The sequence below is a fragment of the Flavobacterium hibisci genome (assembly GCF_020026925.1).
Lineage (GTDB): Bacteria > Bacteroidota > Bacteroidia > Flavobacteriales > Flavobacteriaceae > Flavobacterium > Flavobacterium hibisci.
The window spans coordinates 1-57,671 of record NZ_JAIQDW010000023.1 but is presented as its reverse complement, the minus strand read 5'-3'; the positions used below and the strand labels follow the sequence as shown (position 1 = coordinate 57,671).

Below are 57,671 nucleotides of genomic sequence, written 5' to 3'. Positions count from 1 at the left end.
ATTGTTCCTTCGACTTTGCTTGTTTCGTACAAACGGTTGTAAGTGCTTTTGCTGGTCGCATAAATCGCTTCCATCGATTTTAATCTTGATTCGGCTGCTGCCAGTTGTGAACTGATTTCCGGTGCTTCCAGAACGATCAAAAGCTGTCCTTTGGTTACTTTTGAACCGATATCTACTTTTAGCAATTTTACAAAACTGCTTACTTTGGCATACAAATCCACTTGTTGAAAACCGGTTAATTCGGCCGGTAAACGCAATTCGGTAGTCAGTTTTTCTTTTTCCAGAAGAAAGGTTTCCGTTTTCGGTTCGATTGCTGCCGTAACAACTTCTTCCTTTTTAGAATTACAGCTGTTCAGGAAAAATAATGCTGCAAAAAACAGCGCGGTTGGTTGGAGTATTTTAGTCTTCATTTTATGATTTTATATAAAATATGATATAATGTCTTATTTAATAAATAGGCGGAAAGGATAAAAATCTGTCGAAGTTGTTGCACCACCAAGTGACTTTCGACTTTATAACTTTTTACTTTTTATTTTTCACTCTTCACTTTAGACTTATTTATTGATGAGATATAATGAATGCTTTCTTCGTCTTCGGGATCTAAAGAAACAGATTGTGTTGTGGTATGTTCCTGCGCCCAGGCGAAAATCAACGGTAAAATTAATAATACAGCAAAGGTCGAAAACAATAATCCCCCAATTACGGCTCTTCCCAACGGAGAAACCTGATCGCCTCCTTCGCCGTGACCAATTGCCATAGGTAACATTCCCGCAATCATCGCCACCGAAGTCATGATGATCGGACGAAGACGCAGTGCCGCAGCTTCACGAGCAGATTCTAAAGCATTTCCGTTTATTTTTCGCAGCTGTTCGGCATTCGTGACCAGCAAAACGGCATTCGCAATCGAAACCCCAACCGACATGATAATTCCCATATACGATTGTAAATTCAGGGTTGAACCTGTGATAGTCAGCATCAACAACGCTCCCAAAACTACCGCCGGAACTGTGGTTAAAATGACCAGCGAAACCTTGAATGACTGGAAATTAGCGGCTAACATTAAGAAGATTACAAAAATAGCAACCAATAACCCTACTTGTAAACTACTTAATGTTTCCTCCAATACTTTACTCAGTCCAATTGGCGTGACAAACAAGCCACGTGGTAATTCGCCTAATGAACTAATTGTTGCATTAACATCTTTCGCTGCCGTCCCCAAATCGATCTGATTGATGTTTGCTGTAACTGTAATGTATGGCATTGCCCCTAAATTGTCATTTTCACCGCTCACAAAGCCGGGTGTAATTTTTGCAACGTCACTTAAAACAGGACGAAGCGAATTTTTCAATACCGGAATTTCACCGATATCGGTTTTGCTTTTCATTTGGTTTAACGGAACCTGAACCTGAACGTTTACAGATAAACCGGTTCGTTCGTCGATCCACGTATTTTTTTCGGTATATCGGGATGATGAAGTCGAAGCAATCAGCGAACGTGAAATATCATTCATGTCCACGCCCAGTTCGGCAGCACGGGTCCTGTCAATATCGATGTTCATTGCCGGGTAATGAATCGGCTGACCGATCTGCACATCACGGAAATAGTCTATTTTCTGTAATTTTTCAACGATTTGATTCGCGTAGGTTTCATTTCGTTTTTTGTCTTTACCCGCAATTCGGATTTCGATTGGAGTAGGAGAGCCCTGACTCAAAACTTTGTCCGTTAATTCGATTGGCTCAAAAGTGAGTTTTACATCAGGCAGCACCTTTTTGATTCTCGCCCGGAACTCATCTTTAAAATCATCCATATCGGCATGATATTCTTTTAAACTCACCTGAAAAACAGCTTCATGCGAACCCGCCATAAACAAATAAATCGGGTTGATGGAGAACAACGATGGGTGCTGGCCCACATATATCGAAGATATTCCTATATGTTCATTGCCGACCATTTTCTTCAGTTCTTTCAGCACCAAAATGGCTTTTTCTTCGGTACGTTCCAGACGGGTTCCATCGGGAGCACGCATTCTCAGCTGAAACTGGCTTGAATTTACTTTCGGGAAAACGTCTTTTCCGATGAACGAAATAAAAAGAACGGCAAGTGTCGTAGCTACAATCAAATAGGTTAAAGCAGCCGCTTTTTTGTATGGAAACAATTGTTCAAGAGTTCGCATAAAACGCATTCTGAAGCGCTCAAAAGCACTTATTTTTCCGTTTCCATCCGTATCCGTTCTTTCAACATACTCTTTTTTCTGAGTAATTAATTGTTTTTCAGATTCCGGGGTTAATCCGCATGCGTTGAATTCGGCTTCATCATCTGTGATTTCCGCTGTATGTTCGTGTTTTGGATGGGCTTTCATCAGCCAGTTCGCCATTACAGGAACAAAAGTCTGAGACAATAAAAACGAAATCACCATTGAGAATCCAATCGCCAAAGCCAACGGCAAAAACAAAGCTCCCGGAATTCCGACCATCGTAAAGGCAGGTGCAAAAACCGCCAGAATACAAAGCAGAATCAATAATTTTGGCAAAGCAATTTCCTGACAGGCATCCCAAATCGCGAGTGCTTTTGGCTTGCCCATATCGAGATGCTGGTGAATATTTTCGATCGTAACCGTACTTTCATCTACCAGAATTCCAATCGCCAGCGCCAGTCCGCTTAAGGACATTAAATTGATGGTCTGTCCGAATAATTTCAGGAATAAAACGCCCGAAATAATCGAAATTGGAATCGTCAGGATTACGATTAACGCTGCACGTCTATCACCTAAGAATAATAAAACCATTAATCCGGTTAAAACCGCTCCGATGATTCCCTCGGTAATCAAACTTTTAACGGAGTTGATTACATAAACCGACTGGTCAAATTCGTATGATAATTGTACATCTTCAGGAAGTGTGCTCTGAATTTTAGGCAATTCCGACTTTAATTTCTGAACCACATCCCAGGTCGAAGCGTCTCCGGCCTTTGCAATACTGATATAAACCGAACGTTTTCCATTAACCAAAGCATATCCGTTGGTCACATCGGCACCGTCTTTTACAGTGGCAACATCGCCTAATTTCAGGTTTTGAACACCGCCTTTAAATAACGGAATCTGTTCAAAATCCTTAATTTCTTTAATCGTATTATTGGTTGGCGAAATGTAATTGATATCGCCAATTCTCACGTTTCCTGATGGCGCTGTCTGGTTGTTGATACGAATCGCTTCCACAATCTGATCGGGCGTCATATTGTGTGAACGCAATAAATCAGGATCTACATTAACCTCTACTGTTCTTGGGCTTCCGCCAAAGGGAGCCGGAGATAATAAACCCGGAATCGAAGTAAACGACGCACGTACATAAACGTTCGCCAAATCCTGTAATTCGTTGTTAGAACGTATTTTACTGCTCAAAACCAATTGCCCAATCGGCAGGGAAGAAGCATCAAAACGAATGATAAACGGAGGTTGTGTTCCCGGAGGAAAAGCCGCCTGAATTCGGTTCGAAAGCGCTCCTAATTCGGCAGCTGCCTGCGCCATGTTGGTATTTTCGTAATAGGTTAATTTCATAATCATCAACCCCTGGATATTCTTGGTTTCTACCGATTTTATACCATTGGCAAAAGGGAGGATGTTTACGTAATTTTTAGCAAAATAAGCCTCCATCTGATCCGGAGTATATCCTCCAAAAGGATGCGCAATATAAATTACAGGCAAATTCATTTTCGGAAGAATATCTACCTTGATGTCTTTGATGGCACCAATTCCGAAGAAAAATAAACCGGCCACCAATACCAATATAGAGATGGGTTTGCGGAGTGCAAAACGTATTAAATTCATTAGGCTCTATAATTAAAATTCATTTATAAATAAGTCAAAATTGCCTGTTGCGGCTACTTTTAGCAAATACGACTGCCACACATTATTGTTGACGATATCACGGTCGATTTCGGCGCGGTTCAGCGTGTAAATCGTCTGGGTCAAATCGGTCAGGTCTGTTAATCCGTTTTTGTATAAAGTCGATTTTTGCAGATATGCCCTTTGTGCTGCGTTTACCTGAATTGGCGCTTCAGCATAATTCTCAAGAGTGATTCTAATTTTATCTTCGGCGAAATTCAATTGTGATTTTAGTTCCCTGTCTGCCTGATTGTATTCTTCCTGCAAACCTTGCGAAACGAATTTTTGCGCACTGACCTGTTTGCTCATTCGGAACGGTGTGGTCAGGTTCCAGGTAATTCCAACGCCAATCAAATAATTGGTACGATCCGGATTTACGCCATCCCAGTAATTTCGGTTAAAAGCGGTCTGATCTGTTGCATACGATGAATCAAAACCTGAAGCCCGCGTTTGCAACACACCAAATGCACTCATGGTAGGATAATAAAAACGTTTGTACAATTTGACCTGCTGGTTGCTGTAATCAATTCTCGTTTTATACAATTGCAATAACGGGTGAAGGCTATCAGTTACACTATTTTGTTTTATAAGTTCTTTTGGAATCTGCGTAACAAAAAGGGTATCAGTGACAAAATCCTGAGGTGCAACGCCCATTAAATCGACCAGTTTATTGTTTTGTTCTTTAACGAAATTTTTAGCCAGATTCAGTGCCATTTTAGCTTTCGAAACTTCGGCTGTAGCCAATGTCGAATCCACTCCGGCCAGTAATCCGTTTTTGACTCTGGCTGCGGCGGTTCTTTTGAAAACTTCGGCACGGTTTAAATTCTTCTGTTGTGAAATGAGTAATCTTTGGCTTGCCAATAAATTGAGATAGGCGGCTGAGATTTTAATTTCCAGCTGGAATTTCTCCTGATTCAGGTCTTTTTCTTTGGCCTGAACGTCAATTTTAGACAGGTTGATTTTTTCCTTTGCTTTTCCAAAAGTGAAAAAATCCCAGTTCATGTTTACCAGATAAAGTGCTCCAAAGGCAGAGTTCCAGTTTTGTTCCGGAAGCGGTAATCCTGATGAAGCTACACCCAGACCTCCAAAGCCATAGAGTGGGCCGTTTTGTCCGTTTACTGTTCCGTAATCCTGCTGTGCTGATAAGTTTAAATTTGGTAAATAATCGCGTTTGGATTGTTTAAGACTTTCCCGTGAAGCATTCGTATAGTTGTTTTTTGCTCTTACTGAACCGTAATTTTCAAGCCCGGTTTTTATGGCGTCTTTTAAAGACAAGGTTTGAGAATGACTGTTTAGGGCAAAAATCAGGAAAAATAAAAAGGTAACTCTAGAGCTCTTGTTAAAAACGTCAGTTCGAGTGTTTTTTGTGAAGTGAAACGGAATAAAAAATGTATCGAGAACCGTTTTTAATTCTAATTTTTCTTGTTCTCGGTACATTTTTCTATCGAAAAACACTCGAACTGACGAAAAATTAAAACTAAAAACTAATCGTATCCAGGGAGTTAAAGTAGTTTTTTTGAAATACATATAATTTAGATGTGAAATTATGCCCCAAATTTATTTCTGAAATCAGAATAAAAACCTTTATAAATGATGTACGCCACTAATAAATGACGAATTGAATTGGTCATTTTTTGGAAAAAATAATTAAATATTTGTTCGTACTTTGTAAACTATTTAAGTGCAGAAGATGAATAAAAAGTTGAGTAACATGATGGAAAACAAATGGTGGCAGGAAATTGCCGTCGTTCTTTTTTCATTCACGGTCTATACCCTGAAAAATGACTGGATGCTTTTTAGCTCTTTTAGTTCAATTTTGATGGGGATTTTTTTCTACTGTATTTTATACATGCATGCCCAGTTCAACCGGTTTTTTATCCTTCCTATTTTATTCAAAAACAAAAGACCGGTAACATACGTTTTTTTAACGCTTTTGGGAGTGTTTCTTTTTTCAGTCGTTTTGTATCAGATTACTTCTTTGAGCATTTTTGCAAACTGTCGTTTATATCAGAATTCCCATCAGCGAAGTTATATCTATCAGCTTGCTAGTGTTCTGGGAACTTTGGTTTGTATTTTGAGTCCGATTATTGTTTTTAAATTTTACAGAATCAATAAAAAACAGACAGACGAAACGCTGCTTTTCAACCAGATGCAGCTGAATTCACTGAAAGGACAATTGAATCCGCATTTCCTGTTCAATACTTTCAATACGCTTTACGGTATCAGTTTAGAATTTCCGGAAAGGACGCCCGATCTGATTATGAAAGTGTCGCAACTGATGCGTTATCAGCTCGAAAGCAATAACAAACAATGTGTTTCTCTTGAAGAAGAACTGGAATTTATAAACAGTTATATTCAACTCGAAAAAGAACGTGTCGGGTATCGTTGTGATATTACCTATGATTGCAAAATTGACAATGAAAATGCCTATAAAGTATCGCCAATGCTGTTGATAGCCTTTATAGAAAATGCTTTTAAACACGGAACCTGCGCAATTGAAAAATGTTTTGTCCGTATTATCATTACAGTCGAAAACGGATTACTGCATCTGCATGTCGTCAATTCCATTCCGAAGAAAACCGATGTGATTTCAACTAAAATTGGTTTGAAAAACACTATAGAAAGATTAAATCTGATTTACGGAAAAGAATATAAATTAAATATTCAGGAAGATAAAAATACCTATATAGCAGATTTGAAAATACAACTGAAAAAGTTGGCATGATGAAGGAGACCAAAAAATGCATTATTGTTGATGATGAGCCGGCAGCACATTATGTCCTGGCCAATTACATCAAACAGAATCCACAGCTGGAACTCGTTTTTCAGGGTTATAATGGCGTAGAGGCGATGGATTATCTGCGTGAAAACAGAGTCGATCTGATGTTTCTGGATATCAATATGCCCGAAATTTCGGGAATGGAGCTGCTGAAAATTATTCCGACCCATCCTAAAACAATTTTAACCACTGCTTATTCCGAATTCGCACTCGAAAGTTATGACTACGGCGTGATTGACTATCTGCTCAAACCTATTTATTTTCCAAGGTTTTTAAAAGCAATTGATCGTTTTTTTGCTACAGAAAATGTAAAAAACAGGGAAGAAGAAGTTATCAACTCTGTTACTGTAAAAGTCGATGGCTATTTTATGGATATCGAATTAGACCAGCTTTTGTTTGCACAAAGTTTTGGTAATTATGTAAAAATCCACACTTTAAAAAGAACGTATCTGGCTTCAATTACTACTGCCGAATTAGAAAAATGCCTGCCTGAAAAAAGCTTTATGCGTATTCATAAATCCTATATCGTAGCATTGGATAAAATTGAAGAAAGCGAAAAAGACTTTGTGGTGATAAAAAATGAAAAACTTCCGGTTGGTATTACCTACCGAAGAGAATTGACAGACCGACTGAAAAATAAAGACCATATATAAGAGTTCAGAAATAAGTGCTTACTAATTCAATTATTTCAAAAAAGAAGCCTGCTAAGATTTATTTCTGCAGGCTTTTTTGATTCTGATTTTATTTGAAATTAACTAATGGCTAATTTTTCTTTCCAGACAAGAAGTTTTACACCTTTAAAAATAAGCCATAAGCTAAGTGCCAACTCTGCGATAAGGCATGGCATTAATAATACGATGCTGGAAAATTGCGGAGCCAGAATTAAGGCAAAGCTGTTGATTAAGTAACAGACTCCTGCAATGGACATCAGGATTCCAGACACTTTTGGAAAATATCCTGATTTGAAAATTAAATAGCCTTCGATCAGGCACACGAACCCAAAAAAGATTAATCCAATCCCGAACCCAAAGTCGTGTAATTTTATAGAAAGATAAGATAATGTATGCAATTGATCCGGACTAAAGGATTTTAGATAATCAGCATCACCCAAAAAGAATAAAGCTGCCAGCAGGTTTAATTTGTTAGCTACTAAAACAGCAGTCTGGATTAGATTAAATGAAAGGTTTAAAAGTGCAAGTTTTTTGTTTACAGGTCTAAGTAAATAATAAAGAATTATCATGACAGGTAGGTCGCAAATCTGCATAATCAAATCTGCGGTAATGCCAATTTTCCATAAAAACTCAGAATGGATGATGTTGTTTGCAGTAGCTGTTGCATCTCCCGAAACAAATAATTTATTTCTAACAAAGTTCTCAGCAAAAAATCCGGTAATAATAATAACGAGATATAATAAACCAGCAATTCTGGCATAGAGTTGTGGACAAGTTTCAAATTTTGTGTTGTCTTTCATTGGTTATGATTTGGTTTGAAAGTTAGACGTGTAATACAGCGAAAAGTTACCTGTTTAACTAATAAAATCATATCAATTTTTATTATACTTAAATTTTTCATACAACTTCATTTTTAATTCATTTATAAGTAGTAAATTTATTACTGTTTTTTTCTGGATTATTAATTTTAATGATTGAAAAATGAGAACAGTATCTTTAATTTTCGCCATGTTCAGCTTCAGTTATTTAACTGCACAGGAAGGAATAAACATGAAAAAAACAGTCATTCCTCCCGAACTGGTAAGAGCTGCTTTTGAAAAAGAATATCCAGGGAAAACAGCTGTCTGGTCTGAAGAATATGTAGGCGATGATAATGATGAAATCCGCTATGAGGCAAAATACAATGTAAACAATACTACAAAAGCACTTGCGATTTATGACAATTCAGGAAATATGAAAGCATATGAACTGCAGATTCCTTTGAGTAAACTTCCACCAAAAGCACAAGCTTATCTGAAAAAAAACTATCCGGCAAAAGCGATAAAAGAAATTGCAGTAGTGGTTGATGATAAAAACAAAACTACTTATGAAGTGGGAGTCGAAAAAGATTCAAAATTTTACGATCTCATTTTTGATAGAAATGGAGGGTTTGATGTCAGTATTGAAAAAAATTAAAAACGACTTACTTACTAATTCAATATATTTAAACGGCAAACCCGATAAGTTTTAGCTTATCGGGTTTTGTTTTAAAGAAGTTTAATGTTGATTTAAACACACTTCGACTCCGCTCAGTGCAGGCTGGAAACATAGCTTTTTGTAACTATAAAGGAGGCATTTCACTTATTCAAAAAACGCATAGCTATGTGTTGAGAAATGAGTTTCTCTTTTTAAACTTTTCAAAAAAAAAGAAAAACCTATGTTTGTATGTGTTGAAAAAAAGGTTGAATTTCTAAAATATTATAAAAATATCCCTCCTGCAACCTCAATGCGCTGTCCGTTGACCCAACGAGATTCTTCAGAGCATAAAAAGGCAACAACTCCGCCAATATCATCAGGCAGACCAACTCTTCCCAAAGCAGTCATTGAAGCAATCTGTTGATTTAATTCTTCATTATCACGAACAGCACCGCCTCCAAAATCTGTTTCAATTGCACCAGGAGCGACGATGTTGACCCTGATTTTTCTATCTCCCAATTCTTTTGCCTGATATTTTGTCAAAGTTTCAATAGCGCCTTTCATTGCACCATAAGCAGCATAACCAGGGAATGAAAATCTGGCCAGACCGCTGGAGATATTTGCAATTGCACCGCCATCGTTTAGTATGGGCAATGCTTTCTGAGTTAAAAAGAACGGCCCTTTAAAATGAATATTAGTCAACAGGTCAAATTCGGCTTCAGTAGTTTCTGCAAATGAATTATGAATTCCGATTCCGGCGTTGTTTACTAAAAAGTCGAATTTATCCGTTTTAAAAATGTTTTTTAATGAAGAAGAAACATGTTCTAAAAAGGAATCAAAAGTACCGGACTCCGCAACATTTAACTGAATTGCAGCTGCTCTCTGACCTAAGTTTTCAATTTCTTTCACCACTTCTTCAGCTTCGTCTTTTTTGCTATTGTAAGTGATAATAACATCGATTCCTTTTTTAGCGATTGCGACTGCCATATTTTTTCCTAAACCTCTGCTTCCGCCTGTAACTAAGGCGATTTTTGTATTTACTGCCATTTGATTTATGTTTTAAATTGATAAGTCAAAGGTAGGTGGGAAGCTTTGTCCGGAATTTGTAAATATCAAACGGATGTTTGCGAAATTCAAATATCAATGACAATATCAAATTACAATAACAATGTCAATTTCAAAAATCAATTTCAAAAATCAATTTTAAGCTCAAACTTTAAACCTGAAACCTGAAACTTTCAAAATTAACCTCTAAAAGCCAAAGGTGTCAATGACGTTTGTTTTTTAAAGAAATTCGAGAAATGTGCCAGTTCTTCAAATCCTAAGCAATAAGCAATTTCAGAAATATTCCAGTTGGTTTGTCTTAAAAGAATTTTGGCTTCGCTGGTTAATCTGCTGCTGATTAAATCTGTAGTGGTTTTTCCGCTGTTTTCCTTTAAAACCTTGTTTAAATGATTTACGTGAACGGAGAGCCTTTCTGCAAAATCTTTGGCAGTTCTTAATTCTAAGCGCTGATGCGGTGATTCAATTGGGAACTGTCTTTCTAATAACTCAGCAAATAAAGACGAAACCCTTGCTGCCGAATTGTGTTTGGAATACAAGGCTGTTACTGGCTGTAGTTTTTGTCCAAAGTGAATTAACTCAGCTACATAATTTCGGATTAGATCGTATTTGTAAGCATAATCAGAATTGATTTCATTTTGTATTTTGCTGAAAATGAATTCAACTTCTGTAATTTGTTCGTCTGAAAGCTGAAAGACAGGAAAACCGTCCGGAGCAAAAATAGGAAGTTCGTTTAACACAATTCCGCTCTTATTCAGGAATTCATCTGTAAATACACAGAATTGTCCTGTCTGGTTGGTGTCCTGCGGAATGTAATTATAAGGGATTTTAGGTGTGGCAAATAAAAGGGCCTGTTTATCAATTTCAATTATTTTATCCGCATATTCTGCTCTGTTTCTGCCTTTAATAAGGCTTATTTTGTAATATGCTCTTCGGTTATAAGGCATAGTGCATTTTCCCAAAAGCTCTTTAATGTTAAAAACATTAAACTGAGAGATCTCTTTTTGAATACAGTTATCTAACAACGAATTGGATTCGTTATGGGTTAATTCTGCAATTTCTTTATAAAATGGTTCTAGGGAATTCATAGTGTTTTGATTTGTAAAATTCAAATATACGAAACTAATTGTGAGTTGTAAAAGGTGAGATGTGAAATGTGAAATGTAAAACTAATTACTACTCACTTTCTAACCTCTAACATTTTACAAAATTAAAACAAACTTCCCTGAACAAACTCAGGCTGTGCATTTCCGTTAAATGTAAAAGTATCAATAACAAAAAACTGCTTTTTAACAGGATCGAGTTCCCGTAAAACAATTTCTTTACACAAAAAAACAATTTCAATGGTAGTAAAAAGCTGTGAGGCTATTTTGAGATTTTCTGGCGTAAGTTTTCTGCCAATAGACAGGTGCGGATCGTCGCTTTTTTTAAGTTTTAAAGATTTCAAGGTTTCCTGAATCTTTTTCATGACTGGTTTCAGCTTATTTTTCGAATCTTCATTTGGCGCAATAAAAAAAGCTCCGCTGTTTTCATAAAACGAAAAATGATCCAGATGAACAGAGAAAGGAGTAAAAGTATCACAGGTTTTAAAAAGTTTTTGCCTGAACGTATCGATTTGAGAATCGTCAATTGTGAATTCGCAGATCGTAATATGTGCTACAGAATTACAGCTGTTGTACCAGTTGATTTTACTTTTGAGATATTCCTTCATTGTTTTGACCGAATCAATAACATCCTGTGAAGGATAAATAGCAACTGAATACTTTTTCTCCATCTTAAAGCTCTCCTTTCTTAAACAACCGGTCATAAATTTCAGACTGAAGCAATCCGCTTCCGCCACCAAAATGCTCTATAATTTCGACTCCCGGATGGGCTTTTAAACAAAATGCAGCAAATTCTTTTTCAACGTGATCCTCAATCGCTGAACTTAACAAAACAAAATCGACCTTATGCTGTAAAAAATAATCCTTGGCCAATTCTTCATCACTGAACCCAACGGCATTCCAATTTTCATTAGCATTTACCAGTCGAAGTAAAATTTCAAGTATAGGCTGATTTTTACCCAATATTAAAAAGTCATATTTTTTCATGAATAAGAATTTTATAGTACAAAAGTAGTTTATATAAATCAAAACAAACTTAATTCAGATTAAGAATGACATTCGATAGAGATAAAAAAATAATGTTTTGAGTTAATCGAATTCTTGTTAAAATTCGAAATTTGAGTAACAAACAAAATCAGTATTAACTAAAAAACTCAATATTATGTTACGTTGGACAGTCATTTTTATTATCCTGGCTATAGTAGCCGGAATATTTGGTTTCGGAGGTATAGCTGCCGGAGCTGCAAGTATCGCGAAAGTATTATTCTTTATATTTATCGTATTGTTCCTGTTGTCTTTGATTAGCGGCAGAAGAAAAATTTAGAACAGTATTTCGAAACAATCTAAAAAACGACACATGTATTTCGGTAAATGTGTCGTTTTCAATTAAAATGAAAATAAATCATGGGAACTAAAAGCGGTGCTTACCAGGATGTGTACATAAAGCGCGAAGATCAAATGGTGAGCTTAAAAAATGATGTGACGGATTTTTGCGAAAAATATATAAAACCTGTCCATCCAGAAAACTGGGACTGGTCGGTTCGTGATTTTGAAAATCCGGAAAATGACCCTACTATTGAAGAAGCAAGGGTAATTGGCAGGCTGGTTTTTAAGGATTTGAGTGATGAAAAAGAAACCGATGTTGATCTTTCTACGATGAATAATGTCGAATCGATAAAAGCTTATTTAAATCCGGAAGGCAAATATGAAGCATTTAACATGGAAGAGTTTGCTTTTGCACTGAAAGTTGAACTGGAGCATGGTAAAATCAAGGATGTCAATGTGACGAATAATCATCCTTTTTTAACCGCAATGATTGCACTGGCTCATATGACAGAAAGCCTGACTTATTACAAAAGATTGAAAGTGATGGAAGCCGAAGGTGAAATCTATGAAATCATGCGCAAAATAGAAAGTTCAGACAGTTTTGAAAAAGATAAATGGTACAAGGAACTCATTAAAGCTGAAGAAGAACTGGCTGGAGCAAGGGCTGGTTTGGCGGAAAGACTTGAAAAAATGGATGATATTCCGCCACTCGAAAAAATTGGGGATTAACTGCTATAAAAAACCGTTAGATTTCTAACGGTTTTTAGTGTGCTATTTTTCTAAATGTCTAGAATTTTCTTGGGTCATTTGCAGGATAATTTTCTTCATTTTCTTCTTCCTGAATATCATCTTCCTGGTATTCGTAATTATCCTCTTCTTCAATTTCTTCTTCATCCTGATCGATATCTTCCAGATCTTCTTCTGTTTCATTAAATGTATTTTCGAATGCATCAGAAGGATTGTCAAACTCGTCATTAACTACTTTTTCATCGCCGTCAAGATCGATTTCTTCATCCATGTCATCTAAATTGTCGTCGCCTTCCAAATCTCTGTCCGGATGAAAATCATCATTTAAGTCGTCTAAATCGTCTTCATCATTTGTGATTCGTTCATCCGGATTTGGTTTATTCGGGTCATGACCATTTCGAACTGTAAATCCCTGTTCGGCGATTTCTCTGTTTGTCTGCTTCTGTTCATTGTTCTGATACAGTTCCTCATTCATAAGGATATTTTTATCTGTATTATTTTGATCTATAGTGCTCATAATGGTAGTCTTATGGTGTTATTAAATTATTCAGCCTTATGATTATTCATTTCGTTGCTCAAACTGATCATAATCCAGGTTTTCGTCGTTTTGTATACCTTCTTCCTCCTTTTCTGTTGTTTCAGGTTTGTAATAATTATCATCTTCCTGATGTTTTTTTACATATTCTTCTTCACTGATGCTTCCGTCATTTGGGATGTTCTCATTTCTAAGTATGTTATCCTTTTTCAGCAGTTTATCAATCGCTTTTTCGATTAGCAAAGCAGCTTCAGGATCTAAAAAGCCTCCCTGAAATTTTTGTTGAAAGTAAAATTGCGCGTTTTCGTAATCGTTGTATTGGTTAGTATGATATGTGATATGTGTTTTCATGATATTTGTTTTAATAAATTGATATTACAAATTTATCTATCATTTCTAGGGCAACCCTTACAGGATTTGCCTGTCTCGTTTCATAATATACAGGTGTTCATCTTGAAACTTTGAATCTAAATCATATAAGCTCCTTGATAATTTAATAGGTTAATTTTGAGAATATTAATAATTGAAAATAGATATAATTATGAAAACTACAGATAATAAAAAACAAACGTCAACTAAGCAGGAAGCTAAAAAAAGCGGAGAAGTAAAAGCAAAGTCAAATGCTGCATCGGGATTAACAGAATTGTTTGAAGATAGTCTGAAAGATATTTACTGGGCAGAAAAGGCCTTGACTAAAGCGCTTCCAACAATGGCAAAAAATGCTACTTCAGCTGATTTAATCGAAGCATTAAATTCTCATCTTACCGAAACAGAAGAACATGTTATTCGTCTGGAACAAGTCTTTGAGTTAATAGGTAAAAAAGCAACTGCAAAAAAATGCGATGCTATGGAAGGCTTAATTGAAGAGGGAAAAGGAATTATTGAAGAAACAGAATCGGGTGTTGTACGTGATGCCGGAATAATTGCAGCAAATCAGAAGATTGAACATTACGAAATTGCTACTTACGGAACACTAAGACAATTCGCAGAAACATTAGGATTTGAAGAAGCTGCAGCCCTGTTAGAGCAAACGCTTGATGAAGAGAAAGGGGCAGACAAAAAACTTACTGAAGTTGCTGTTAATACAATAAATGTTGAAGCAGCAGAATTGGAGTAATTTCAAAATTATTAAAAAAGCGCAGTCCTGCTGTGCTTTTTTAGTTTAAAATAAATGAATCATGCCGGAAGGTCCATCTATAGTGATATTAAAAGAGGCAGTACAGCAATTTTCGGAACAAAAAATCATTGATGTTTCCGGCAATAGCAGTATTGACATTATGAGGTTAAAGAACAAAACGATTCAGGAATTTAAAACCTGGGGCAAACATTTTTTGATTTGTTTTGATGACTTTGCCATCAAAATACATATGCTGATGTTTGGAACTTACAGGATTAATGAAAGAAAAGAAACAGTGCCAAGACTACGCTTGGTTTTTGCCGATGGTGAAATCAATTTCTACACCTGTTCTGTTAAAATTTTGGAAGGAGACATCAACCTTTATTATAAGTGGGAAGAAGATGTAATGAATGAAAACTGGAATCCCGAAAAAGCAAAACGTAGTCTGGATAAGATTCCGAAACAGATGATTTGTGATGCTTTGCTGGAACAAAATATATTTTCAGGAGTAGGGAACATCATCAAAAACGAGGTTTTGTACAGATGTAAAATCCACCCGGAATCTGTGGTTGGTCAAATTCCGAAAAGGGATATTCAAAGCCTTATTGATGAAAGTGTTATCTATAGTTTTCAGTTCCTCGAATGGAAGAAAAATCATGAACTAAAAAAACACTGGCTTGCCCACACAAAAAAGACTTGTATTCGCTGTGATCTTCCGCTGATAAAGAAATACACCGGCACTAAAAAAAGAAGAAGTTTCTTTTGTACTAATTGTCAAAAATTACATCAATGAAAGATGAAGTTTTAATAGGCTGTTCCAGTTTTAATAACAGTTTTTGGAAAGGCATTTTTTACCCTGAAAATCTTCCGGTATCTAAATGGTTTGAATACTATTGTGAACATTTTGATACATATGAATTTAATGGCAGTTTTTATAAATTCCCAACAATAAAGATTTTTGAAAATTGGTATAAAAAAGCGCCTGGAAACTTTATATTTTCTGTTAAAGCTCCCAAAGAAATTACACATACTAGAAAGTTTGAAAACTGTAAAAAACTTATTGAAGATTTTTATACTGTTTCAAAAAATGGGTTGAAAGAAAAATTAGGCTGTATTTTGTTTCAGTTTCCACCAGGATATCACTATAACACTGAAAGACTTAAAAATATAATAGCCAATTTAGATCCGGAGTTTAAAAATGTTATTGAATTCAGGCATGAAAGCTGGTGGAATGACGATGTCTGGGAAACCTTTCTGGAAAATAACATTACCTTCTGCAGCGTTAGTTATCCAAATCTTCCACAGACTATTTTTACTGAATTTCCTTTAATTTATATCAGGTTTCATGGTAATACAAAGCTTTTTTATTCGGGTTATTCTTCGGCCGAATTACATCATGTAAAAAATATACTAGAACACAAAAATGCCTTTGTATATTTTAATAATACAGCCAGTACAGAAGGAATCTTAAATGCTTTGGAATTCAAAAAAATATAAAAAAAAGCGGCAATCAATTCAATTGCCACTTTTTAAAAAATTTCACAATTCAAGATTGCCTTCAATTCCGTCATCCATAGTTTTTCCTGTAACAAAAGCAACTGTCATTTTAGCAATTGCGACCATTTTACCGTGTTTGTTGTTCCAGTAATAGCCGTCTTCAGGAACAAATTTTATGATACTAAGGTTAGGATCGTCTTCACCGCCGGTCATCCAGACTTTAATAATCGGATTCCATAATTCTTTAATTCTTTTTCTGTCGTAAGAAATAGAAGCGTTGCCGTGAAGAAAAAGAAATTTATCGTGCGGTTGGGCAAATACTAATTCAACTTTTGAATTTTCATTAATTTCGGCATTCTTATTACTATTTTTATCGGATAAGAAAAAAATATTTCCATCTTCATCAATTTCCTGAAATGACATTGGTCGTGATTGTAATTTTCCGTCTTTGTAGGTACAAAGCATACAAGTTTTAATGTCTTCGGCTAAATCTTTTATTTTTTCAGCTGCAGAGGTATTTTTAAGGTCTTTTTGATCTCCCATGACTTTATTTTTAATGTTGATTTAAAATATATGTTAAAATAAAGATCAGAATTTTCTCTTTTTTAATAGTTATATAATTCATTTTTAGGATTATGATATTTCTATTTTTAATTTTTTAGAAATTAAGAATTTATTGATAATTCTATTTATTTCTCTATCTTTGAAGTCGAATTTTTTTCAAGGATACTTATGAATGATATGATTATATTCTATACAGATGATGACGAGGATGATTTAAGTATTTTTGCAGACGCTGTGGAATCATTACAAAAAAAAATAATATTACAAACTTATACTGGAGGCGAAAAATTGCTAAGTGCAATTTATAATCCGCCGCCAGTCCCAAGTATTGTGTTTTTAGATTTGAACATGCCAGGGAAAAACGGTTTTGATGTTTTGTCCGAACTGCGGAACAGTGATTTCAAAATAAATATCCCTATTATTATTTTTTCTACTTCAAATGAGCCCGGAATTATTGAAAAATGCCGTGTTCTGGGAGCCAATTTATTTATAACCAAGCCTGTACTGATGAAAGATATTGTGAAATCAATTAATCATGCATTGGAAATAGACTGGGAAAATTTTGTTCCGACAATAAGTAATTTTGTTTATAAATCATAAAGTCTTTTATAACTCTGGTAAATAAATATCGAAAGCAGCGCCTTTGTCTTTTTCGCCATTAGCAGTGATGATTCCTTTATGGTTTTCTACAATTTTTTTTACTATTGCCAATCCAATTCCGGTTCCGGCAAATTCACTTTCAGTATTTAGACGTTGAAAAACTTCGAAAATGCGGTTTTTGTATTCCGGCTCGAAACCAATTCCATTGTCAGATATCTGAAGATGGTAATACATTTTATCAGGAAAATCGACCTGCATATTTATTTTACTTCCCATAATTCTGTCTGCTTTAATTTCTATAACAGGAGCAATCCCATTTCTGGAAAATTTAAGCGCATTTCCAATCAGATTGTGTAATAATTGTCTGAATTGAAATGTAATAATAGTAGCTTCACCCAAAGGATGAAAATTCACAATAGCTTTTTTTTCCTCAATACGCTCATAAAAATCGCTATGCACTTCTTCGGCAATTTCATCCAAATTAGCTTTTACAAATACCCTCTCAGCCGAATTAGTTCTGGAATACATGAGCAAATCCTGAATTAAAGTCTGCATTCTTTTCGCAGAAACTTCAATCCTGCCTAAGTATGTTTTGGCTTTTGCCGAAATGTTCTGTTCGTCAAGGTCAGACAAGCGGCTGGCAAAAGTCTGAATTTTTCGAAGCGGTTCCTGTAAATCATGACTTGAGATATAAGCAAATGACTGCAGTTCGATATTCATATTAATAAGATCCCTGTTTTTAAGCTCCAATTGTGCGGTACGTTCAGAAACTTCTCTTTCAAGTTTGTCCGTAAAGTTTTTCTGATCCTGAATATCTGTACTGGTGCCTACCCACATTTGTATATTTCCATATTCATCTTTCTGAGCTATTGCCCGGCTTAACTGCCATCTGTATTCACCGTCATAACGTCTGAAACGGTGTTCGAACAAAAAGTCGTTACCGGTTTTTACAGCCTCCATCCAGCTATTGATATTTTCTTTCTGGTCATCAGGATGTACAATTTGAATCCATCCCTGTTCTTTTAAATCATCTATCAATAATCCCGTGTATTTATAAACAGATTCATTAAAGTAATTCACGTTGCCCAATGGGTCGCTGGTCCATATGTGCTGAGGCATAGAATCTGCAAGAAGTCTGAATTTTTCCTCACTTTTCATTAAAGTTTGATGGCTGTTTTTTTCATCGGTAATGTCTAAAACAGTTCCGAGCATTTTAGTAATATTTTTATTTTCATCAAAAAAGAGTTTACCATGAACTCTGATCCAGCATACTTCAGCGTCTGGTTTGATGATCCTGCACTCATATTTATAAATACCTGTCTGAAGTGCAAGTCCGAATGCTTTTTTCAAAACAGGGAGATCGTCTTTATGTATCTGTCTTTTAATTTTTTGGCGTGTTATGATGCTGCCTTTTTCCTGCCCGAAGATTTGCGGTAAATTTTCAGAATAAATAATGTTGTCAGTTAAAAAATCTAAATCCCAGGTGGCAATTTCCGCAATTTCAATAGCCAGTCTTGTTCTTTGCTCGGCGACTTCTACTTTTTTGCGGGCTTCTACCTTATTTGTCACATCATAAACAGTAATCATTATGCCGTTTACAGTCCCATTTTCTTCAAAAAGAGGAGTATATTGATAATCCAGATAAAATTTTTCCAGTTTTTCTTTCTGTTGAATGTAAGCTATTGATTCATTTTCACGAATTGTTATTCCTTTAGAAAGGACATCATTTAAGAGTTCGGGATATTTTTGATCCAATAGTTCAGGGAATACCTCCAGAACAGGTTTCCCAATTGTTTCATCTGTCTTTCTTTGCCAGATTTTTTCCATCATTGCATCATTTGCTATTTCAATGACATGGTTTTTCCCCCTGAAGATCGTCATGGCTAGCGGTGATTCCATTACAAATTTCCGGAATGCTTTTTCACTTTCTGCCAAAAGATGACGTGATTTTACAGCTTCTGTTACTTCATAGCAAACAGTAATAACGCCGGTAATCTGATCATTTTCTTCCCTTAAAGGATAGAAAACCAAATTAAAATAACCTAATTCTTCCTTGCCATGACGGTTTAAAGTTACCGCAAGTTCATCCGTATAATAAGGTGTTCCATCGTTATAAACTTTTGAAAGTAAAGGATAAACTGTTTTTCTTGCTTCCGGTACTGCTTCAAAAAGCGGCTTGTCCAGAATTTCATCCTTGCTTTTATCAATAATCTTAAGGTAGGTGTCGTTTGCTGTTTCTACGATTAAATCGGCACCTTTTAAAATTGCGATTCCAACAGGAACCTGTTCTATAGTATTCCTGAATTTTTTTTCACTTTCTTCTACTTTGTTTCGGGCAAAAACCTGCGTAGTAACATCGTTTGCAATGGCTACAATTCCTGAGATTGTTCCGTCAGGCTCTTTTAAAGGTTCATAAACAACATTTATAAAAGTGTTTTCAATCTTACCATTTCTTGTCAATCGTACCGGAAGTTCATAGTCCCTGAAAGTTTCACCATTTGTATATACGTTGTTTAAAATAGCCTCCAGTCCCTGACCTGTAGCTTCCGGAAGTGCCTCAAAAATAGGTCTGTTTATGACTTCATGTTCCTTTCTTTCCCAAATTTCCAGCATACGTTCATTGGCTATTTCAACAATATAGTCGGTGCCTCTAAAAATACACATTGCATTTGGTGTCTGAAGAATGTTATTAAGATACCGTTTGTTGCTTTCCTCTAATTTTTTGACCAGATTGACCTTGTCTGTTGTTTCATTGCAAATGACTAAAACACCTGCCGGTTTACCTGCTTCGTCGTTTACCGGGCTGTAACTGAAAGTCCAGTACACATCTTCCATTTTTCCGTTTCTGTAAATGGGCAGCAATTGATCTTCATGCCAGGTTGCTTCTCCATTTATGAGCACCTGGTCAATGAGAGGTTTTATGAAATCCCAGATTTCAGGCCAGAAATCAGCTCCTTTTTCACCTAAAATAAAAGGGTGTTTCCCATCGTTTCCCAGACTTGGCCGATAGGCATCGTTATAAAAACAAATATGTTCAGGTCCCCAGAATAAAAACATAGGGAATTTAGAATTTAAAAGTGTGCCAAGTATGGTTTTTAGACTTTGCGGCCATGTCTCAACAGGACCAACTAAAGTTTTACTCCAGTCTTTAGTCCTTGTTAATTCTCCCATTTCCCCGCCTTTTGCCAGGAAATCCTGATTTGTATGAATCATTTTTAATTGAATATTATAAAAAAAAGAGATGATGCTTAGAGTCAATAAATGTAGTGATTTATAAATAAATTCTTAAATAATCAAGCTTTTAAAATGCTGTTTTTTTCAATTTTCACAGATGATCTGAATGAGACAAAAAAAAAATTTTTTGAGTTAAAACGTGGGTTTTAAAAGGATGAACTTTGCTAAGTAAGGTTTGGGAAACTTTAAAATAAATCAAATAATCCAAATTGTCATGAAGAACGAACTTTCAAAACACGAATTAGAATACCTTGATGAATATCAGAAAAAAGGATATTGCTGTAATTTTTTATTTCAGGACGGAGCCCTTGTAGAAACCGAATCGAAATATGCTTATCAGCCTGAAGAGATTTTTATTGTTGCCCATCACCGCTACGAAGGAATGAGTAATCCTGAAGATATGTCTATCTTATATGTTATAGAAACAGGTGATGAAAAAAAAGGAACTTATTTATTAGGATATGGACCTTCTGGAGATTTAGAAGCGGCTGAATTTTTTAAAGACATACCAGAAAAAAATTATTCGGCAAATGCCGATATACAAAAGCTCACTTAAAAGGAATTTTAGATTTATAGATAAATAGGTTAAGGATTTTTTTATTTTGCTGAAAAAACAGCTGTTTCGGACATGGTGTCTGGAGCAGCTGTTTTTGTTTTTTACGGAATTTTTATAAAGTATTAATTATGAAAGTTGTACGAAAAATTATATAACACTAAATGTGTGTAGTAGTACGAAATTTGAATTGTTCAAAAGAAGATGATTATGTAATAGTTAAAAATTTGAACACTTAATTATTTGAACTTTTAATTATTATCAAATGAAAAAACTTTACTTAAATACAGGCGGAATTAATACCATTTTTAACGATCTTAAAGATAGTCTTAATGGAACTTTGACTTTAGAAAACAATCAGTACAACTTAAAAGTCAAGTCCAAAAATGCAAACGGAACTATAAGTGGTATTACGCTTAATAAACAAATTTCATACATTCAGTTTGATATTGTTTTTAATGAAGATATTGAATTGAGTATGGAGTCATTTGCTAATTCACCAATTCTGTTTACGTATTGTTTTGAAGGTAATGTCACACATAGCTTCGGGATTAACGGCGAAAGAAAAACAATAAAACCGAATCAAACAGGTATCATACGAAATACTTCTAATATTAATAGTGTTTTGTATTTTGAAGGGTATAAACATATACAGTTTGCTATGATTTGTAATAATACCTATCATGCAGCAGTATCTGAAAACAGCAAATTATTTTTAGATTTAAAAAACAGATTTGTAAGCAAGTCTGGAAATTATATCTATGTGGGTCAGCAAAATTCAAAAGTTACTGAAAAAATTAAAGAGTTCAATGCTCTTCCTCAAAAAGGAATCGTTAAGAACCTCTTGAAATATCGAATTTTAGAAAATATCCTTCAAATCGAACTTGACCAGCATACTTATGGATATAGAAAAAATATACAGCCAATTTTATCATTGGCAAACAGACAAATAGTAGAGCTAAAAAGAGTTTCGAACTTTAATGTTCTTGAAATATTCTCAGGAGCTGGTTTATCAGGACGAAATTATTTTCCAAGATTATTAAAAGAAAAATATCATTTGTCCTTTAATAAATCATACAATCAAAAACTAGTTAGCTAATAAGCCTTATATATTGAAAAAAAACAGCTTTTACCGAAGCTGTTTTTTTTATTAGAGAGTTTTATGCTTATTGTTCTTTTTCGTAGTAAATTAGGAAATAAACCATAATTAAATTTAAGAACAAAGAAACACTATTCGTAACAATTACAGGCAAATCTTTTTTCAAAATCCCGTAAACAACCCATATAGCGATTCCAAATGTCAGGACGCCAAAGGTAAGCAGTGAAATTTGCTTTACCTTTTTTGTTTTCCAGACCTTTATAATTTGTGGAATTACCGAAATGGTTACGCAAATACCCGCAAAAAGACCAATCAGATCAATGTAATTCATAATTTTGATTTTTTAAGTTAGCCTCCCACAAGTTCACCGCCGTTAATGTGAATAAATTGGCCGGTAATGTAACTGCTGTCCTCAGAAGCTAAAAAAACATAAGCCGGACCAACTTCAGACGGCTGACCTGCACGCCCCATTGGATTGTCTTTTCCAAAATCAGAAACCTTATCGAATGTTGCAACAATCAACGGTGTCCAGATAGGTCCGGGAGCCACTCCGTTAACCCTGATTTGCCTTTTTGCCAGCATGGTTGATAATGATCTGGTAAAAGTTAGAATGGCACCTTTTGTACTCGAATAATCCAAAAGATGTTCGCTTCCTCTGTAAGCCGTAACCGAACTTGTATTTATAATGCTGTCGCCTTTATCTAAAAAAGGCAAAGCAGCTTTAGTAATATAAAAATAGGGGTAAATGTTGGTCTCAAATGTTTTTTGAAGTTGTGCTGCAGTAATCTTTTCAAGTTCATTCTGAGGAAACTGAACTGCTGCGTTATTTACAATTATGTTTATTTTGCTAAAAGTTTTTACACAGCTTTTTATGGCGCTTTTACAGAATTTTTCATCTTTCAGATCGCCACTTATTAGCAGGCATTGCTGGCCTTCTTTCTCCACAAGCTCTTTTGTTTTTTGAGCATCTTTGTCTTCTTTCAGGTATACAATTGCAATATTTGCGCCCTCCCTGGCAAAATGTACAGCAACACTTCGTCCGATTCCGCTGTCACCTCCGGTTATAAAGGCTACTTTGCCTAAAAGTTTTCCGCTTCCGTTATAATTTTCTTTAATAATTTCTGGTTCGGGATTCATCAAATGTTCGTTTCCTGGCAAATTTTGTTTTTGTTCTGGAAATGTTTTTATCTTTTTCATAAGTTATTGTTTTTTACATACTATTACTAAAATAGTCCTATACTCCAGTATTTATTGACTTAAAAGAATTTTAGATTGTCGCAAAAGGTCTTTTGGTTTTATAGATAATATCAATGTGGGAATTATGTAATTAATATATTTTTAAATAAAAAAAGTGTTAATTTTTTTTTAGATATATTTGAGATTTTATAAAATTTAATTTAGAAGTAAATTTTCAAAATTTACTGTAACAATAACACTTTAGCTTACAAATAGATGGTATTAATTGTAGACGATATAAAGGCAAATATACTTGCCCTAAAAAAAACTTTAGAGCTGCATAATATCGATGTAGACACCGCAGAATCAGGTGAGGAAGCATTAAAGAAGATTTTACAGATAAATTACTCCCTAATTATAATGGATGTTCAGATGCCTGGACTAGATGGTTTTGAGGTAGTGAAAATCCTTTCCGGAAATAAAAAAACAAAAGATATTCCTGTTATTTTTCTTTCAGCACTTAATATAGAAAAAAAATATATTTTTAAAGGGTATGAAACTGGCGCAGTAGAATATATTACGAAGCCGGTTGACTCTGATTTGCTGATTTTAAAAGTAAAAACATTCCTGAAAATTTACGAACAGCAGAATGAGTTAAAAGAGATGAAAGAGCTTCTGTCTAAAGAAATCAAAATCAGAAAAGAAGCGCAGGATAACCTGGAAATAAAAATTACAGAAAGAACTAAAGAATTAATTTTAAAAAATGAGGAACTGGAGCTTAAAAATCATGAGCTTCAGCAGTTTGCATGGGTGGTTTCACATGATTTGAATGAGCCAATCCGAAAAATTCAGATTTTTATTAAAATCATTAAAGATTTATATCTTGCCAAAGATGATAAAGCGGTTGATTATGTAAACCGAACTATTAAATCAGCTGAAAGAATGCAGACTTTAATTACTGATTTACTTGCCTATTCAAGGTTGTCTGCAAAGGTACAGCCTGAAAAAACAGATTTAAATGAAGTTTTGCAAGAAGTGCTTTCTGATTTTGATTATCTGATCGAGCGTAAAAACGCTATAATAAAAACAAATGTACTTCCAACTATAGACAGTATTCCGAGCCAGCTGAGGCAGGTTTTTCAAAATTTGATCGGAAATGCCCTTAAGTTCTCTAATAATACTGAAAATCCGGTAATCGAAATCACTTCAGAATTGATTGAAACCAAAGATTTCGACGCAAGCCCTTCTCCAAACGGAAACTATTGCCGTATCACTGTAAAGGACAACGGGATTGGTTTTGATGAAATTTACCTGGACAGGATTTTTATCATTTTTCAGAGCCTCAATGATCGTCAAAGCTATGAAGGAACAGGTATTGGACTTGCAATTGCAAAAAAAATAATCGAAAAACATAACGGACTAATTACTGCCAAAAGCCAAATAGGCAAAGGAGCAAGCTTTATTATGGTTTTACCTTTAGAATATCAGGAAATAAAATAATTTTATATGAAGCAAAACAACTTTAAAAGAAATTTATTAATCAGCTCATTAGTTTCTTTATTTATATTAATGATAAGCTCTACAGCTTCATTTTTAAGTATAAGAAACCTTTTAAACAGCAACTACTGGGTAAATCACACTCAGGAAGTGATTTATAATCTTAATGAAGGTATATCAATACTTACCGATGCCCAGACGAGTATGCGGGGTTACTTAATAACTGGAAATGAACAATTTCTGGATCACTATAATGATGCCGAAAAAAGATCAGATAAGATTTTTGGCATACTGGATGAACTCACACAAGATAATCCTTCGCAGCAAAAGAACTTAAAAGAGGTAAAAGCACGTACGAATGTTTTTTACAAATACCTTCACAATCTGGTGGTAAAAAAACGATTGGGCGGGCAAACTGCTACTTTTGATCTGAACGAAGGAAAAAAAATGATGGATGAACTTCGTGCGTACTATAGAAATATTGAAAATACTGAACAGATACTTTTAAAGGAACGAAATGCCAATTCTCAGCGATATGGTAACTATAGTTTTATTTTAATTATTGCAGCTTTCATAATCGCTTTTATTATAACAATAATGTTCTTGCTGCGTATTTTAAAAGATTATAATGAACGTTCTTTTCTTCAGGAAGAGTTAGAAAAAAAGGACAGGGAAACTGCCGAAAGAATTCACGCAATAAGTACAGTTGCATCTAATATTTCACAGGGAAATTACGATATAAGGGTCGATGATACAAAGTCTGATGCATTGGGTAGCGTGGGAGAATCTTTAAACAGTATGGGGGTTTCCTTAAAATCATCTTTTGATTTATTGTCTCAAAAAGAATGGCTGCAAACCGGTATTGCCCAGCTAAATAATGTGATGATTGGAGATAAGGAGCTAGAAAGACTATCTAAAGACGTTATTGAATTTTTATGCCAATATACCAAAAGCAGTGCGGGTGTTATTTATTCAACAGAAGGGGATGAATTGTATGCAATTTCGGGTTACAGCTATCTTCCTGCTAAAAACAGGGAACATATCAAACAAGGAGAGGGATTGATTGGGCAATGCGTGGCTTCAAGAAAAATACTGGAATTAAAATCCTTTTCTGAAAATGATGTTCAGATTACTTATGCACTTGGTGAAATAAAACCTAAACATATTGTTGCTGTCCCTTTAATCAATACCAAAATTGAAGGTGCTTTTGAATTAGCAAACGTAAAAGAGTTTACTAAAATTGATTTGGAATTTCTACAGACTGTTTCCAATAATATAGCGATTGCCATTAAATCAACCCGAAACAGAAAACGTGTTTTGGAACTTCTCGAGGAAACCCAGGCACAATCAGAGGAGTTAAGAATTCAGCATAGTGAGCTGGAAGCCATGAATGCCGAATTAGAAACCCAGACTGAAAAACTACAGGCTTCAGAAGAAGAATTAAGGGTGCAGCAGGAAGAGCTGGAACAGACCAATGAGGAATTATCAGAACGAAGTGTTTTATTAGAAGAAAGAAATACTGAAATTCAGAAAAAATCTGAAGCACTGGAACTTACTACCCGCTACAAGTCGGAGTTTTTGGCCAATATGTCACATGAGTTAAGGACTCCTTTAAATTCTATTTTACTATTAAGCCGCCTATTAGCTGAGAATAATAACAAGAGCATGAATGCTGAAGAAGTTGAGTTTGCTAAAGTAATTCAGAGTTCAGGAAACAGTTTGTTAGGCTTAATTGATGAAATCCTGGATTTATCTAAAATTGAAGCCGGCAAAATGGAACTGGAGTTTTTAGATGTTTCAACCAAAGAAATAACAGACAATCTTTCAAATTTATTTTCAGTAGTAGCAAAAGAAAAAAAGATAGATTTTGAAATCATTGCCAAAGATGCGCCTTTAGTTATTAAAACTGACAAAATGCGTCTGGAGCAAATTCTGAAAAATCTAATTTCAAATGCAATTAAATTTACAGAAAAAGGATCTGTAAGTTTAGAAATCAAAGTGAATGACGATGATGATAAAATAATCTGTTTTATTGTAAAAGACACCGGAATCGGAATTCCATTGGATAAACAGCCCTTGATTTTTGAAGCTTTCCAACAGGCAGACGGATCTACGAAAAGAAAATATGGCGGAACCGGTTTAGGTCTTTCAATAAGCAGGGAACTGGCCAAATTGCTTAAAGGAGAAATTATTTTGCATAGTAAAGTAAACGAGGGAAGTACTTTTACCTTATGCCTTCCTGTTTTTGGTTCTGAAATGAAAAAGGTAACAGTCGAAAAAACACCTCCAATTGAAATTGAGCCAAATGAAAATACTGATGCAGAAAATCAAAAATACAATTATATCAGTACTGTTATCCCGGATGAAATTGAAGATGACCGAAATGCTATTTCACAAGATGATAAAGTTATTTTAATTGTTGAAGACGATATCAATTTTGCAAAATCATTATTGAGTTTCACAAGGGAAAAAGGATATAAAGGAATCGTCGCTGTACGAGGGGACTATGCGTTAAATTTTGCTTTAATATACAAACCAATTGGTGTTTTACTAGATATAGAGTTGCCTGTAAAAAGCGGATGGGAGATTTTAGAAGAGCTTAAAAATAACTCGCAGACCAAACATATTCCGGTTCATATTATGTCATCGCATAAGCTTAAACAGGAAAGTTTGCTCAAAGGAGCAGTTGATTTTCTGGACAAACCTGTCGCGTTCGAAAAAATTCCGGAAGTTTTCATGCGAATAGAGCATATTATCAGTAAAGAAGCCCAAAAAGTGCTGATTATTGAGGATAATCCGAAACATGCCAAAGCTTTGGCTTACTTTTTAGGAAGTAATAATATCAATTCTGAAATTAAAAGTGAAGTTACTGAAGGATTAAAGGCACTCAATAAAAGTGAAATAGACTGCGTAATTTTAGATATGGGAATTCCTGACAAACAGGCTTATGAAATCCTGGATGGCGTCAAGAAAAGTCCGGGCTTAGAAAATCTTCCTGTAATCGTGTTTACCGGAAAAAGCTTATCCCTTAAGGAAGAAGTAAAAATCAGAAAATATGCAGATTCTATAATCGTAAAAACGGCGCATTCGTATCAAAGAATGCTGGACGAGGTATCTCTTTTCCTGCATCTGGTTGAAGAAAATAAAGGTTCTGAAGGCAAAAAGGAAAGCCATAAGAAACTGAATTTACTGAATAATATTTTATTTGATAAAACGGTTTTAATCGTAGATGATGATGTGCGTAATATCTATTCGCTAACAAAAGCGCTTGAAGTATTTAAAATGAATGTAATAACTGCATTTGATGGCAAGGAAGCTATTAAAATGCTTGAAGAGAATCCAAATACAGACATCGTTTTACTGGACATGATGATGCCAAATATGGATGGGTATGAAACAGCAGAAAAAATACGAAGTAATCCAAAACATTTAACTTTGCCATTAATTGCCGTTACAGCAAAAGCTATGACTGGAGACCGGGAAAAATGTATCAGGGCAGGAGCTTCAGATTATATCACGAAGCCAGTAGATATTGACCAGCTGCTTTCATTGCTGCGAGTATGGCTGTATGATAAAGTTTAATTAAAAGGTAAAAATATGCATAAAAAAAGGGTTTTGATAGTGGATGATGATTCCAGAAATATTTTTGCTTTAGAAAATACGCTCCGTGCCAAATCATTTGAGTGTTTATCATGTCTGAGTGCTGAAGAAGCTTTAAAAATATTAAATTCGGATGAAAATATAGATGCTGTTTTAATTGATATGATGATGCCTGAAATGGATGGCTACGACGCCATTCCTTTGATAAAGAATATACCTTCGCACGAATCAACTTTTGTTGTAGCTGTGACGGCTCAGGCTATGAATGGAGATAAAGAAAAATGTTTGGAGGCTGGTGCAGATGATTATATTTCTAAACCGGTCGATGTGGATAAATTGCTTTTGATGTTAAGCAGAATTTAGAATTTTATGATAGAAGATATCGAATTAGAAACCTTTATAAATGAAGTGTATGAATATTATGGTTTTGATTTTGGTAGTTATTCAAGAGCTTCGTTAAAAAGACGTGTAAACAGAATATATCAACTGGATGGATTTATTCATTTTGGTGAATTTTTATCTAAGGTCAGATACGATGCTGACTATTTCAAGCATGTTATTGATGAAATTACAGTAAATGTTACCGAAATGTTTCGGGACCCTGCTTTTTACACTGTAATCCGTAATCAGGTTCTCCCGTTATTAGGTACAAAACCTTTTATTCGTTTATGGCATGCAGGATGTTCTACAGGTGAAGAAGTGTATTCAATGGCCATTTTATTAAAGGAAGCAGGATTACTGCATAAATCCCTAATTTATGCTACGGATATAAATGCTAAGGTCCTTGATTCAGCCAAAAAAGGGATATTTCCGTTGAGGATGATGAAAGAGTATTCAGAGAATTACCGCGACTCAGGAGGAAAAGAAGATTTTTCAAGTTATTATACGGCCAATTATGGTATTGCAAAATTTAATGAAGAACTATCCCAAAAAATGGTTTTTTCACAGCATAATTTAGTTTCTGATACTTCATTTAATGAATTTGATATAATTTTTTGTCGCAATGTCCTGATTTATTTTGATAATGATTTACAAAAAAGGGCAATTAGCTTATTTGATGATAGTCTGGCGGTTTTGGGGTTTTTGGCTTTGGGTACAAAAGAAACCATAAAGTATTCCATATCACCGGGCAAGTACAAACAGTTAGATAGGGAAAAAATATGGAGAAAAATCAAGTAAATCCAGATTTTAACGTTGTAATTATAGGAGGCTCAGCCGGAAGTTTAAATGCACTAATGCAAATCTTACCTCAGTTGTCTGTTATAAAATCTTTTGCTATTGTAATTGTTGTGCATCGAAAAAGCACAGATGAGCAAACTTTTGAAGAACTCATTGAAATAAAATCACCTGTAAAAGTAAAAAAGGTTGAAGATAAGGTGGCATTATTACCCGGATTTATTTATATAGCTCCGTCAAATTATCATTTATTATTTGAAAAAAATCATACGCTGTCACTTGATACTTCTGAAAAAGTAAATTACAGCAGACCAAGTATTGATGTGTCGTTTGAATCAGCTGCTGAGATATATAAAAAACAACTGACAGGGATTTTATTGTCTGGTTCAAATTCCGATGGTACAGAAGGATTAAAAGCGATTAAAAGTCAAGGTGGAACTATAATTATCCAGAATCCGGATTCAGCTGATATGCCTTTTATGCCTAATCACGCTATCCAGAATACAGTGCCAGATTATGTTTTAAATGTTCAGCAAATTCTTCAGTTTATTCTTTCAGTTGATAAGTAAGTTTAATTATTTTAGTAGTTTAAAAGTAAACTATAAAAATATTACTTAATGAATTCTCCTGTTTATGTTCTCGGTACCGGACTTTCGCACAACGGATCGGCAGTTTTGTTAAAAAATGGACGTGTTTGCGTAGGGATTGAAAAAGAACGGTTAAGCCGAATCAAACATGATGGGGGAAATGATAACCTCGCAATCCAGTACTGCCTGGATGCAGAAGGGATTCAGCTAAAAGATATTTCGCTTGTAGTACAGTGTGCAAATTTCGAAATTCCGAATCGTAATCAATTTAAAGGGAAAAGACTTTTTGCAGAAACACCAGATTTGAGAATAGTTGATATTTCGCACCATCTGGCTCATGCCTACAGTGCTGTTGGAACCTGCCCATTCTCAGAATGTGCCGTAATGGTAATTGATGGCTGCGGGAGTCCTCTTGAACAGTTTCTAAAATTGCATCCTGAACAAAAACAATATATAAACCCTGAATTTCTTGACGGAGTTCAGATGTTGTGTGAAAAAGACAGTTTTTACAATTTTGACGGGCAAAAATTAACGCCCTTGATTAAAGATTTCAGTAAAATGGCTGAAAATTCAGGCGGTTTGTTTTCACTTCCTACTACTCAGCATTCTATAGGAGGGTTTTATGCAGCTGTGAGTTATTACGTATTTGGGGATATGGATGATGTGGGCAAATTAATGGGACTTGCACCATTTGGAAAATCAGGAATCTTTGATTTTGAAGCTTTTGAATTTACATCCGGGAATCTGTTTGTAAATGAAGATTGGAAAAATCAATTTTCGAATCCGTCAGAAGGGTATGAATATTTCAAGAACAACTTTGAGTATTACGCCAATGTCGCAAAATGGGCTCAGGAACAGGTAGAAAAAGCGGTTTTAAAATGCATTCACAATCGTCTGGAAAAATTTCCTCATAAAAATCTATGTTATTCCGGAGGGGTTGCACTTAATGCGGTGGCAAATGCCAAACTTCAGGACAGTAAAATAGCTGGAAATATTTATTTTGAATCCGCTGCCGCAGATAATGGCCTCGCACTTGGCTGTGCATTTTACGGCTGGCTGGAATATTTGAATATGCCAAAAGTTGCTCATAACGGAAGTACTTGTTTTGGTAAAACGTATAGCGATTCTGAAATTGAAGTTTCATTTAATAAAGAAGAATACAAAAAATACAATCCTAAAAAGTTTTCCGATGAAAATGAACTGGTAAATTATTGCGCTGAAAAATTAAATCGCGGACAAACGATTGCCTGGTTTCAGTCAGGATCAGAATTTGGTCCACGTTCTTTAGGAAGAAGAAGTATTTTAGCACATCCCGGAATTGAAGGTATGAAAGATCATATCAATCTGAATATTAAATTCAGGGAAGATTTTCGTCCTTTTGCACCGGCAATTTTAGAAGAAAAAGTACAAGAATATTTTTTGCATGGAAGGAATAGCCCTTACATGATTTTGGTAGATAAAACAAATCCTGAACATCTGATAAATCTTAAAAATGTAACACATCAGGATGGTTCGGCACGAGTTCAGACAGTTGAAAAAAGCTGGAATCCGAAGTTTACGAAATTGCTTAGTGCGTTTTATACAGAAAGCGGAATACCTGTTTTACTCAATACAAGTCTCAATAAAAAAGGAATGCCCATTGTTGAAACTCCTGAAGAGGCATTTCATCTATTCGAAATTACAGCTTTGGATATTTTAGTGATGGAAAATTATGTAATTGAAAAATAACAGCTATTCTAAATCTTTCAAAATGGCATCCAAATTAGGAGGATTCATGCGTTTCAGTTCAGCAATTATAAGTTGTTTCTCTTTTTCAGAAGTTTCTGTGGCAGGACGTATAAATTCATTTTGACTGGCATGTTTAAAAAATAAATGATCCGTCCAGTCATTCCGAAGTCCGTCGATAACAAGGTGTATTCTGTCTTCAGTTCCGCGATTGGCTACCGAATGGGTAAAATTAGCATCAATATACCAGCATTCTCCTTCGTTCATGATTAAACGGTTTCCGTCTAAAATAAATTCAACTTCATTATTGGTAATAATGGGAATATGAAGTCTGAAACAACCGTTTTCATATCCCAGACAGTTATCGGTATGTGGTTTAACTTCTGCGCCAACATCGAGTTTTAACAATCGGACAGCAGTTTTTTCGAATAAGAAGCTATCCAGAATTTCCTGAAAATAACTACAGGATTCCATGATTTCGGTAGGAACCAGTTTTTCATCACCGCCAGGAAGTGCAAAAATCGAATCCGATTTTCCGTTTTGTGACATCAAAGCAATAGAAGTCCATTTTCCGGAATAATCATTTGTATTGTAGTGGTTTGTCCATTTTTTATTAATGATTTGACGAACATCCGCTTTAAGTTTTTCAGGATCAAAAAACATCGGAAACTTTATTGAGCGAACTAATTTATCCATAATTTAATCTCTTAACCATTTGAGCATTTTTGGAAAAGGTTCTTTACCTTCTTTCTCAGCATTTACTTTTCCTAAGGCAAGTCCGGCCCACTCCAGAAAAGGCAATCCAATATAATTTTCATTGGTAAAATTTGAAACCAGCCATTCCGATTCGTTTTTGTAACCGTTTGGGTGGAATACAAATTCAACAGGTAATTCTAAATGTTGTGCAGCTGCGAAAGACCAGAGAATTGCACCCATTTCTTCGCCCTGAGAAGGCCAGTCAGCAGCCATTTCAACTGTGCCGGCAATTTTTCTTTCTGTTGAAGTTGTTACTGCCAGATGTCCGGCTTCATGAAGAATATCACCCGGATACAATAATTTTTCATAATCAATATAAAGACAGTTTGGACCTAAACTCAATCCAGGCAGGAAAGATGTTTCAAGCTGTTTTTCGATAACATTAATTCCAATTTCGTCTAAAAACGAAAGAACTTTTACCAATTCAGCAGATTGTTTCATAATTATTTCATGATTAAGTCAGTATACCAGAATCCATAATCAAAAGCATCTGTCGAATTTGTGTCGCAGGCGGTATTGCTGGATTCAGTTTTTGGTTTTTCATATTTTCGATATACTGTTTCACCAATTTCGAAATTGATATTTTCTGAGAAAATGGGGCCTTCAAAAGTAAAAGTATGAAATTCTCCATTTTCGCCACAAACATCAACATCTTCAGGTAAATCCTTTATAAAATCCTGATCTATTATTCGACCAACAAAACTTTTGTCCAGATAACGTTCGTTTACACAAACCACAATGGTTTTGAATCCTAAAGCAATGAATTCCTGGATCAAATCTGAAGTCGGGATTTTCCAGATTGGGAAAACGCCTTCAAAGCCCATTTCAGCTAATTTGTCTTCACGGTATTTTCGTAAATCTTCCAGAAAAATATCCCCAAAAACAGAATGTGTAATACCTTCTTTTTTTAATCCGGATAGAGTTTCAGTCATGACATTTTCATATACTTCCATCGTTGGCATTTCCGGAATCTGCATTATTTTCAAAGGTAAACCAATGCTTTTAGCCTGAGCTTCCAGTAATTCTTTACGCACGCCATGCATCGAAATTCTCTGATATTGCTGGTTGACACTGGTCAGTAAACATTCAATTTTATAATCAGGATCCTGAAGGATTTTATATAAAGCTAGAGCAGAATCTTTTCCGCTGCTCCAGTTGAATAAGGCTTTTTTAGATCTTGACACGTTCAGGTAATTTTTCTAATGTAAACATACAAATTTCATTCGATTTGTTGGTGAAACCTTTGTAACTTTGGTTTTTTGCCTTCAATTTTTATGCAATGAAATACATTCTATTATTTTTCACCACCTTCGGTTTTGCACAACAAATCCAATTTGTCGATTTTAAATCGGTTTCAGCACAATTAAAAATAAATTCAAATGAAAAATCGGTTTCAGGTTCTGTTAACTATCATTTTGAAGTTTTAAAACAAATAGATACTATAAAGATTGATGCTAAAAATATGGAATTTTCCAAAATAGCAATCAATCAGAAAGAAGCGGTTTTTATTAATACAGGCAAGCAGTTACAAATCGTTGATCATTTTAAGGAAGGCGAAAATCAATTGACTTTTGAATATGCTGTAAAACCGAAACAGGCTTTATATTTTGTAAATATTGAAAATGCTGAGGTACAAATCTGGACACAAGGGCAGGGAAGATATACGAGTAACTGGTTTCCAAGTTTTGATGATGTAAATGAAAAAATGATTTTTAACCTCGGAATTACCTACGATAAAAACTATCAGGTTATCTCTAACGGGATTTTAAAAGAAAAAGCAGAAGAAAACAATCAGTTTCATTGGCAATATCAGATGGAAAAACCAATGAGTTCTTATTTATTGATGCTTGCCATTGGAAAATTTGATAAAAAAGAATTCAGATCAAAATCTAAAATTCCGCTTGACTATTATCTGGAACCTAAAGATGCAGACCGCTTTGAACCGACGTATCGTTATTCAAAACGTATTTTTGACTTTTTAGAGAAAGAAATAGGAGTAAAATATCCGTGGAAAATCAACAGACAAATTCCAGTTCGTGACTTTTTGTATGCCGGAATGGAAAATACAACCACAACACTTTTTGCTACGCGTTATGTCGTAGATTCTATAGGTTTTGAAGACCGAAACTATACTAATGTTGATGCACATGAGCTGGCACATCATTGGTTTGGAGATCTGATTACTGCAGAAAGCAGTACGCATCACTGGCTTCAGGAAGGTTTTGCAACGTATTATGCTTTATTGGCTGAAAAGGAAATCTATGGGGAAGATTATTTTTATTCCAAATTGTACGATACGGCGCAACAGCTCAAATTTGCTTCCAGAACCGATTCAATTCCTGTTTTGAATCCCAAAGCCAGTTCACTGACTTTTTACGAAAAAGGAGCCTGGGCATTATTTGTTCTGCATAAATCTATTGGTGATAAAGCATTTAAAAAGGCTATAAAAAGCTATTTAAAAAAGTATGCTTATCAAACTGTCAACACGCAGGATTTCTTCAACGAAATAAAAAAAGTATCCGATTTTGATTTGGATAAATTTCAGAAAACCTGGCTGGAAACTACAGCTTTTGACACCCCTACAGCAAATGCTTTATTGAGTAAAAATAAAGCAATTCTGGAAAGACTGGAAGTGGATAAACTGAAAAAAACACCTCTGGCAGAAAAGCAGGATTACTTTTTGAAAATTTTAAATTCAGATGCCTATCAGGCTGTAAAAGTATCTGTTGTTGATCAGATTGGGGCAGAAAAATACGAAGCTAAAAAAGCACTTTTAAGAGCTGCTTTGCAAACGAAAAATATAAAAGTCCGTCAGGCTGTTGCTGAGAATTTATCGAAAATCCCGGAAGATTTTAGGGTAGAATATGAAACTTTGTTAGATGACAAATCATATCAGACACAGGAAATTGCTCTTTACTTTTTATGGAAGAATTTTCCTGAACTAAGAGCAGAATATCTTGATAAAACAAAAACATGGATAGGGTTCAATGATTATAATCTTCGTACTTTATGGCTTTCATTGGCATTATCTACAGAAAATTACAGCAATGATCCTGAGGTTTTGATTTCAGAATTGATTGCTTTTTCATCTGTAAAATATGAGGCAACAACCAGGCAAAATGCGTTAGAAAAATTAATTGCGTTTAAAATCATTAACAATCAGGTGCTGAGTAACTTAGTTGGCGCTACAACGCATCATATGTGGCAATTTTCGAAATTTGGAAGAGAAACTATTCGATTGTTATTAAAAAATTCTGAAATGCGTGCTTCGTTTGAAAGAATTTTGCCTAATTTGACCCCCGATGAACAATTTCAATTGAATCGTCTTTTGGGAGAAAAAAGTTAACTGTTATGAGTTAAAAGTTATTTACTTCAAAGAAATTCAATAAAATTTTAAAAAAATAACGTATTGAGAATCATTATGGTTACGTTTAACTCATAACTCATACTAAAAACGCATAACTTACAATATGAGAGCATTGGTTATTTCCGGTGGCGGCAGTAAAGGCGCATTTGCCGGCGGTGTTGCACAATATTTATTAGAAGTAAAAAGACATCAATACGATTTATTCCTCGGGACTTCAACCGGAAGTTTATTGATTCCGCATCTCGCACTCGGAAATATTGAGCAAATCCACTCGATTTACACCAATGTCAACATGTCTAAAATATTTAATATTTGTCCGTTTGTGGTTAAAGTTAAAGACGGAGTAGATATTGTAACCATTAATCACTTCAATGTAATCCGTCAGTTTTTTAAGGGAAAAAGAACGTTTGGGGAAAGTAAAGGATTAAGGAAATACATTAGAAGTAACTTCTCATTGTCTGATTTCAATCAGTTGAAAAAGCTTAAAAAGGATGTTGTCATTACGGTAACCAATTTTACAAAAAATGAGGCCGAATATAAATCGATAAAAGAATGTACTTACGAAGAGTTTTGTGACTGGTCGTGGATTTCGAGTAATTATGTTCCTTTTATGAGCCTTGTTGAAAAAAACAACTGCGAATATGGAGATGGCGGCTTCTCAAGTCTTGTTCCTATTCGCGAAGCAATCAATCGCGGAGCTACAGAAATAGACGTTATTATACTGGAAACTGAAGTTAATATGGAGAAAACAGTGATTGGGAAAAATCCGTTTTCACTGATGATTGATTTGTTTAGAATTGCTTTGGATCAGGTTGAAAAACATGACATTGCTATAGGAAAACTAATAGCAAATAATAAAAATGTAAAGCTTAATTTATATTACACACCAACAAAACTTACGAATAATGCCTTGATTTTTAATAAGGAAGTAATGAAAAACTGGTGGGAACAAGGATATGAATACGCTCAGAATAAATCTGAGATTATGAGTGATAATAAATAATTACTATGATAATCTCTTTTGATTTGGACGATACTTTAATTGCCAGAAATAAATTCAGATTGGAGAAAACAAGTTTATTTCGGCAGTTTTTTGGAATTGAAAGATTAAGAGAAGGAACAATAGACTTATTTAAAGAAATAAAAAAGCGTAAGTACAAAATATATATTTACACAACTTCCCATAGAAGTATATGGAGAATTAGATGGATATTCTTTTCGTATGGAATTTCGGTAGATTTTGTGATAAATCAACAAAAACATCAAAAGGAAATTAAAAGACATAATATTAACTGTTCTAAGTTTCCTCCGATGTACAATATTGACTTACATATTGATGATTCAGTTGGTGTAGAAATGGAAGGAAAAAAATATGGATTTAAGACCATAATAATTTCTGAAAAAGATGAAAATTGGATGGAAACCATCCTTAACAATCTTAAATAACATCTGTAGAAAAAGATTAATTATTTACCACAACTCCGCAACTTCATTTTTAATGAATCCCAAAGCAGCATTGCTAGGTGATTGTTTTTCCAATAAATCATTTAAAATCACTTCACGTAATTTGTCAGCATTGTCTACACGGTCACTCATGGCAGCTTTACGAATCATTTGTATGGTTGCATTTTTTGCAGTTGTAATGATGGTCCAGCACTCATCAGACATATAAATCTGCTGAGTTAGGTTATGCTCAAATTCCTGTTCAATCTGATCAATGATGAAATTTTCGTAATCGTGTTTTTGCTGAGAAATTGGTGCAACACGAATCAATAATTTAGTCAGGTTGATACGCTCCAAAAACAAAGTCATACGTTCATAAGCCTGCAAGCGAATTGGTAAAGATTGTTTTTTGTATTCTCTGCTTAACAAAAAAGTACGTTTTTTGTCGTTGTTTTTAATATGAAGTTCAAAAAAACGGTAAGCTACAAATCCGGTAACTACGGCTGGTAAAGTATAACTGGCTAATTCTATAATTCGGGTAAGATCCATTTCGATAATTTTTAGGCAAAAATATACTTTTTGAGGAGAAATCCGCTTTAAATTTTCAGCAATAAACAAAATGGAAGCCGTATTTTTGCAACTTGTTATTTTTAACAGCGTAAACACAATTTTGATGGATTCTTATATTATATTTTTTCTATGTATGGCCGCCTTTGCAGCAGGATTTATTGATGCAATTGTTGGTGGTGGCGGACTGATTCAAACCCCGATGGGATTGATTTTGTTACCCAGCCTCCCTGTTTCTACAGTTATAGGAACATTGAAGATTCCAGCCTTTAGCGGAACTGCTTTTGCTGCTTTCCAATACCTTAAAAATGTAATCATTAAGTGGAAGCTATTGTCGATTATGATGTTTCTGGCAGTTCCATCAGCTTTTTTAGGATCTATCATTTTAACCCTTGTAAGCAATGATTTTATGAAACCGCTTTTACTGGTGGTTTTATCTTTGCTGTTTGTTTATACGTATGCTAAAAAAAACTTTGGGCAGCATGTGGCTAAAGATCATTCTGCAACGACTCAGATTGTGTATGCAGTTGTTATTAGTATTATTATTGGCTTTTATGACGGGTTTATTGGTCCGGGAACCGGCAGTTTTTTTGTGGTTGCTTTTATAGCTTTATTAGGGTTTGACTTTTTGCATGCTTCTGCAAATGCTAAAATGGTAAATCTGGCGACCAACTTTGGTTCGATTTGTTTGTTCATGATAAAAGGAAAAATTATCTGGAGCATTGCAATTCCGATGGCTGTTAGTAATGGAATAGGAGGCTGGCTTGGTGCGAAACTGGCCATTAACAAAGGAAATGGTTTTATCAGGATTTTCTTTCTGATTGTAGTTGTGGGAACTTTGATCCGGTTTGCTTATGATGTTTTTTACAAATAATTTTAGCAGAAAAAAAACCATAACATAATTAAGTATAAATCATAAAACAGTATTGAGATGAAAAATAAATTGGCAGTTCTATTTAGTGTTTTGTTGCTTTTTCCGCTTTGCATATTTTCTCAAATCTATGTTTCTCCGGCGGGAAAATTGGATAATGATGGGGCTATTGGAAGTCCGACAACACTTCAGAATGCTATTAATAAAATTGCTCCCAGTCAAACGATTTATATGCGTGGCGGGATTTATTCGATCTCTTCAACTATTTTTATTACCAGAGAAAATAGTGGATCTGAAGGAAATTTGAAGCGAATAGAGGCATATAATGGTGAAATCCCAATTCTTGATTTTTCGGCACAAAAGGAAAGTAACGAAAATAAAGGAATTGTTCTGGATGGATTCTATTGGTATATTAAAGGAATAACAATTAGAAAGGCTGGAGACAACGGCATGCTTCTTTCCGGAAATAACAATACAATTGACAATTGTATTTTTGAAAAAAACAGAGACAGCGGTCTTCAGATTAGCAGATATTTCGCGGCTTACATATCAATTGATCAATGGCCTTCCAATAATTTGATTCTGAACTGCGAATCTTTTGATAATAAAGATTCATTAGCAGAAAATGCAGATGGATTTGCTGCAAAGTTAACGTGTGGGAACGGGAATATTTTTCGTGGCTGCATTTCACATAATAATAGCGATGACGGATGGGATTTGTACACCAAGAAAAAAACCGGGCCAATTGGAGCTGTAGTATTCGAAAATTGTGTTGCCTATAATAATGGCACACTCACAAATGGCAGTACAACGTTGACTGGTGATAAAAATGGTTTTAAATTAGGCGGAGAAGGCATTCCTGTAAATCATATTCTGAGGCGTTGTATCGCTTTCGGGAACGGTCAGCATGGCTTTACGGACAACAATAATTTAGGAGCGATTGAGATGACTAATAATACTTCCTACAATAATAAAAGTAATGGTTTTGGCTTTCGTCCTGGTGGAAAACATCAATTCAGAAATAACATCTCTTACAAATCATTTAAAGATAAAAATTTTGGTAAAGATGTCGAAAATTCAAATGTTTGGTGGATTAAAGGAAGTACCAATGGCAGAAATCCTGCACTAGTAATCAGTGATGATGATTTTGTTTCTTTAACCGTTCCTGCTGTTTTAAAAAATGGGGATGGAAGCCCGAATCTGGGTGATTTTCTGGCATTGAAAGCAACCAGTGATTTTATAGATGCAGGTGTACAGGCAAACGGAATAGAGTTTAGCGGAACAGCGCCGGATCTTGGTGCCAGGGAGTCAGGATCTCAGCAAACAACAGATTTTGTATTAAAAGTCACAGGAAAACCAATTGCAGGAGGAACAGTGACCGTTAGCCCTATTAAAAAAAGTTATGATGCAGGGGAGATTGTAACCCTAACCGCAATGCCATTTTCTGATTATACATTTAAATCATGGAGCGATGGTTCAACTACAGCCACAACTACTTTTAAAATGGATACTAATAAAACGATTACAGCTAATTTTAAAAGTATAATGCCTGCCACTTACGTTTTGACAACTGCAGCTAATCCGGCTGAAGGCGGAACAATTACAGTAAATCCCAATAAAGCCACTTATACAGAAGGAGAAACAGTAACGCTTACTGCTATTCCTTCGGCGGGTAATGAATTAAAATCATGGAATTCAGGAGAAACGACTGAGTCGATAACAGTCTCAATTACTGCGGACATGGGCATTACGGCAACTTTTGGAAAAAAACTCACAGGAACCCATACTTTAAGGATTGAAGAAGCTTCACCTGGATTTTGTAAATATGATGGCGTAATCGCAATTAATTCAAGTGCTGATAACAGAAAAGTAACGAACATTACGGATGCTTCCGGCAGTGGAATAAATTACACCGTTAAAGTTACGGATTCAGGGCTTTATTCCGTTGTATTTAGATATGTGCACAGAGGTAAAACTACAACTGCAAAAGTAAAGATAAATGGAACCAATCCAATTGATTTAGCATTCCCAATAACATCCAGCACAACCAAATTCGTTACTACTGAGCCACTTACCATTAAATTGATTAAAGGTGTAAATACAATTCGGTTAGAGACTATTGATACATTGCCATTTGCAAATATAGACTGGATGGAAATTACAGGAGAAGCACCCATGGCCGAATCTTGTTTTTAAAATACAATTTAGTTATTGTAAAGTGAATTTATTCTGTCTTTTTTATTTAAGTCAAACTCGTTGGGTGAAATAGAATAAAATAGCTTCATTCAAGAATTAAAATCTAATTTGATCTGCAAAAATCCTTTAAAATCTGCGTGAAATACTTTTGCATATTAATTTTTCACGCAGATTTACACAGATTTATATCTAAGCTGATAGATAGAATTGAAAAAAAATAATTTCACCCAACGGGTTTAAGTCAAGTTTGATTTTTACAGAATTAAAATACTATGAGTTTAATTCTTATTTTTGCATAAAAGGAGAAACAATTTCATGCAGAATTATATTGACCAGCTCAACGAAGCACAACGACAGCCTGTTTTACAAAAAGACGGGCCAATGATTATTATAGCAGGTGCCGGTTCGGGAAAAACGCGTGTTTTAACAATTAGGATTGCTTATTTAATGCATCAGGGAGTTGATGCTTTTAATATATTGTCACTTACATTTACAAATAAGGCTGCCCGCGAAATGAAGCACAGGATTTCTTCAATCGTAGGAGCCAGTGAAGCAAAAAACCTCTGGATGGGGACTTTTCACTCTATTTTTGCACGCATTCTTCGTTCAGAATCAGAACATTTGGGATATCCGTCTAATTTTACCATTTATGACTCTCAGGATTCGGCCAGACTGATTTCTTCTATTATAAAAGAAATGCAGCTGGACCGTGATATTTATAAGCCGAAACAAGTTTTAGGACGAATTTCGACTTATAAAAATAGCTTAATTACCGTAAAAGCCTATTTCAACAATCCTGAATTGATGGAAGCGGATGCGATGTCAAAAAAACCTCGTTTGGGCGAAATTTATCAGCAATATGTAGAGCGCTGTTTTAAAGCCGGAGCAATGGATTTTGATGATTTGTTGTTGAAGACCAATGAATTACTGACTCGTTTTCCTGAAGTTTTGGCGAAATATCAAAACCGTTTCCGATATATTCTGGTTGATGAGTACCAAGATACGAACCACTCTCAATATTTAATTGTCCGGGCTCTGTCAGATAAGTTTCAGAATATTTGTGTAGTGGGTGATGATGCGCAGAGTATTTATGCTTTCCGTGGGGCAAACATCAATAATATCCTGAATTTCCAAAAGGATTATGAAGGGGTGAAAATGTTTCGATTGGAGCAAAATTACCGTTCAACGCGAAATATTGTTGAAGCCGCAAATACTGTAATGGAACATAATAAAACCAAACTGGACAAGGTTGTCTGGACAGCAAATGAATTTGGTCCGAAAATAAAAGTCCACAGAAGTTTGACTGATGCTGAAGAAGGCCGATTTGTTGCGAGCACAATTTTCGAACAAAAAATGCAGAATCAATTGCATAATGGCGCTTTTGCAATTTTATATCGTACGAATGCACAATCACGTGCCATGGAGGATGCTTTAAGAAAGAGGGATATTCCATATCGAATTTATGGTGGGCTATCATTTTACCAGCGTAAGGAAATTAAGGATGTTTTATGCTATCTCCGTCTGGTAATTAATCCGAAAGATGAAGAAGCGCTCATACGTGTTATCAATTATCCGGCTCGCGGAATTGGAGATACAACTGTTGAAAAGCTTACTATCGCTGCTAACCATTACAAGCGTTCGATTTGGGAAGTAATGGTGAATATTGATAAAATCGATTTGAAACTGAATGCAGGTACCAAAAATAAACTGAATGATTTTGTAACCATGATTCAGAGTTTTCAGGTTATTAACGAAAATCAGGATGCTTTTTATATTACTGATCATGTTGCCAAAAAAACAGGTTTGGTTCAGGAACTGAAAAAAGATGCTACACCGGAAGGGATGGCGAAAATTCAGAACATTGAAGAGCTTTTAAATGGGATTAAAGATTTTACAGAAGGGCAAAAAGAAATTGACGGTGCAAGAGGTGCTTTGTCTGAATTTATGGAAGATGTTGCTTTGGCGACCGATTTGGATAAGGACACATCAGATGAAGACCGCGTTGCCTTAATGACAATTCACCTGGCAAAAGGATTGGAATTTCCGCATGTTTTTGTAGTGGGTATGGAAGAAGATTTGTTTCCGAGTGCCATGAGTATGAGTACAAGAAGTGAATTAGAAGAAGAACGTCGTTTATTTTATGTAGCGTTAACCCGTGCAGAACATCAGGCATATTTAACGTACGCACAATCCCGTTATCGATGGGGGAAATTAACAGATAGCGAGCCGTCACGTTTTATTGAAGAAATTGACGGGCAATATTTGGAATTTTTAACACCGTCTGAAAGCAATTACCGCTATAAACCAACGATTGATAGCGATATTTTTGGAGATGTTGATAAATCTAAACTAAGACTTTCAAAACCAATAGGAGGAACTCCTCCTAAACCAGTTACAGATAACAGCCCAAAACCGGATTTAAATATCAGGAAGTTAAAACCTGTTGCAGGAAATAATCCGAATGCTGGTGCCGCAAACTTATTCGATAACAAACTGACCATAGGAAATGTGGTAATGCACGAACGTTTCGGAAAAGGTCAGGTTGTAAATTTAGAGGGTGTTGGAGCTGATAAAAAAGCCGAAATAAAATTTGAGGTGGGAGGAATTAAGAAATTACTTTTAAGGTTTGCTAAACTGGATGTTGTAGGATAAATAATTACACGTCATAAATATGAAAGATGAAAATTAAAAAATATAATGTTTTAAGGCAGAATAAAATCTAACTTTAAACAAAAAAAAATGGCAGAATTTATAAAAATATACCCTGATAAGCCTAGTGAAGCTGCAATTGCAAAAGTGGTTAAAGTGCTTCAGAATGGTGGCTTAGTTATTTATCCAACGGATACTGTTTATGGTCTGGGTTGCGATATAACTAATTCAAGGGCTTTAGAAAAAATTGCAAAAATTAAAGGAGTTAAATTAGAAAAAGCGAATTTCTCTTTTATCTGTCACGACCTGAGTAATTTATCAGATTATGTGAGGCAGATTGATACTTCTACATTTAAAATATTAAAAAGAGCATTGCCAGGTCCTTATACATTTATTTTGCCAGGCAATAATAATTTGCCTAAAGAGTTTAAAAAGAAAACAACGGTAGGGATACGTGTTCCTGATAACAATATTATTCTCGAAATTGTAAGGCAATTAGGCAATCCTGTTGTTTCAACATCAATACGGGATGAAGATGATGTGATTGAATACACTACTGATCCTGAATTGATTTTTGAGAAATGGCAAAATCTTGTTGATATGGTGATTGATGGAGGTTATGGCGATAATGTCGGTTCTACCATCATAGATCTCTCTGAACATGAGCCGGTAATTGTAAGGGAAGGAAAAGGAGATATTGATATTTTGTAAAAAAATACTTAAACGGAGTAGCTATTCAAAAATATTAAGTAACTTTAGAATTAGTTAAATTTAGTTAGTTAAGTAAAAATAGTAATGCCCTTTATTGGTTAGAAAAAAAAAGCAGGTCTCAAATTGACCTGCTTTTGTGTAAATAATATGAAGTGAATTATTATTGCTGTTGTTTTTTCATTTCTTTTTCAATCATATCATAGAACTGATCGATTTTTGGCATAACAACAATACGGGTTCTTCTGTTTTTACCTTTGTTTTCAGGAGTATCGTTTGCTACTAGTGGTACATAAGAACTTCTACCTGCTGCAATTAATTTCGCCGGATTTACTCCTAAATCGTTTGTCAATACTCTAACAATAGAAGTAGAACGTTTCACACTTAAATCCCAGTTGTCTAACAAAATTCCGTTGCTTTTGTAAGGAACGTTATCTGTATGACCTTCAACCATACACTCAAAATCAGGTTTGTCGTTTACTACTTTAGCTACTTTAGCTAAAACTGATTTAGCTTTATCAGTTACATCATAGCTTCCGCTTTTAAATAATAATTTGTCAGCAATAGAGATAAATACAACTCCTTTTTCAACATTAACTTCGATATCCGGATCGTTGATTCCAACAGCTCCTTTTAAACTTGTAACCAATGCTAGCGTTACACTATCTTTTTTAGTAAGAGCATCCTGAAGCCTTGATATTTTAAGATCTTTTTCTTTTAAGCTTTCTAATGATTTCTCAAGATTTTCTGCTCCTTTGGTAGTTAAAACGGTTAGGTCTTTAGAACTGTTGATTAAATCCTGATTGTGCTCTTTATAACTTGCAGCTGTGGCGGCCAGACCAGCTTTTTCTTCAAGGCAGGCATTCAGTTTAACGGTGCATGAATTTAGTAAGTCTTGGGTTTCTTTGTTTTTAGCTTCCAATTCCGCATATTTCTTTTTAGAAACGCACGATGTTAGAGCCATAAGGACTGTTAAAGCAATTGCTATTTTTCTCATAATGTTAAATTTAATTAGACGTTGATTTACAAATTTAATTCTTAATATTTTGATTAGTGTTAAAGATTTCTTTAAAAAAAGTCAATTTCTTTATATAATATATGAAAACGATACTTTTTACTGTGTAGTATTTCTCTATTTGAAAATCTTTTCTCTTTTTCAGATAAGATACTGACATGCAGTAAAATGAAAAATGCGCATGTAAAACGGCAAGTGTATGTTTAATTTTTCCTTGTGTTAAAAATCGGATTCCGGCAATTCCATCTAAGATCATTCTGAATAAAATAATAAAAAACAATTTCCTTTTAGGAAGATTTTTTACCAGCATCAAAAGTGAATTTCTAAAATTCAAATACGTTTTTTTGGGGTTACCCTGTTGTAAAGTTGCCCCTCCAACATGATAAACAACAGATTTAGGATTATATTTAATGATATGCCCCTCATTTGATGCACGCCAGCATAGGTCAATTTCTTCCTGATGTGCAAAAAACGATTCGTCAAATCCTTCCAGTTCATCGTAAACCTCTTTTCTGATAAAGAAACAAGCTCCCGAAGCCCAGAATATTTCGCAATTGTCATCATACTGTCCATTATCTTTTTCTATAGTATCAAAAATACGCCCTCTGCAAAATGGATATCCATGTTTATCAATAAACCCACCTGCAGCTCCTGCATATTCAAAATATTCTTTATTCTTAAAATCAAGGATTTTAGGCTGGATAATAGCAGTTTGTTTTTCTGCTTCAAAAGTTTCAATTATGGGTTTAAGCCAGTTTTCTGTTACTTCAATATCCGAATTGACTAAAGCATAAATTTCAGCATTAACTTCTTTTAAAGCATCATTGTATCCTCTGGCAAAACCATGGTTACCAGTATTTTTAATGATTTTTACGGTTGGGAAGTGCTCCTTGACAAAATTTACAGAATCATCTGTTGAATCATTATCGGCTACATATATAGAAGCATCGGGAGAAAATTGAATTACTGATGGCAAAAATTGTTCTAATAACTTTATTCCATTCCAATTTAAAATGACAACAGCAATTTTATCCAAAAGTAATATTTTTAATAATTTAATAAATTTCTTTGTAATCGGGAAGGGATTTTAAAAACTCATATTTTTCGTTTTCAAAATCCATCTGACAATAATAATGATGCAGACCATTTGTGACTTTCAAAAACCGTGCCTGCATTGTCATATTATAACGGGCGATCTGATCAAAAGTTGCCTGGGATATTTTTACTTCAGGAGCTTTACATTCTACTAATATGTGTATAGAACCATCCGGATTAAAAACTACAACATCATAACGTTTTCGTAAACCATTGACCGTTAAAACTTTCTCCACGTTTATGAGCGATCTGGGGTATTTTTTTTCATTCATTAAATAATGAACAACATGCTGACGAACCCATTCTTCGGGGGTAAGAATTATAAATTTTTTTCTGATTTCATCAAAAATGGACACTTTATTTTCGTTATTTTTGAATCGAAAATTATAGATTGGAAAATTTAATCGCTGCATAAAGCAAAAATATTAAAATAGTTTCAGGTTTCAGGTTTAAAGTTTCAAGTTGTCGAAACAAACCTAAAACTTTAAACTTGAAACTTGACCCGAGGCTGAAAGCCGAACGGGCAAAGCAAACAAAGAATTTAATGGACGAAGTTGTAAAAATTGTTAATGATATAAAAGCGGGAAATATAAAGCCAATTTATTTTTTAATGGGTGAAGAACCTTATTACATTGATAAATTGTCGGAATATATTGAGCAGAACGTCCTTTCGGAAGAAGAGAAAGGATTTAATCAGACGGTTTTATACGGAAGGGATGTTTCTATTGAAGATATTGTTTCAACAGCAAAACGCTATCCTATGATGGCAGACCGCCAGGTAGTTATCGTAAAAGAAGCTCAGGATTTATCAAGGACGATTGATAAAATTGAATCTTATGTCAATAATCCAATGGAAACAACGGTTTTGGTTTTTTGTTATAAATACAAAACACTTGATAAACGTAAAAAAGTGACTAAATTATTAGCACAAAACGGAATCGTATATGAAAGTAAAAAATTATACGAAAATCAGGTAGGAGACTGGATTAAGCGTGTACTTGCTGGAAAAAAATATACCATTGATCCAAAAGCAAATGCCATGTTGGTAGAGTTCTTAGGGACTGATTTGAGTAAAATCAATAATGAATTAGAAAAACTGCAGATTATTTTGCCTCAGGGAACTATGATTACGCCTCAGCATATCGAGGAAAATATAGGCTTCAGCAAAGATTACAATGTTTTCGAACTTCGAAAAGCAATAGGAGAACGCAATCAATTAAAAGCGTATAAAATTGCTGAAAATTTCGCTCATAATCCAAAAGAATATCCACTGGTAATGACTACAGGATTAGTTTTCGGATTTTTTGTTCAGCTTTTAAAATACCACGGACTTAAAGATAAAAACCCAAAAAATGTTGCTGCTGCTATTGGAGTGAACCCTTATTTTCTGAAGGAATACGATTTAGCTGTAAAAAATTATCCAATGCGAAAAGTGAGCCAGATAGTGGGAGCTTTGCGAGATGTTGATATAAAAAGTAAAGGTGTAGGTGCTAATGCTTTACCTCAATCTGATCTGTTAAAAGAAATGCTGTATAAAATTTTTAATTAAGCCGTGAAAATTCACGATATTTGCCTTTCTAAAAATTTTACTACTTAAAAAATAATTACACAATTATGGGAATGAATAAGAATACCGTTTTAGGATGGGCTACTTTTATAATGGTAATCATGGGATTGTTACTTATAGGTCTTGGGATCTTTAGATACAGAGAAGTGTCCGCCTGGGGTTTTGCTGCTGCTGGAGTAGGTTTTTTAGCCAACGCATGGGTTTTTAATGCCTTAAAAGGAAGAGTGTAACGAAATTCAATTACAATTCAAATCAATAAATAATTTAAATTAAAAATAAAACAAATGTCAGACGATAAGAAAGTAATTTTCTCAATGCAGAAATTGAGCAAAACCTATCAGGGAGCAGACAAACCGGTACTTAAGAATATCTATTTGAGTTTCTTTTACGGAGCTAAAATTGGTATTTTAGGTCTTAATGGTTCAGGAAAATCTTCGCTTTTAAAAATTATTGCAGGTGTAGATAAAAACTATCAGGGAGATGTAGTTTTCCAGCCCGGATATACTGTTGGGTATTTAGAGCAGGAGCCAATTTTGGATGATTCTAAAACTGTTTTAGAAATTGTTCAGGAAGGAGCCGCGGAAACAATGGCTGTTCTTAAAGAATATAATGACATCAATGATTTGTTTGGTCTTGAAGAAAACTATTCAGATCCGGACAAAATGGATAAGCTGATGGATCGTCAGGCAGCTTTACAAGACAAAATAGATGCTCTTGGTGCATGGGAAATCGATACCAAACTAGAAATTGCAATGGATGCCTTGCGTACGCCGGAAGGAGATACGCCAATCAAAAACCTTTCAGGAGGGGAGCGTCGTAGAGTAGCTTTATGCCGTTTGTTATTGCAACAGCCGGATGTATTGTTATTAGATGAGCCTACCAACCACCTTGATGCTGAATCAGTTCTATGGTTAGAGCAGCATTTAGCGCAATATGCAGGAACTGTAATTGCTGTAACGCACGACCGTTATTTCTTAGATAACGTTGCAGGATGGATTCTTGAGTTGGATAGAGGAGAAGGTATTCCATGGAAAGGAAATTATTCTTCCTGGTTAGACCAAAAATCAAACCGTATGGCTCAGGAAGAAAAAGTAGCTTCTAAACGTAGAAAAACGTTGGAACGTGAGCTTGACTGGGTTCGTCAGGGAGCAAAAGGTCGTCAGACCAAACAAAAAGCGCGTTTACAGAACTACGATAAATTATTAAATGAAGATCAAAAACAACTAGACGAAAAGTTGGAGATTTACATTCCAAATGGTCCGCGTTTAGGTACAAATGTTATCGAGGCGAAAAATGTAGCGAAAGCATTCGGTGATAAATTATTGTACGATAATTTGAATTTTACTTTGCCTCAGGCAGGTATTGTTGGAATTATCGGACCTAACGGTGCCGGTAAATCTACTATTTTCAAAATGATAATGGGTGAGCAGGCAACTGATAGCGGTGAATTTTCTGTTGGTGATACTGTGAAAATAGCTTACGTAGATCAGTCGCACTCTAATATTGATCCAAACAAATCTATCTGGGAGAACTTTGCAGATGGTCAGGAATTGATTATGATGGGCGGAAAGCAAGTAAATTCAAGAGCATATCTATCACGTTTCAACTTTGGAGGCGGAGAGCAAAACAAAAAAGTATCAATGCTTTCCGGTGGAGAACGTAACCGTTTACATTTAGCAATGACTTTGAAAGAAGAAGGAAACGTACTTTTACTGGATGAGCCTACGAACGACCTTGACGTAAACACGCTTCGTGCACTTGAAGAAGGTTTAGAGAATTTTGCAGGTTGTGCTGTAATTATTTCGCACGACAGATGGTTCTTAGATAGAATTTGTACCCACATTTTAGCTTTCGAAGGAGATTCTGAAGTGTATTTCTTCGAAGGAAGTTTCTCTGATTATGAAGAAAACAAAAAGAAACGTCTTGGTGGTGATTTAACTCCAAAACGTTTGAAATATAGAAAACTGATTAGATAATAGTAGTTTTTTTAAATTGCAAAAGCCTCAGATTCATTTGAATTTGAGGCTTTTTATTTGAAGCTGTTTCCTGCTATCCGCTGTATCTTTTGTGTCTCGTTAAAAAAACGAGACACAAAAGGATGCCGCTTCTATCAGGGCTACGAAATTACGTTTCAATAGAAAATTAGTTTACAAAAATTTCGCTTTCAATTCAGGTGTCGGAATCATACAGCTCTCTTTTTTACCATACCATTTGTAACGGTTTTTAGCAATATAATCGTAAACGTAATTTCGAAGTTTTTCAGGTAAAATTTTAAAAATTGAAATAAAACTGTAAATTCCGCCTAATTCATTAGCAATTTCAATAGCTGCAGATGATTTGTAATAATAGGCAACTCCGGGATTATACAAAATGATACTGTCAATTTTAGTCTGATCAACACCAATATAACTGCAGATTTCTTTTCCCAAATCAGATTGTAAAGCAGTAAAACTAAAAATATCCTTTTTATCGTGCTTGATAATGAATTGAACGGCTCCGTCGCATAAATTGCAAACACCGTCGAAGAGGATTATTTTTTTATTCCCGGCAGTCATTGCGAGGAACGAAGCAATATCACTACGTACTTCCATTTTAATTTGAATTATTCAGTCATTATACTTTCTATATCTTCAAACAAATCTTTCCATGTTGGATTCATTGAACGAATTAAATCATTTTTCGTTTCTCTTGAACCCGCCTTGATTTGCTTTTCTGTTGTAATTGCATCTTCAATCCACTGAAATTGCTCATAATAAACTAAAATATTTACATTATAACGAGCTGAAAATGATTTTGGGTATTTTTTGTTTTTGTGTTCGAGAATTCTTTGAGGAAGATTTGAAGTTACACCAGTGTAAACAACTGTTTGGTATTTGTTGGTTATGATGTATACAAAGCCTGGTTTCATATTAATTTCTATTTTTTTGGCATTGTTATGTCTTTGCGAGGAACGAAGCAATCACATTCCTAATTTGCAGGACTTGCTCATTTTAGTTTGATTGCTTCGTTCCTCGCAATGACTTTGCGGATCTTACTTCTTCACCGCTTCAACCAATTCCAACTCATCCAGACTTACTTTCGAAGTAAAAATTCCATAATTTACTGTTGCCTTATTTTTTTCAATGGCATCGATACTTCCTACAGATCTGCCGTCAAGCATTCTTACCCGGTCACCGACTTTTAAAATTGGTTTTGGTTTTTCAATTACAGGTTTAAGTTTCTTCTCTTTTTTCTCTTTTCGGATTTCCTCAACTTTTACCTGTATTTCAGCAATAATTTCTTTTTGTTTTTCAACTTTTGCTTTAGTTTCTTTTGGAGTTGCTTTTTTACGTTTTGAGTTTTCTATTTCAACAATCTTCAGGAATTCACCAATAAGTTCCTTTTTGTTTTTATTGTTGAAATACTTCTCGGCAATATCATCAATTTTTTGACCTATATATATAATCTTTTGATTACTGTCGTACAATTCCTGATAGCTTTCCAGTTTTTGCTGAATTTTGGTATTGATGTTTTCCATCTTCCTGCTTTCTTCTCGCGCTCTGGTTTCCTCTTCTTTTAAATTTAAAGAAGTTTTTTCCAGTTTCGATCTTTCTTTCTGAAGCGTTGCAATGGTTTTATCAAAACGAACTTTTCCAACTTCAATTTTCTTTTTTGCCCGATTAATCAGTCCAAACGGAATCCCATTTTTCTGAGCTACCTCAAATGTAAACGAACTTCCAGCCTGACCCAGAGCCAGTTTATACATTGGCTCGAGTGACTTTTCATCGAACATCATATTGGCATTGGTTGCGTATGGCAGCTCATTAGCCAAAATTTTCAAATTAGAATAATGCGTTGTGATAATTCCGAAGGCTTCACGGTGATAGAATTCTTCCAGAAAAATTTCTGCCAGAGCACCGCCCAGTTCAGGATCAGAACCGGTACCAAACTCATCAATTAAAAACATAGTTTTATGATTACATTTTTTCAAAAAGTAATTCATGTTTTTTAATCGGTAGCTGTAAGTACTTAAATGGTTTTCAATCGACTGGTTATCTCCAATATCAGTCAGGATTCTGTCAAACAAGAATGTCTCGCTTCTTTCATGAACCGGAATCAAAATTCCGGATTGCAGCATTAACTGTAATAATCCAACCGTTTTTAAGGAAATGGTTTTTCCTCCGGCATTTGGACCCGAAATGACAATAATTCTGTTTTCCTGTTTTAATTCAATAGTCTGCGGATAAGTAACATCTTGTTTTTGCTTATTGTTCAGATACAAAATAGGATGATAGGCTTCTCTAAAGAACAATCTTCTTTCTTCTGTAATGGCTGGCAAAATTGCGTTGATTCTGTTAGCGTATTTTGCTTTCCCTGCAACAACATCAATATCACTTAAAAAATCCTGATATTCAATTAATAAAGGAAGATACGGACGAATTACATTCGATAAATTTTTTAAAATTCTCGTAATTTCTTCTTTTTCTTCGTATTCTAAATTGGCTAATTCTCTCGAATATTTCAAAGTAGCCTCAGGTTCGATGTAGGCAATACTTCCTGTTTTGGAACTTCCCAAAATAGAACCCTTTACTTTACGACGATACATGGCTAAAACCGCTAAAACACGACGGTTTTGTACAAAACTTTCCTTTATATCATCCAGATAGCCTAAACCATTATATTGAGTAAGTGCAACACCAAAACTTTGGTTAACTTTTCCACGAACCAAATTCATGTTTTGACGAATTCCGTCAAGGGCAGGAGAAGCATTGTCTTTTATTTCTCCATATTTATCTACAATCCCATCAATTGCAGTGATGATCTCTTTGGTCAGTTCAACACGTGATGCCCTTGCATTTAGGTTTGGATAATAATCATCAAACTTTCGTAAAAAATTCAATAAGACGTTTGTTGTTGCAGAAAGGTTAGCAATTTTTCTAAAACTTCCTACTTCAAGAAAGCTGTCTTCGATAGCCAAAAACTTAATTTCGTGTGTGATTGCGTCAAATCCGTGATTCGGAATGGCGTTATTATTTTGAAAAGAAGATACATATTCTGATGTCTGCATCAAAGACTGCATCAATTCATCCTTATCTCTAAATGGTTTTATTTGTAGCGCCTTCTCTTTTCCAATATCGGTATTGCAGCCATCAGAAATGGTTTCTAATACTGTTGGAAATTGTAAGTCTTGTAATGTTTTTTCGGTAATACTGATCATTTATTTTTTTTATGAAAGCAAAGGCAAAAGTACGAAAACATTATGATTGAAATATATAAGGATTATTAATTTTATGTTTTGGTAAATATGATTTTAAGTAATATTTTCTGAAATTCGCATAAAAAAAGTATGGACGTAAAAATGCATGATTCCTGGAAGCCGGTTTTGAATGAAGAATTTGAAAAACCATATTTCACCGAATTGATTTCTTTCGTAAAATCTGAATACACGACAAAAGTCTGTTATCCAAAAGGCAGTCAGATTTTTTCAGCTTTCGATCATTGCCATTTCGATCAGGTAAAGGTGGTGATTATCGGTCAGGATCCTTATCACGGACCAAATCAGGCAAATGGATTGTGTTTTTCTGTAAATGACGGAATTCCGTTTCCGCCTTCCTTATATAATATTTTCAGGGAAATTGAAACGGATTTAGGTAAACCACTTCCTAAAACCGGGAATTTAGAGCGCTGGGCAGATCAGGGTGTTTTTCTTTTAAATGCTACTTTGACAGTAAGGCAATCTGAAGCCGGAAGCCACCAGGGAAAAGGCTGGGAGAAGTTTACTGATGCCGTTATCAAACAAATTTCTGCTGAAAAAGAAAATGTTGTTTTCCTGCTTTGGGGAGGTTTTGCACAAAAGAAAGCAGCTTTGATTGATGCTTCAAAACATCATATTTTAAAATCAGGACATCCTTCGCCTTTAAGTGCCAACAGAGGATTTTGGTTTGGAAACAAACATTTTAGCCAGACGAATAGTTTTTTGAAAGCAAAGGGATTAAAAGAAATTGAGTGGTAATATTTTCCGTCTGATTGGATTTTTTTGTCAATCAAACTTACGAATCAACCAAAGAATTAAAAAAAGGGATTATCTTTGCACCACATTCAACACAAACTAAGTTTCATGAGTTCAGATTCTAGCAAAAGGTATGCACAAAGAGGTGTTTCGGCATCAAAGGAAGACGTACACAACGCCATAAAAAATATTGATAAAGGTTTATTTCCACAGGCTTTCTGTAAAATCGTTCCTGATTATTTAACACATGACGAAGAACACTGCCTGATTATGCATGCTGACGGAGCAGGTACAAAATCATCCTTGGCCTATATGTATTGGAAAGAAACCGGAGATATTTCAGTCTGGAAAGGAATTGCTCAGGATGCTTTGATTATGAATATTGATGATTTATTATGTGTTGGAGCAACAGATAATATCCTGCTTTCATCCACTATCGGAAGAAATAAAAATCTAATTCCAGCCGAAGTGATCTCAGCAATCATCAACGGAACGGAAGAATTAATCAACGAATTAAAATCTTTCGGGGTAACGATTCACTCAACTGGTGGAGAAACAGCTGACGTTGGCGATGTAGTTCGTACTATTATTGTAGATTCGACCGTTACAGCTCGTATGAAACGTTCAGATGTTGTAGATAATGCCAATATTCAGGCTGGAGACGTAATCGTTGGTTTGGCTTCTTTTGGTCAGGCGACTTACGAAAAAAGCTATAATGGCGGAATGGGAAGCAATGGCTTAACATCTGCTCGTCACGATGTTTTCGGAAAATATTTAGCTAAAAAATATCCTGAAAGTTTTGATGCAGCCGTTCCTGAAGGATTGATTTATTCAGGTCAGGTTAATTTGACCGATGCTGTAGAAAACAGTCCAATAAATGCAGGGCAATTGGTGCTTTCGCCAACGAGAACCTATGCGCCAATCATCAAGAAAATTTTAGATACTTATACGCCAAACGAAATTCACGGAATGGTACATTGCAGTGGAGGAGCGCAGACTAAAATTTTACATTTCGTACAAAATTTGCATATTATAAAAGACAATTTATTTCCGGTTCCGCCATTGTTCAAGTTAATTCAGGAACAATCAAAAACAGACTGGAAAGAAATGTACCAGGTTTTCAACTGTGGTCATCGTATGGAATTGTATGTGCCGGAAAATATTGCTCAGGATATTATTGCGATTTCAAAATCATTCAATATCGATGCACAAATCGTAGGAAGAGTAGAAGCTGCTGATGCTAAAAAACTGACCATCACAAGCGAATACGGAACTTTCGAATATTAAATATATAACTATTAGCTTTTTCAGGAGCTAATCCCGCTATTCGCTGTATCTTTTGTGGCGAACCCCGCCACAAAAGGATGCCGCTGCTATCGGGGCTAAAACACGACCTCGTTATGTATGAACTGCTTTTTTGGAGATATTTAGATGAAATTTACCTGAACAATCAGGAAGTTTACGAAGCTTTACTTGAAAAGCAGGAAATTGAAGGTCTTGAAATTCTTCCTATACAGCTAATCCTGAACCGAATTAATTCAGTTTTCTCACAATGGGAAAAAGTAGATGAAAATAGTTGGAAAAACAATGCAGGCAAAGGTGCTTTTCAAATTATAACCACACCACAGAGTATTAAAATAGACTGCTACGGAACCGAAGGTAAAACAATGAACAAACTGGTAGATTTGATGGAAGACTTCAAATGCCCTTTATATGATCCTCAAGTTCCGGAACGTTATGACGAAATGAGTGAGTAATTTTCTTTTCAATAATTTTTAAAATTCTTTTTTTCAAATACCTTAGTAAATCGCTGCGTTTTTGTGTGTTTCTTTATGGAAAGTAGTTACACACAATTATTGGATTCTAAAAAAAAACAGAAATATGGCATCAGACTTCAGTTTTACAGATAATATCGTTTTAGAAGATGATTTTGTTTTATTGCGTTCCCTGCAGGAATCAGATGTCGAAAGTTTATTAGAAATCTCAATCAACGAACCCGAAACATGGAAATATTCTTTAGTTGGCGCCGACGGAAAAGAAAATCTTATAAATTATATTCAGTCTGCCGTAAAAGCAAGAGAGGCTAAAAAAGAATTTCCTTTTATCGTTTTCGATAAAAAATCTCAAAAATATGCAGGCTCAACTCGTTTTTACGATATGAATCTGGATTTCAAAACGCTTCAATTAGGATATACCTGGTACGGTTCTGCATTTAGAGGAACAGGACTTAATAAACATTGTAAATTTTTATTGCTTCAATTTGCATTTGAAACTCTCGGATTAGAACGCGTAGAATTCCGTGCAGACAATAATAATGAAAGAAGTATCGCTGCTATGAAAGGTATTGGCTGCAAAGTCGAAGGCGTTTTGAGAAGTCATATGCCAACTACAAATAGTGAAGTCCGTCGTGATTCTATTGTTTTAAGTATTCTAAAAAACGAATGGTTTGATGAAGTAAGAGAAAAACTAAAACAAAAATTACAGAGTTTATAAAAACTTCACGAAATTTGCACTTTAAAAAAATAAAAACCAAATATGAAAATAAATCTAAAATCAGGAATTGACAAATTGCTTTTCGGTATGAAGCAAAATGATGTAACAGCAGTTTTAGGAAAACCTGATAAGAATTATAAGGATGAAGACGATAATGTGATTTTTGTGTATAACGCACAAAAGGTCAGATTAACATTTTATCATGAAGAAGATTTTAAATTAGGATATGTAGTTGCTTCCAGTAATGATCTCGAGGTTTTTGGATTTAAGTTAATAGGTAGAAAAATTGCAGATGTAAAAAAAGACCTGGCAACTAAAGGAATTACAAAATACAATCAGGAAACTTTTGATACTTTCGAAAACTATTTCAACGAAGACAATTGGTTTATCCTGCAAACTGAATTCGAAGAAGTTGTAAAATTCGAAATAGGAGCTATAATTAATGATAAAGATGAATTCGATTGGAAGTTCCCTGTTAAGAAATAACCTTGAATGTTTGTTATGATATAATCCTGATAGTTACTTAATGCTATCGGGATTTTTTTATACATATATGTAAAAGTATAAAAAACCATACTTACTGAAATATAAGAAGGAAGTTTTGACTGCGCTGGAGTTTTATAATTAGTAGCTTATTCCCGCTATCCGCTTCAATCTTTTGCTTTTTAAAGAAAAAAGCAAAAGGATTTCCTCTTCTATCGGGGCTAAAAGAGGGTTTTAGGGAAATTTTGTTAGAAGAAAGAATGATATTGTCTTTAAAACGGTCCTGATTTCTGATAATTCTATAAAATCGCCCAGACATAAACGATCAAATTTGATAAAAACACACCTAAACCAAGAAAAAACTACATAAATCCAAGAAAGATAGATTTGTAAAAAAGCTGTTACCAGTTAGTTAAGAAATAGTTTGTGAAAAGATGGAAAAAATATAAAAAAAAGGGTTGGAAATGTAAATAGATGTATTACTTTTGC

Annotated in this window: 56 protein-coding genes (1 of these 56 running past the window's edge); 32 read left to right on the top strand and 24 right to left on the bottom strand. The window is 34.8% G+C overall.

Translation table 11 applies throughout. The features are described from left to right. The 3 genes from K8B81_RS18345 to K8B81_RS18335 form a co-directional block, all read right to left on the bottom strand. Window positions 1-410, bottom strand: the beginning of a protein-coding gene (locus K8B81_RS18345; RefSeq protein ID WP_223683007.1) for an efflux RND transporter periplasmic adaptor subunit. Its footprint begins 670 nt before the window's first position; the window shows 410 of its 1,080 coding nt (coding positions 1-410); the start codon lies at window positions 408-410; its stop codon lies off the left edge, out of view. Window positions 411-529: 119 nt separating this feature from the next. Further along, window positions 530-3,823 carry an efflux RND transporter permease subunit gene (locus K8B81_RS18340; protein ID WP_223683006.1) on the bottom strand — a complete coding sequence of 1,098 codons (3,294 nt, stop codon included), beginning with the start codon at window positions 3,821-3,823 and terminating at the stop codon, window positions 530-532. Window positions 3,824-3,835: 12 nt separating this feature from the next. Continuing rightward, the gene (locus K8B81_RS18335) at window positions 3,836-5,407 is read right to left on the bottom strand and encodes a TolC family protein (protein ID WP_317196968.1); all 1,572 of its coding nucleotides are present in this window, start codon (window positions 5,405-5,407) and stop codon (window positions 3,836-3,838) included. Window positions 5,408-5,570: 163 nt separating this feature from the next. Here K8B81_RS18335 and K8B81_RS18330 point away from each other — a divergent pair, with 163 nt between their 5' ends. Together K8B81_RS18330 and K8B81_RS18325 are read left to right on the top strand one after the other, a co-directional pair. Further along, complete coding sequence (locus tag K8B81_RS18330; protein ID WP_223683004.1) at window positions 5,571-6,605, top strand: sensor histidine kinase; 1,035 nt, start codon at window positions 5,571-5,573, stop codon at window positions 6,603-6,605. Then, entirely contained in the window at window positions 6,605-7,312 is a 708-nt protein-coding gene (locus tag K8B81_RS18325; RefSeq protein WP_223683011.1) for a LytR/AlgR family response regulator transcription factor, read from the top strand. Before K8B81_RS18330 ends, K8B81_RS18325 begins: the two co-directional genes overlap by 1 nt. Before the next feature lie 98 nt (window positions 7,313-7,410). Here the strand turns inward: K8B81_RS18325 and K8B81_RS18320 are convergent, their stop codons facing one another. Then, window positions 7,411-8,130, bottom strand: a complete 720-nt coding sequence (locus K8B81_RS18320; RefSeq protein WP_223683003.1) for a DUF4386 domain-containing protein — start codon at window positions 8,128-8,130, stop codon at window positions 7,411-7,413. Between the two features lie 181 nt (window positions 8,131-8,311). Here K8B81_RS18320 and K8B81_RS18315 point away from each other — a divergent pair, with 181 nt between their 5' ends. Beyond that, complete coding sequence (locus K8B81_RS18315; RefSeq protein WP_223683002.1) at window positions 8,312-8,785, top strand: PepSY-like domain-containing protein; 474 nt, start codon at window positions 8,312-8,314, stop codon at window positions 8,783-8,785. A 282-nt stretch (window positions 8,786-9,067) separates the two neighbouring features. Here the strand turns inward: K8B81_RS18315 and K8B81_RS18310 are convergent, their stop codons facing one another. The 4 genes from K8B81_RS18310 to K8B81_RS18295 all read right to left on the bottom strand — a co-directional run bounded on the left by K8B81_RS18310 (window position 9,068) and on the right by K8B81_RS18295 (window position 11,937). Continuing rightward, window positions 9,068-9,832: an SDR family NAD(P)-dependent oxidoreductase gene (locus K8B81_RS18310; RefSeq protein ID WP_223683001.1), complete on the bottom strand. Its 765-nt coding sequence runs from the start codon at window positions 9,830-9,832 to the stop codon at window positions 9,068-9,070. Window positions 9,833-10,029: 197 nt separating this feature from the next. After that, window positions 10,030-10,935: a helix-turn-helix domain-containing protein gene (locus K8B81_RS18305; protein ID WP_223683000.1), complete on the bottom strand. Its 906-nt coding sequence runs from the start codon at window positions 10,933-10,935 to the stop codon at window positions 10,030-10,032. A gap of 122 nt (window positions 10,936-11,057) precedes the next feature. Beyond that, window positions 11,058-11,621, bottom strand: a complete 564-nt coding sequence (locus tag K8B81_RS18300; RefSeq protein WP_223682999.1) for a 2'-5' RNA ligase family protein — start codon at window positions 11,619-11,621, stop codon at window positions 11,058-11,060. Between the two features lies 1 nt (window position 11,622). Further along, window positions 11,623-11,937, bottom strand: a complete 315-nt coding sequence (locus tag K8B81_RS18295) for a hypothetical protein (RefSeq protein ID WP_223682998.1) — start codon at window positions 11,935-11,937, stop codon at window positions 11,623-11,625. 175 nt (window positions 11,938-12,112) lie between these two features. Between K8B81_RS18295 and K8B81_RS18290 the strand changes: the two genes are divergently transcribed. Both K8B81_RS18290 and K8B81_RS18285 read left to right on the top strand, forming a co-directional pair. Continuing rightward, entirely contained in the window at window positions 12,113-12,274 is a 162-nt protein-coding gene (locus K8B81_RS18290) for a DUF1328 domain-containing protein (protein ID WP_078230027.1), read from the top strand. An 80-nt stretch (window positions 12,275-12,354) separates the two neighbouring features. Further along, on the top strand, window positions 12,355-13,005 hold the full coding sequence (locus K8B81_RS18285; RefSeq protein WP_223682997.1) for a DUF5661 family protein: 651 nt from the start codon (window positions 12,355-12,357) through the stop codon (window positions 13,003-13,005). 58 nt (window positions 13,006-13,063) lie between these two features. Here the strand turns inward: K8B81_RS18285 and K8B81_RS18280 are convergent, their stop codons facing one another. Both K8B81_RS18280 and K8B81_RS18275 read right to left on the bottom strand, forming a co-directional pair. Next, entirely contained in the window at window positions 13,064-13,540 is a 477-nt protein-coding gene (locus tag K8B81_RS18280; RefSeq protein ID WP_223682996.1) for a hypothetical protein, read from the bottom strand. A 42-nt stretch (window positions 13,541-13,582) separates the two neighbouring features. Further along, the gene (locus tag K8B81_RS18275) at window positions 13,583-13,909 is read right to left on the bottom strand and encodes a hypothetical protein (RefSeq protein ID WP_223682995.1); all 327 of its coding nucleotides are present in this window, start codon (window positions 13,907-13,909) and stop codon (window positions 13,583-13,585) included. Window positions 13,910-14,099: 190 nt separating this feature from the next. On the opposite strand from K8B81_RS18275, the gene K8B81_RS18270 reads away from it, so the two are divergent. The 3 genes from K8B81_RS18270 (at window position 14,100) to K8B81_RS18260 (ending at window position 16,172) form a co-directional block, all read left to right on the top strand. Continuing rightward, complete coding sequence (locus K8B81_RS18270) at window positions 14,100-14,675, top strand: YciE/YciF ferroxidase family protein (protein WP_223682994.1); 576 nt, start codon at window positions 14,100-14,102, stop codon at window positions 14,673-14,675. Window positions 14,676-14,736: 61 nt separating this feature from the next. Further along, window positions 14,737-15,468: a DNA-formamidopyrimidine glycosylase family protein gene (locus K8B81_RS18265; protein ID WP_223682993.1), complete on the top strand. Its 732-nt coding sequence runs from the start codon at window positions 14,737-14,739 to the stop codon at window positions 15,466-15,468. Beyond that, window positions 15,465-16,172 carry a DUF72 domain-containing protein gene (locus K8B81_RS18260; RefSeq protein WP_223682992.1) on the top strand — a complete coding sequence of 236 codons (708 nt, stop codon included), beginning with the start codon at window positions 15,465-15,467 and terminating at the stop codon, window positions 16,170-16,172. Before K8B81_RS18265 ends, K8B81_RS18260 begins: the two co-directional genes overlap by 4 nt. 42 nt (window positions 16,173-16,214) lie before the next feature. Here K8B81_RS18260 and K8B81_RS18255 read toward each other — a convergent pair whose 3' ends face one another. After that, window positions 16,215-16,715, bottom strand: a complete 501-nt coding sequence (locus tag K8B81_RS18255) for a pyridoxamine 5'-phosphate oxidase family protein (protein WP_223682991.1) — start codon at window positions 16,713-16,715, stop codon at window positions 16,215-16,217. 198 nt (window positions 16,716-16,913) lie between these two features. On the opposite strand from K8B81_RS18255, the gene K8B81_RS18250 reads away from it, so the two are divergent. Continuing rightward, window positions 16,914-17,336, top strand: coding sequence for a response regulator (locus K8B81_RS18250; RefSeq protein ID WP_223682990.1), 423 nt, complete (start codon window positions 16,914-16,916; stop codon window positions 17,334-17,336). Between the two features lie 6 nt (window positions 17,337-17,342). Here the strand turns inward: K8B81_RS18250 and K8B81_RS18245 are convergent, their stop codons facing one another. Next, window positions 17,343-20,549, bottom strand: coding sequence for a PAS domain S-box protein (locus K8B81_RS18245; RefSeq protein ID WP_223682989.1), 3,207 nt, complete (start codon window positions 20,547-20,549; stop codon window positions 17,343-17,345). A 235-nt stretch (window positions 20,550-20,784) separates the two neighbouring features. Here K8B81_RS18245 and K8B81_RS18240 point away from each other — a divergent pair, with 235 nt between their 5' ends. Both K8B81_RS18240 and K8B81_RS18235 read left to right on the top strand, forming a co-directional pair. Further along, window positions 20,785-21,126, top strand: a complete 342-nt coding sequence (locus K8B81_RS18240; RefSeq protein ID WP_223682988.1) for a hypothetical protein — start codon at window positions 20,785-20,787, stop codon at window positions 21,124-21,126. 262 nt (window positions 21,127-21,388) lie between these two features. Beyond that, on the top strand, window positions 21,389-22,222 hold the full coding sequence (locus K8B81_RS18235; RefSeq protein ID WP_223682987.1) for a hypothetical protein: 834 nt from the start codon (window positions 21,389-21,391) through the stop codon (window positions 22,220-22,222). Window positions 22,223-22,289: 67 nt separating this feature from the next. Here the strand turns inward: K8B81_RS18235 and K8B81_RS18230 are convergent, their stop codons facing one another. Next, a complete protein-coding gene (locus K8B81_RS18230; RefSeq protein ID WP_223682986.1) occupies window positions 22,290-22,553 on the bottom strand; it encodes a SemiSWEET family sugar transporter in 264 nt (87 codons plus the stop codon). A gap of 17 nt (window positions 22,554-22,570) precedes the next feature. Further along, complete coding sequence (locus K8B81_RS18225) at window positions 22,571-23,419, bottom strand: SDR family oxidoreductase (RefSeq protein WP_223682985.1); 849 nt, start codon at window positions 23,417-23,419, stop codon at window positions 22,571-22,573. A gap of 255 nt (window positions 23,420-23,674) precedes the next feature. Between K8B81_RS18225 and K8B81_RS18220 the strand changes: the two genes are divergently transcribed. The 6 genes from K8B81_RS18220 to K8B81_RS18195 are packed head-to-tail and all read left to right on the top strand — an operon-like array spanning window position 23,675 to window position 31,986. Next, window positions 23,675-24,898, top strand: coding sequence for a hybrid sensor histidine kinase/response regulator (locus K8B81_RS18220; protein WP_223682984.1), 1,224 nt, complete (start codon window positions 23,675-23,677; stop codon window positions 24,896-24,898). Window positions 24,899-24,904: 6 nt separating this feature from the next. Next, window positions 24,905-28,477: a response regulator gene (locus K8B81_RS18215; RefSeq protein WP_223682983.1), complete on the top strand. Its 3,573-nt coding sequence runs from the start codon at window positions 24,905-24,907 to the stop codon at window positions 28,475-28,477. 15 nt (window positions 28,478-28,492) lie between these two features. Further along, on the top strand, window positions 28,493-28,858 hold the full coding sequence (locus K8B81_RS18210) for a response regulator (RefSeq protein WP_223682982.1): 366 nt from the start codon (window positions 28,493-28,495) through the stop codon (window positions 28,856-28,858). Window positions 28,859-28,864: 6 nt separating this feature from the next. Further along, entirely contained in the window at window positions 28,865-29,674 is an 810-nt protein-coding gene (locus K8B81_RS18205) for a CheR family methyltransferase (RefSeq protein WP_223682981.1), read from the top strand. Then, complete coding sequence (locus K8B81_RS18200; protein ID WP_223682980.1) at window positions 29,656-30,240, top strand: chemotaxis protein CheB; 585 nt, start codon at window positions 29,656-29,658, stop codon at window positions 30,238-30,240. The genes K8B81_RS18205 and K8B81_RS18200 overlap by 19 nt, the downstream gene beginning before the upstream one ends. A 48-nt stretch (window positions 30,241-30,288) precedes the next feature. After that, window positions 30,289-31,986, top strand: coding sequence for a carbamoyltransferase C-terminal domain-containing protein (locus tag K8B81_RS18195; RefSeq protein WP_223682979.1), 1,698 nt, complete (start codon window positions 30,289-30,291; stop codon window positions 31,984-31,986). A 3-nt stretch (window positions 31,987-31,989) separates the two neighbouring features. Here the strand turns inward: K8B81_RS18195 and K8B81_RS18190 are convergent, their stop codons facing one another. Genes K8B81_RS18190 through K8B81_RS18180 form a run of 3 tightly spaced genes read right to left on the bottom strand, consistent with a single transcriptional unit; the run spans window position 31,990 to window position 33,923 of the window. Beyond that, on the bottom strand, window positions 31,990-32,679 hold the full coding sequence (locus tag K8B81_RS18190) for an aspartyl/asparaginyl beta-hydroxylase domain-containing protein (protein ID WP_223682978.1): 690 nt from the start codon (window positions 32,677-32,679) through the stop codon (window positions 31,990-31,992). A gap of 3 nt (window positions 32,680-32,682) precedes the next feature. Beyond that, a complete protein-coding gene (locus K8B81_RS18185) occupies window positions 32,683-33,180 on the bottom strand; it encodes a hypothetical protein (RefSeq protein ID WP_223682977.1) in 498 nt (165 codons plus the stop codon). 2 nt (window positions 33,181-33,182) lie between these two features. Next, the gene (locus K8B81_RS18180; protein ID WP_223682976.1) at window positions 33,183-33,923 is read right to left on the bottom strand and encodes a Dph6-related ATP pyrophosphatase; all 741 of its coding nucleotides are present in this window, start codon (window positions 33,921-33,923) and stop codon (window positions 33,183-33,185) included. Between the two features lie 95 nt (window positions 33,924-34,018). Between K8B81_RS18180 and K8B81_RS18175 the strand changes: the two genes are divergently transcribed. The 3 genes from K8B81_RS18175 (at window position 34,019) to K8B81_RS18165 (ending at window position 37,552) form a co-directional block, all read left to right on the top strand. Beyond that, window positions 34,019-36,085: a M1 family metallopeptidase gene (locus tag K8B81_RS18175; RefSeq protein ID WP_223682975.1), complete on the top strand. Its 2,067-nt coding sequence runs from the start codon at window positions 34,019-34,021 to the stop codon at window positions 36,083-36,085. Between the two features lie 124 nt (window positions 36,086-36,209). Next, window positions 36,210-37,109, top strand: coding sequence for a patatin-like phospholipase family protein (locus K8B81_RS18170; protein WP_223682974.1), 900 nt, complete (start codon window positions 36,210-36,212; stop codon window positions 37,107-37,109). A gap of 5 nt (window positions 37,110-37,114) precedes the next feature. Then, window positions 37,115-37,552, top strand: coding sequence for an HAD family hydrolase (locus tag K8B81_RS18165; protein WP_223682973.1), 438 nt, complete (start codon window positions 37,115-37,117; stop codon window positions 37,550-37,552). Window positions 37,553-37,576: 24 nt separating this feature from the next. Here the strand turns inward: K8B81_RS18165 and K8B81_RS18160 are convergent, their stop codons facing one another. Further along, complete coding sequence (locus K8B81_RS18160) at window positions 37,577-38,098, bottom strand: DUF7935 family protein (RefSeq protein WP_223682972.1); 522 nt, start codon at window positions 38,096-38,098, stop codon at window positions 37,577-37,579. A gap of 124 nt (window positions 38,099-38,222) precedes the next feature. On the opposite strand from K8B81_RS18160, the gene K8B81_RS18155 reads away from it, so the two are divergent. The 4 genes from K8B81_RS18155 to K8B81_RS18140 all read left to right on the top strand — a co-directional run bounded on the left by K8B81_RS18155 (window position 38,223) and on the right by K8B81_RS18140 (window position 44,543). Next, complete coding sequence (locus K8B81_RS18155; protein ID WP_223682971.1) at window positions 38,223-38,990, top strand: sulfite exporter TauE/SafE family protein; 768 nt, start codon at window positions 38,223-38,225, stop codon at window positions 38,988-38,990. A 57-nt stretch (window positions 38,991-39,047) separates the two neighbouring features. Then, window positions 39,048-41,183 carry an InlB B-repeat-containing protein gene (locus K8B81_RS18150; RefSeq protein ID WP_223682970.1) on the top strand — a complete coding sequence of 712 codons (2,136 nt, stop codon included), beginning with the start codon at window positions 39,048-39,050 and terminating at the stop codon, window positions 41,181-41,183. A gap of 315 nt (window positions 41,184-41,498) precedes the next feature. Continuing rightward, complete coding sequence (locus tag K8B81_RS18145; protein ID WP_223682969.1) at window positions 41,499-43,835, top strand: ATP-dependent helicase; 2,337 nt, start codon at window positions 41,499-41,501, stop codon at window positions 43,833-43,835. An 87-nt stretch (window positions 43,836-43,922) separates the two neighbouring features. After that, window positions 43,923-44,543 carry an L-threonylcarbamoyladenylate synthase gene (locus tag K8B81_RS18140; protein ID WP_072970810.1) on the top strand — a complete coding sequence of 207 codons (621 nt, stop codon included), beginning with the start codon at window positions 43,923-43,925 and terminating at the stop codon, window positions 44,541-44,543. A 160-nt stretch (window positions 44,544-44,703) separates the two neighbouring features. Here the strand turns inward: K8B81_RS18140 and K8B81_RS18135 are convergent, their stop codons facing one another. Genes K8B81_RS18135 through K8B81_RS18125 form a run of 3 tightly spaced genes read right to left on the bottom strand, consistent with a single transcriptional unit; the run spans window position 44,704 to window position 47,063 of the window. Next, window positions 44,704-45,537, bottom strand: a complete 834-nt coding sequence (locus tag K8B81_RS18135) for an OmpA/MotB family protein (protein ID WP_223682968.1) — start codon at window positions 45,535-45,537, stop codon at window positions 44,704-44,706. A 34-nt stretch (window positions 45,538-45,571) separates the two neighbouring features. Beyond that, entirely contained in the window at window positions 45,572-46,591 is a 1,020-nt protein-coding gene (locus K8B81_RS18130) for a glycosyltransferase family 2 protein (RefSeq protein WP_223682967.1), read from the bottom strand. A gap of 19 nt (window positions 46,592-46,610) precedes the next feature. Continuing rightward, window positions 46,611-47,063, bottom strand: coding sequence for a type I restriction enzyme HsdR N-terminal domain-containing protein (locus K8B81_RS18125; protein WP_223682966.1), 453 nt, complete (start codon window positions 47,061-47,063; stop codon window positions 46,611-46,613). 131 nt (window positions 47,064-47,194) lie between these two features. On the opposite strand from K8B81_RS18125, the gene holA reads away from it, so the two are divergent. The 3 genes from holA to ettA all read left to right on the top strand — a co-directional run bounded on the left by holA (window position 47,195) and on the right by ettA (window position 50,193). After that, window positions 47,195-48,199, top strand: coding sequence for a DNA polymerase III subunit delta (gene holA / locus K8B81_RS18120; RefSeq protein ID WP_223682965.1), 1,005 nt, complete (start codon window positions 47,195-47,197; stop codon window positions 48,197-48,199). 71 nt (window positions 48,200-48,270) lie between these two features. Continuing rightward, window positions 48,271-48,447, top strand: coding sequence for a CAL67264 family membrane protein (locus K8B81_RS18115; RefSeq protein WP_223682964.1), 177 nt, complete (start codon window positions 48,271-48,273; stop codon window positions 48,445-48,447). A gap of 54 nt (window positions 48,448-48,501) precedes the next feature. Beyond that, a complete protein-coding gene (gene ettA / locus K8B81_RS18110; RefSeq protein WP_223682963.1) occupies window positions 48,502-50,193 on the top strand; it encodes an energy-dependent translational throttle protein EttA in 1,692 nt (563 codons plus the stop codon). A gap of 171 nt (window positions 50,194-50,364) precedes the next feature. On the opposite strand, the gene K8B81_RS18105 is transcribed toward ettA, so the two are convergent. From K8B81_RS18105 to K8B81_RS18095, 3 genes are all read right to left on the bottom strand, one after another. After that, window positions 50,365-50,808, bottom strand: a complete 444-nt coding sequence (locus tag K8B81_RS18105) for a thiol-disulfide oxidoreductase DCC family protein (protein ID WP_223682962.1) — start codon at window positions 50,806-50,808, stop codon at window positions 50,365-50,367. An 11-nt stretch (window positions 50,809-50,819) separates the two neighbouring features. Continuing rightward, window positions 50,820-51,125 (bottom strand): GIY-YIG nuclease family protein, encoded by a 306-nt coding sequence (locus tag K8B81_RS18100; RefSeq protein WP_223682961.1) that lies wholly within the window; start codon window positions 51,123-51,125, stop codon window positions 50,820-50,822. A gap of 123 nt (window positions 51,126-51,248) precedes the next feature. Then, entirely contained in the window at window positions 51,249-53,414 is a 2,166-nt protein-coding gene (locus K8B81_RS18095) for an endonuclease MutS2 (protein WP_223682960.1), read from the bottom strand. Between the two features lie 129 nt (window positions 53,415-53,543). On the opposite strand from K8B81_RS18095, the gene K8B81_RS18090 reads away from it, so the two are divergent. The 5 genes from K8B81_RS18090 to K8B81_RS18070 all read left to right on the top strand — a co-directional run bounded on the left by K8B81_RS18090 (window position 53,544) and on the right by K8B81_RS18070 (window position 57,185). After that, window positions 53,544-54,209, top strand: coding sequence for a uracil-DNA glycosylase (locus tag K8B81_RS18090; RefSeq protein ID WP_223682959.1), 666 nt, complete (start codon window positions 53,544-53,546; stop codon window positions 54,207-54,209). Between the two features lie 105 nt (window positions 54,210-54,314). After that, on the top strand, window positions 54,315-55,493 hold the full coding sequence (locus tag K8B81_RS18085; RefSeq protein WP_223682958.1) for an AIR synthase related protein: 1,179 nt from the start codon (window positions 54,315-54,317) through the stop codon (window positions 55,491-55,493). A gap of 113 nt (window positions 55,494-55,606) precedes the next feature. Further along, on the top strand, window positions 55,607-55,963 hold the full coding sequence (locus tag K8B81_RS18080) for a hypothetical protein (protein WP_223682957.1): 357 nt from the start codon (window positions 55,607-55,609) through the stop codon (window positions 55,961-55,963). Window positions 55,964-56,087: 124 nt separating this feature from the next. After that, entirely contained in the window at window positions 56,088-56,699 is a 612-nt protein-coding gene (locus K8B81_RS18075; RefSeq protein WP_223682956.1) for a GNAT family N-acetyltransferase, read from the top strand. A 42-nt stretch (window positions 56,700-56,741) separates the two neighbouring features. Beyond that, on the top strand, window positions 56,742-57,185 hold the full coding sequence (locus K8B81_RS18070) for a hypothetical protein (RefSeq protein WP_223682955.1): 444 nt from the start codon (window positions 56,742-56,744) through the stop codon (window positions 57,183-57,185). Window positions 57,186-57,671: the final 486 nt, after the last annotated feature.

Bases quoted from the DNA above. Each gene is read 5' to 3' on its own strand.
- K8B81_RS18245 (WP_223682989.1), bottom strand. From the start codon at position 20,549: ATGATTCATACAAATCAGGATTTCCTGGCAAAAGGCGGGGAAATGGGA.
- K8B81_RS18205 (WP_223682981.1), top strand. From the start codon at position 28,865: ATGATAGAAGATATCGAATTAGAAACCTTTATAAATGAAGTGTATGAA.
- K8B81_RS18125 (WP_223682966.1), bottom strand. From the start codon at position 47,063: ATGCAGCGATTAAATTTTCCAATCTATAATTTTCGATTCAAAAATAAC.
- K8B81_RS18085 (WP_223682958.1), top strand. From the start codon at position 54,315: ATGAGTTCAGATTCTAGCAAAAGGTATGCACAAAGAGGTGTTTCGGCA.
- K8B81_RS18210 (WP_223682982.1), top strand. From the start codon at position 28,493: ATGCATAAAAAAAGGGTTTTGATAGTGGATGATGATTCCAGAAATATT.
- K8B81_RS18115 (WP_223682964.1), top strand. From the start codon at position 48,271: ATGAATAAGAATACCGTTTTAGGATGGGCTACTTTTATAATGGTAATC.
- K8B81_RS18095 (WP_223682960.1), bottom strand. From the start codon at position 53,414: ATGATCAGTATTACCGAAAAAACATTACAAGACTTACAATTTCCAACA.
- K8B81_RS18100 (WP_223682961.1), bottom strand. From the start codon at position 51,125: ATGAAACCAGGCTTTGTATACATCATAACCAACAAATACCAAACAGTT.
- K8B81_RS18290 (WP_078230027.1), top strand. From the start codon at position 12,113: ATGTTACGTTGGACAGTCATTTTTATTATCCTGGCTATAGTAGCCGGA.
- K8B81_RS18160 (WP_223682972.1), bottom strand. From the start codon at position 38,098: ATGGATCTTACCCGAATTATAGAATTAGCCAGTTATACTTTACCAGCC.
- K8B81_RS18145 (WP_223682969.1), top strand. From the start codon at position 41,499: ATGCAGAATTATATTGACCAGCTCAACGAAGCACAACGACAGCCTGTT.
- K8B81_RS18200 (WP_223682980.1), top strand. From the start codon at position 29,656: ATGGAGAAAAATCAAGTAAATCCAGATTTTAACGTTGTAATTATAGGA.
- K8B81_RS18080 (WP_223682957.1), top strand. From the start codon at position 55,607: ATGTATGAACTGCTTTTTTGGAGATATTTAGATGAAATTTACCTGAAC.
- K8B81_RS18235 (WP_223682987.1), top strand. From the start codon at position 21,389: ATGAAAAAACTTTACTTAAATACAGGCGGAATTAATACCATTTTTAAC.
- K8B81_RS18305 (WP_223683000.1), bottom strand. From the start codon at position 10,935: ATGAATTCCCTAGAACCATTTTATAAAGAAATTGCAGAATTAACCCAT.
- K8B81_RS18090 (WP_223682959.1), top strand. From the start codon at position 53,544: ATGGACGTAAAAATGCATGATTCCTGGAAGCCGGTTTTGAATGAAGAA.
- K8B81_RS18105 (WP_223682962.1), bottom strand. From the start codon at position 50,808: ATGGAAGTACGTAGTGATATTGCTTCGTTCCTCGCAATGACTGCCGGG.
- K8B81_RS18250 (WP_223682990.1), top strand. From the start codon at position 16,914: ATGATTATATTCTATACAGATGATGACGAGGATGATTTAAGTATTTTT.
- K8B81_RS18260 (WP_223682992.1), top strand. From the start codon at position 15,465: ATGAAAGATGAAGTTTTAATAGGCTGTTCCAGTTTTAATAACAGTTTT.
- K8B81_RS18270 (WP_223682994.1), top strand. From the start codon at position 14,100: ATGAAAACTACAGATAATAAAAAACAAACGTCAACTAAGCAGGAAGCT.
- K8B81_RS18335 (WP_317196968.1), bottom strand. From the start codon at position 5,407: ATGTATTTCAAAAAAACTACTTTAACTCCCTGGATACGATTAGTTTTT.
- K8B81_RS18175 (WP_223682975.1), top strand. From the start codon at position 34,019: ATGAAATACATTCTATTATTTTTCACCACCTTCGGTTTTGCACAACAA.
- K8B81_RS18255 (WP_223682991.1), bottom strand. From the start codon at position 16,715: ATGGGAGATCAAAAAGACCTTAAAAATACCTCTGCAGCTGAAAAAATA.
- K8B81_RS18170 (WP_223682974.1), top strand. From the start codon at position 36,210: ATGAGAGCATTGGTTATTTCCGGTGGCGGCAGTAAAGGCGCATTTGCC.
- K8B81_RS18320 (WP_223683003.1), bottom strand. From the start codon at position 8,130: ATGAAAGACAACACAAAATTTGAAACTTGTCCACAACTCTATGCCAGA.
- K8B81_RS18225 (WP_223682985.1), bottom strand. From the start codon at position 23,419: ATGAAAAAGATAAAAACATTTCCAGAACAAAAACAAAATTTGCCAGGA.
- K8B81_RS18315 (WP_223683002.1), top strand. From the start codon at position 8,312: ATGAGAACAGTATCTTTAATTTTCGCCATGTTCAGCTTCAGTTATTTA.
- K8B81_RS18150 (WP_223682970.1), top strand. From the start codon at position 39,048: ATGAAAAATAAATTGGCAGTTCTATTTAGTGTTTTGTTGCTTTTTCCG.
- ettA (WP_223682963.1), top strand. From the start codon at position 48,502: ATGTCAGACGATAAGAAAGTAATTTTCTCAATGCAGAAATTGAGCAAA.
- K8B81_RS18330 (WP_223683004.1), top strand. From the start codon at position 5,571: ATGAATAAAAAGTTGAGTAACATGATGGAAAACAAATGGTGGCAGGAA.
- K8B81_RS18195 (WP_223682979.1), top strand. From the start codon at position 30,289: ATGAATTCTCCTGTTTATGTTCTCGGTACCGGACTTTCGCACAACGGA.
- K8B81_RS18220 (WP_223682984.1), top strand. From the start codon at position 23,675: ATGGTATTAATTGTAGACGATATAAAGGCAAATATACTTGCCCTAAAA.
- K8B81_RS18325 (WP_223683011.1), top strand. From the start codon at position 6,605: ATGAAGGAGACCAAAAAATGCATTATTGTTGATGATGAGCCGGCAGCA.
- K8B81_RS18265 (WP_223682993.1), top strand. From the start codon at position 14,737: ATGCCGGAAGGTCCATCTATAGTGATATTAAAAGAGGCAGTACAGCAA.
- K8B81_RS18275 (WP_223682995.1), bottom strand. From the start codon at position 13,909: ATGAAAACACATATCACATATCATACTAACCAATACAACGATTACGAA.
- K8B81_RS18300 (WP_223682999.1), bottom strand. From the start codon at position 11,621: ATGGAGAAAAAGTATTCAGTTGCTATTTATCCTTCACAGGATGTTATT.
- K8B81_RS18070 (WP_223682955.1), top strand. From the start codon at position 56,742: ATGAAAATAAATCTAAAATCAGGAATTGACAAATTGCTTTTCGGTATG.
- K8B81_RS18230 (WP_223682986.1), bottom strand. From the start codon at position 22,553: ATGAATTACATTGATCTGATTGGTCTTTTTGCGGGTATTTGCGTAACC.
- K8B81_RS18280 (WP_223682996.1), bottom strand. From the start codon at position 13,540: ATGAGCACTATAGATCAAAATAATACAGATAAAAATATCCTTATGAAT.
- K8B81_RS18135 (WP_223682968.1), bottom strand. From the start codon at position 45,537: ATGAGAAAAATAGCAATTGCTTTAACAGTCCTTATGGCTCTAACATCG.
- K8B81_RS18215 (WP_223682983.1), top strand. From the start codon at position 24,905: ATGAAGCAAAACAACTTTAAAAGAAATTTATTAATCAGCTCATTAGTT.
- K8B81_RS18185 (WP_223682977.1), bottom strand. From the start codon at position 33,180: ATGAAACAATCTGCTGAATTGGTAAAAGTTCTTTCGTTTTTAGACGAA.
- K8B81_RS18295 (WP_223682998.1), bottom strand. From the start codon at position 11,937: ATGAAAAAATATGACTTTTTAATATTGGGTAAAAATCAGCCTATACTT.
- K8B81_RS18240 (WP_223682988.1), top strand. From the start codon at position 20,785: ATGAAGAACGAACTTTCAAAACACGAATTAGAATACCTTGATGAATAT.
- K8B81_RS18340 (WP_223683006.1), bottom strand. From the start codon at position 3,823: ATGAATTTAATACGTTTTGCACTCCGCAAACCCATCTCTATATTGGTA.
- K8B81_RS18310 (WP_223683001.1), bottom strand. From the start codon at position 9,832: ATGGCAGTAAATACAAAAATCGCCTTAGTTACAGGCGGAAGCAGAGGT.
- holA (WP_223682965.1), top strand. From the start codon at position 47,195: ATGGACGAAGTTGTAAAAATTGTTAATGATATAAAAGCGGGAAATATA.
- K8B81_RS18075 (WP_223682956.1), top strand. From the start codon at position 56,088: ATGGCATCAGACTTCAGTTTTACAGATAATATCGTTTTAGAAGATGAT.
- K8B81_RS18140 (WP_072970810.1), top strand. From the start codon at position 43,923: ATGGCAGAATTTATAAAAATATACCCTGATAAGCCTAGTGAAGCTGCA.
- K8B81_RS18155 (WP_223682971.1), top strand. From the start codon at position 38,223: ATGGATTCTTATATTATATTTTTTCTATGTATGGCCGCCTTTGCAGCA.
- K8B81_RS18190 (WP_223682978.1), bottom strand. From the start codon at position 32,679: ATGGATAAATTAGTTCGCTCAATAAAGTTTCCGATGTTTTTTGATCCT.
- K8B81_RS18165 (WP_223682973.1), top strand. From the start codon at position 37,115: ATGATAATCTCTTTTGATTTGGACGATACTTTAATTGCCAGAAATAAA.
- K8B81_RS18285 (WP_223682997.1), top strand. From the start codon at position 12,355: ATGGGAACTAAAAGCGGTGCTTACCAGGATGTGTACATAAAGCGCGAA.